Origin of the sequence: Pseudoalteromonas sp. Z9A5, from assembly GCF_011378875.1 — a bacterium.
Taxonomy (GTDB): Bacteria; Pseudomonadota; Gammaproteobacteria; order Enterobacterales; family Alteromonadaceae; genus Pseudoalteromonas.
Window position 1 is genome coordinate 57,672 of record NZ_WTLC01000006.1, and the last position, 57,671, is coordinate 115,342.

At 39.5% G+C, this 57,671-nt stretch carries 57 protein-coding genes and 1 riboswitch (2 of these 58 cut by a window edge); of the genes, 25 read left to right on the forward strand and 32 right to left on the reverse strand.

Annotation, left to right across the window (positions count from 1 at the left end):
• Positions 1–647, reverse strand: the 5' portion of a protein-coding gene (locus GQR56_RS05050; protein WP_166109364.1) for an aldose epimerase family protein. The gene continues 325 nt to the left of window position 1, outside the view; 647 of the gene's 972 nt are visible here — the first part of the coding sequence; its start codon is at positions 645–647; the stop codon falls past the left edge of the window.
• Positions 648–1,079: 432 nt separating this feature from the next.
• On the opposite strand from GQR56_RS05050, the gene GQR56_RS05055 reads away from it, so the two are divergent.
• Both GQR56_RS05055 and GQR56_RS05060 read left to right on the forward strand, forming a co-directional pair.
• A complete protein-coding gene (locus tag GQR56_RS05055) occupies positions 1,080–3,776 on the forward strand; it encodes a TonB-dependent receptor (RefSeq protein ID WP_166109365.1) in 2,697 nt (898 codons plus the stop codon).
• 54 nt (positions 3,777–3,830) lie between these two features.
• Positions 3,831–4,715 (forward strand): metallophosphoesterase, encoded by an 885-nt coding sequence (locus tag GQR56_RS05060; RefSeq protein WP_166109366.1) that lies wholly within the window; start codon positions 3,831–3,833, stop codon positions 4,713–4,715.
• A 78-nt stretch (positions 4,716–4,793) separates the two neighbouring features.
• On the opposite strand, the gene GQR56_RS05065 is transcribed toward GQR56_RS05060, so the two are convergent.
• Both GQR56_RS05065 and GQR56_RS05070 read right to left on the reverse strand, forming a co-directional pair.
• Positions 4,794–5,309 (reverse strand): sigma-70 family RNA polymerase sigma factor, encoded by a 516-nt coding sequence (locus GQR56_RS05065; protein ID WP_166109367.1) that lies wholly within the window; start codon positions 5,307–5,309, stop codon positions 4,794–4,796.
• Positions 5,310–5,453: 144 nt separating this feature from the next.
• Positions 5,454–5,852 (reverse strand): acyl-CoA thioesterase, encoded by a 399-nt coding sequence (locus GQR56_RS05070; RefSeq protein ID WP_166109368.1) that lies wholly within the window; start codon positions 5,850–5,852, stop codon positions 5,454–5,456.
• Positions 5,853–5,876: 24 nt separating this feature from the next.
• Here GQR56_RS05070 and GQR56_RS05075 point away from each other — a divergent pair, with 24 nt between their 5' ends.
• A complete protein-coding gene (locus GQR56_RS05075; RefSeq protein ID WP_024610403.1) occupies positions 5,877–6,581 on the forward strand; it encodes a 2OG-Fe(II) oxygenase in 705 nt (234 codons plus the stop codon).
• Positions 6,582–6,599: 18 nt separating this feature from the next.
• On the opposite strand, the gene GQR56_RS05080 is transcribed toward GQR56_RS05075, so the two are convergent.
• The 6 genes from GQR56_RS05080 to GQR56_RS05105 all read right to left on the reverse strand — a co-directional run bounded on the left by GQR56_RS05080 (position 6,600) and on the right by GQR56_RS05105 (position 15,144).
• Complete coding sequence (locus GQR56_RS05080; RefSeq protein WP_166109369.1) at positions 6,600–7,835, reverse strand: cysteine desulfurase-like protein; 1,236 nt, start codon at positions 7,833–7,835, stop codon at positions 6,600–6,602.
• A gap of 9 nt (positions 7,836–7,844) precedes the next feature.
• Positions 7,845–8,477, reverse strand: a complete 633-nt coding sequence (locus GQR56_RS05085) for a 2OG-Fe dioxygenase family protein (protein ID WP_166109370.1) — start codon at positions 8,475–8,477, stop codon at positions 7,845–7,847.
• Positions 8,478–8,677: 200 nt separating this feature from the next.
• A complete protein-coding gene (acnB, locus tag GQR56_RS05090) occupies positions 8,678–11,275 on the reverse strand; it encodes a bifunctional aconitate hydratase 2/2-methylisocitrate dehydratase (protein WP_166109371.1) in 2,598 nt (865 codons plus the stop codon).
• Between the two features lie 290 nt (positions 11,276–11,565).
• Positions 11,566–12,636, reverse strand: coding sequence for an OmpA family protein (locus tag GQR56_RS05095; RefSeq protein WP_024610401.1), 1,071 nt, complete (start codon positions 12,634–12,636; stop codon positions 11,566–11,568).
• A gap of 391 nt (positions 12,637–13,027) precedes the next feature.
• Positions 13,028–14,437, reverse strand: a complete 1,410-nt coding sequence (locus tag GQR56_RS05100) for a protein adenylyltransferase SelO family protein (RefSeq protein WP_166109372.1) — start codon at positions 14,435–14,437, stop codon at positions 13,028–13,030.
• Between the two features lie 11 nt (positions 14,438–14,448).
• Complete coding sequence (locus GQR56_RS05105; RefSeq protein ID WP_024600032.1) at positions 14,449–15,144, reverse strand: DNA-3-methyladenine glycosylase I; 696 nt, start codon at positions 15,142–15,144, stop codon at positions 14,449–14,451.
• Positions 15,145–15,336: 192 nt separating this feature from the next.
• Positions 15,337–15,537, forward strand: a riboswitch (Lysine riboswitch).
• Positions 15,538–15,728: 191 nt separating this feature from the next.
• Here GQR56_RS05105 and dapA point away from each other — a divergent pair.
• From dapA to GQR56_RS05130, 5 genes are all read left to right on the forward strand, one after another.
• Complete coding sequence (gene dapA / locus GQR56_RS05110; protein WP_166109373.1) at positions 15,729–16,613, forward strand: 4-hydroxy-tetrahydrodipicolinate synthase; 885 nt, start codon at positions 15,729–15,731, stop codon at positions 16,611–16,613.
• Between the two features lie 15 nt (positions 16,614–16,628).
• A complete protein-coding gene (locus tag GQR56_RS05115; protein WP_024610397.1) occupies positions 16,629–17,369 on the forward strand; it encodes a 2,3,4,5-tetrahydropyridine-2,6-dicarboxylate N-succinyltransferase in 741 nt (246 codons plus the stop codon).
• Positions 17,369–18,574: a PLP-dependent decarboxylase gene (locus GQR56_RS05120; RefSeq protein WP_166109374.1), complete on the forward strand. Its 1,206-nt coding sequence runs from the start codon at positions 17,369–17,371 to the stop codon at positions 18,572–18,574. The genes GQR56_RS05115 and GQR56_RS05120 overlap by 1 nt, the downstream gene beginning before the upstream one ends.
• A gap of 5 nt (positions 18,575–18,579) precedes the next feature.
• Positions 18,580–19,701, forward strand: coding sequence for a succinylglutamate desuccinylase/aspartoacylase family protein (locus GQR56_RS05125; protein ID WP_166109375.1), 1,122 nt, complete (start codon positions 18,580–18,582; stop codon positions 19,699–19,701).
• A gap of 214 nt (positions 19,702–19,915) precedes the next feature.
• Positions 19,916–20,953: a phospholipase A gene (locus GQR56_RS05130; protein WP_024610394.1), complete on the forward strand. Its 1,038-nt coding sequence runs from the start codon at positions 19,916–19,918 to the stop codon at positions 20,951–20,953.
• Between the two features lie 70 nt (positions 20,954–21,023).
• Here GQR56_RS05130 and GQR56_RS05135 read toward each other — a convergent pair whose 3' ends face one another.
• A complete protein-coding gene (locus tag GQR56_RS05135; RefSeq protein WP_024612578.1) occupies positions 21,024–21,917 on the reverse strand; it encodes a bifunctional GNAT family N-acetyltransferase/hotdog fold thioesterase in 894 nt (297 codons plus the stop codon).
• A 235-nt stretch (positions 21,918–22,152) separates the two neighbouring features.
• Between GQR56_RS05135 and GQR56_RS05140 the strand changes: the two genes are divergently transcribed.
• Complete coding sequence (locus GQR56_RS05140) at positions 22,153–22,866, forward strand: methyltransferase (protein WP_024612579.1); 714 nt, start codon at positions 22,153–22,155, stop codon at positions 22,864–22,866.
• Here GQR56_RS05140 and dtd read toward each other — a convergent pair.
• Both dtd and GQR56_RS05150 read right to left on the reverse strand, forming a co-directional pair.
• Complete coding sequence (gene dtd / locus GQR56_RS05145; RefSeq protein WP_024612580.1) at positions 22,863–23,300, reverse strand: D-aminoacyl-tRNA deacylase; 438 nt, start codon at positions 23,298–23,300, stop codon at positions 22,863–22,865. The two genes, GQR56_RS05140 and dtd, sit on opposite strands and share 4 nt — an antisense overlap.
• Entirely contained in the window at positions 23,301–24,206 is a 906-nt protein-coding gene (locus GQR56_RS05150) for a virulence factor BrkB family protein (protein ID WP_024612581.1), read from the reverse strand. It lies immediately after the preceding gene.
• A gap of 87 nt (positions 24,207–24,293) precedes the next feature.
• Between GQR56_RS05150 and GQR56_RS05155 the strand changes: the two genes are divergently transcribed.
• The 3 genes from GQR56_RS05155 (at position 24,294) to GQR56_RS05165 (ending at position 26,899) form a co-directional block, all read left to right on the forward strand.
• On the forward strand, positions 24,294–24,950 hold the full coding sequence (locus GQR56_RS05155; RefSeq protein ID WP_024612582.1) for a DUF2959 domain-containing protein: 657 nt from the start codon (positions 24,294–24,296) through the stop codon (positions 24,948–24,950).
• Between the two features lie 73 nt (positions 24,951–25,023).
• Positions 25,024–26,103: an MBL fold metallo-hydrolase gene (locus GQR56_RS05160; RefSeq protein WP_166109376.1), complete on the forward strand. Its 1,080-nt coding sequence runs from the start codon at positions 25,024–25,026 to the stop codon at positions 26,101–26,103.
• 67 nt (positions 26,104–26,170) lie between these two features.
• On the forward strand, positions 26,171–26,899 hold the full coding sequence (locus tag GQR56_RS05165) for a CBM9 family sugar-binding protein (protein ID WP_024613033.1): 729 nt from the start codon (positions 26,171–26,173) through the stop codon (positions 26,897–26,899).
• 366 nt (positions 26,900–27,265) lie between these two features.
• Here GQR56_RS05165 and typA read toward each other — a convergent pair whose 3' ends face one another.
• On the reverse strand, positions 27,266–29,089 hold the full coding sequence (typA, locus tag GQR56_RS05170; RefSeq protein WP_024613031.1) for a translational GTPase TypA: 1,824 nt from the start codon (positions 29,087–29,089) through the stop codon (positions 27,266–27,268).
• A 507-nt stretch (positions 29,090–29,596) separates the two neighbouring features.
• Between typA and glnA the strand changes: the two genes are divergently transcribed.
• The 5 genes from glnA (at position 29,597) to GQR56_RS05195 (ending at position 34,683) form a co-directional block, all read left to right on the forward strand.
• The gene (gene glnA, locus GQR56_RS05175) at positions 29,597–31,003 is read left to right on the forward strand and encodes a glutamate--ammonia ligase (RefSeq protein WP_024613030.1); all 1,407 of its coding nucleotides are present in this window, start codon (positions 29,597–29,599) and stop codon (positions 31,001–31,003) included.
• A gap of 115 nt (positions 31,004–31,118) precedes the next feature.
• The gene (locus GQR56_RS05180) at positions 31,119–31,640 is read left to right on the forward strand and encodes a DUF4124 domain-containing protein (RefSeq protein ID WP_166109377.1); all 522 of its coding nucleotides are present in this window, start codon (positions 31,119–31,121) and stop codon (positions 31,638–31,640) included.
• 84 nt (positions 31,641–31,724) lie between these two features.
• The gene (gene glnL / locus GQR56_RS05185) at positions 31,725–32,795 is read left to right on the forward strand and encodes a nitrogen regulation protein NR(II) (protein WP_166109378.1); all 1,071 of its coding nucleotides are present in this window, start codon (positions 31,725–31,727) and stop codon (positions 32,793–32,795) included.
• Between the two features lie 14 nt (positions 32,796–32,809).
• Positions 32,810–34,195 (forward strand): nitrogen regulation protein NR(I), encoded by a 1,386-nt coding sequence (gene ntrC, locus GQR56_RS05190; RefSeq protein ID WP_166109379.1) that lies wholly within the window; start codon positions 32,810–32,812, stop codon positions 34,193–34,195.
• A gap of 29 nt (positions 34,196–34,224) precedes the next feature.
• Positions 34,225–34,683, forward strand: coding sequence for a cyclic nucleotide-binding domain-containing protein (locus GQR56_RS05195; RefSeq protein ID WP_166109380.1), 459 nt, complete (start codon positions 34,225–34,227; stop codon positions 34,681–34,683).
• A gap of 9 nt (positions 34,684–34,692) precedes the next feature.
• On the opposite strand, the gene GQR56_RS05200 is transcribed toward GQR56_RS05195, so the two are convergent.
• Together GQR56_RS05200 and GQR56_RS05205 are read right to left on the reverse strand one after the other, a co-directional pair.
• Positions 34,693–35,355 (reverse strand): hypothetical protein, encoded by a 663-nt coding sequence (locus GQR56_RS05200; protein ID WP_166109381.1) that lies wholly within the window; start codon positions 35,353–35,355, stop codon positions 34,693–34,695.
• A gap of 56 nt (positions 35,356–35,411) precedes the next feature.
• Positions 35,412–35,699 carry a hypothetical protein gene (locus GQR56_RS05205; RefSeq protein WP_024613024.1) on the reverse strand — a complete coding sequence of 96 codons (288 nt, stop codon included), beginning with the start codon at positions 35,697–35,699 and terminating at the stop codon, positions 35,412–35,414.
• A 245-nt stretch (positions 35,700–35,944) separates the two neighbouring features.
• Between GQR56_RS05205 and GQR56_RS05210 the strand changes: the two genes are divergently transcribed.
• The 4 genes from GQR56_RS05210 to GQR56_RS05225 all read left to right on the forward strand — a co-directional run bounded on the left by GQR56_RS05210 (position 35,945) and on the right by GQR56_RS05225 (position 40,199).
• Positions 35,945–36,328, forward strand: a complete 384-nt coding sequence (locus GQR56_RS05210; RefSeq protein ID WP_166109382.1) for an RNA-binding S4 domain-containing protein — start codon at positions 35,945–35,947, stop codon at positions 36,326–36,328.
• A 102-nt stretch (positions 36,329–36,430) separates the two neighbouring features.
• On the forward strand, positions 36,431–36,859 hold the full coding sequence (locus GQR56_RS05215) for a hypothetical protein (RefSeq protein WP_166109383.1): 429 nt from the start codon (positions 36,431–36,433) through the stop codon (positions 36,857–36,859).
• A 207-nt stretch (positions 36,860–37,066) separates the two neighbouring features.
• On the forward strand, positions 37,067–39,811 hold the full coding sequence (gene acnA, locus GQR56_RS05220) for an aconitate hydratase AcnA (RefSeq protein ID WP_024613021.1): 2,745 nt from the start codon (positions 37,067–37,069) through the stop codon (positions 39,809–39,811).
• Between the two features lie 133 nt (positions 39,812–39,944).
• Positions 39,945–40,199 (forward strand): hypothetical protein, encoded by a 255-nt coding sequence (locus tag GQR56_RS05225; RefSeq protein ID WP_166109384.1) that lies wholly within the window; start codon positions 39,945–39,947, stop codon positions 40,197–40,199.
• Here the strand turns inward: GQR56_RS05225 and GQR56_RS05230 are convergent, their stop codons facing one another.
• The 4 genes from GQR56_RS05230 to GQR56_RS05245 all read right to left on the reverse strand — a co-directional run bounded on the left by GQR56_RS05230 (position 40,200) and on the right by GQR56_RS05245 (position 45,231).
• Positions 40,200–40,745 (reverse strand): DUF4124 domain-containing protein, encoded by a 546-nt coding sequence (locus tag GQR56_RS05230; RefSeq protein ID WP_166109385.1) that lies wholly within the window; start codon positions 40,743–40,745, stop codon positions 40,200–40,202. It abuts the gene before it with no gap.
• Between the two features lie 129 nt (positions 40,746–40,874).
• Complete coding sequence (locus GQR56_RS05235) at positions 40,875–41,615, reverse strand: phosphoadenylyl-sulfate reductase (protein ID WP_024613018.1); 741 nt, start codon at positions 41,613–41,615, stop codon at positions 40,875–40,877.
• Between the two features lie 42 nt (positions 41,616–41,657).
• A complete protein-coding gene (gene cysI / locus GQR56_RS05240) occupies positions 41,658–43,355 on the reverse strand; it encodes an assimilatory sulfite reductase (NADPH) hemoprotein subunit (RefSeq protein WP_024613017.1) in 1,698 nt (565 codons plus the stop codon).
• Positions 43,356–43,416: 61 nt separating this feature from the next.
• Positions 43,417–45,231: an assimilatory sulfite reductase (NADPH) flavoprotein subunit gene (locus GQR56_RS05245; RefSeq protein ID WP_166109386.1), complete on the reverse strand. Its 1,815-nt coding sequence runs from the start codon at positions 45,229–45,231 to the stop codon at positions 43,417–43,419.
• Between the two features lie 304 nt (positions 45,232–45,535).
• Between GQR56_RS05245 and GQR56_RS05250 the strand changes: the two genes are divergently transcribed.
• Positions 45,536–47,191 carry an endonuclease gene (locus GQR56_RS05250; RefSeq protein ID WP_166109387.1) on the forward strand — a complete coding sequence of 552 codons (1,656 nt, stop codon included), beginning with the start codon at positions 45,536–45,538 and terminating at the stop codon, positions 47,189–47,191.
• Positions 47,192–47,228: 37 nt separating this feature from the next.
• On the opposite strand, the gene GQR56_RS05255 is transcribed toward GQR56_RS05250, so the two are convergent.
• Positions 47,229–47,693, reverse strand: coding sequence for a hypothetical protein (locus GQR56_RS05255; protein ID WP_166109388.1), 465 nt, complete (start codon positions 47,691–47,693; stop codon positions 47,229–47,231).
• A gap of 182 nt (positions 47,694–47,875) precedes the next feature.
• Here GQR56_RS05255 and GQR56_RS05260 point away from each other — a divergent pair, with 182 nt between their 5' ends.
• Positions 47,876–48,412, forward strand: coding sequence for a helix-turn-helix transcriptional regulator (locus GQR56_RS05260; protein WP_024613013.1), 537 nt, complete (start codon positions 47,876–47,878; stop codon positions 48,410–48,412).
• 320 nt (positions 48,413–48,732) lie between these two features.
• On the opposite strand, the gene rpsQ is transcribed toward GQR56_RS05260, so the two are convergent.
• Genes rpsQ through rpsJ form a run of 11 tightly spaced genes read right to left on the reverse strand, consistent with a single transcriptional unit; the run spans position 48,733 to position 53,696 of the window.
• The gene (gene rpsQ / locus GQR56_RS05265) at positions 48,733–48,990 is read right to left on the reverse strand and encodes a 30S ribosomal protein S17 (protein WP_024613012.1); all 258 of its coding nucleotides are present in this window, start codon (positions 48,988–48,990) and stop codon (positions 48,733–48,735) included.
• Positions 48,990–49,181 (reverse strand): 50S ribosomal protein L29, encoded by a 192-nt coding sequence (gene rpmC, locus GQR56_RS05270; protein ID WP_002957889.1) that lies wholly within the window; start codon positions 49,179–49,181, stop codon positions 48,990–48,992. The genes rpsQ and rpmC overlap by 1 nt, the downstream gene beginning before the upstream one ends.
• Positions 49,181–49,594, reverse strand: a complete 414-nt coding sequence (gene rplP, locus GQR56_RS05275; protein WP_002957890.1) for a 50S ribosomal protein L16 — start codon at positions 49,592–49,594, stop codon at positions 49,181–49,183. The genes rpmC and rplP overlap by 1 nt, the downstream gene beginning before the upstream one ends.
• Before the next feature lie 12 nt (positions 49,595–49,606).
• Positions 49,607–50,308 (reverse strand): 30S ribosomal protein S3, encoded by a 702-nt coding sequence (gene rpsC / locus GQR56_RS05280; protein ID WP_002957891.1) that lies wholly within the window; start codon positions 50,306–50,308, stop codon positions 49,607–49,609.
• 11 nt (positions 50,309–50,319) lie between these two features.
• A complete protein-coding gene (gene rplV, locus GQR56_RS05285; RefSeq protein WP_002957892.1) occupies positions 50,320–50,652 on the reverse strand; it encodes a 50S ribosomal protein L22 in 333 nt (110 codons plus the stop codon).
• A gap of 13 nt (positions 50,653–50,665) precedes the next feature.
• Positions 50,666–50,944, reverse strand: a complete 279-nt coding sequence (rpsS, locus tag GQR56_RS05290) for a 30S ribosomal protein S19 (RefSeq protein ID WP_004588689.1) — start codon at positions 50,942–50,944, stop codon at positions 50,666–50,668.
• Positions 50,945–50,959: 15 nt separating this feature from the next.
• Positions 50,960–51,784 carry a 50S ribosomal protein L2 gene (gene rplB, locus GQR56_RS05295; RefSeq protein WP_002957895.1) on the reverse strand — a complete coding sequence of 275 codons (825 nt, stop codon included), beginning with the start codon at positions 51,782–51,784 and terminating at the stop codon, positions 50,960–50,962.
• Positions 51,785–51,799: 15 nt separating this feature from the next.
• Positions 51,800–52,102, reverse strand: coding sequence for a 50S ribosomal protein L23 (rplW, locus tag GQR56_RS05300; RefSeq protein ID WP_024613011.1), 303 nt, complete (start codon positions 52,100–52,102; stop codon positions 51,800–51,802).
• Complete coding sequence (rplD, locus tag GQR56_RS05305) at positions 52,099–52,704, reverse strand: 50S ribosomal protein L4 (protein ID WP_002957897.1); 606 nt, start codon at positions 52,702–52,704, stop codon at positions 52,099–52,101. The genes rplW and rplD overlap by 4 nt, the downstream gene beginning before the upstream one ends.
• Before the next feature lie 17 nt (positions 52,705–52,721).
• On the reverse strand, positions 52,722–53,357 hold the full coding sequence (gene rplC, locus GQR56_RS05310) for a 50S ribosomal protein L3 (protein WP_024613010.1): 636 nt from the start codon (positions 53,355–53,357) through the stop codon (positions 52,722–52,724).
• Between the two features lie 27 nt (positions 53,358–53,384).
• A complete protein-coding gene (rpsJ, locus tag GQR56_RS05315; RefSeq protein WP_002957900.1) occupies positions 53,385–53,696 on the reverse strand; it encodes a 30S ribosomal protein S10 in 312 nt (103 codons plus the stop codon).
• Between the two features lie 545 nt (positions 53,697–54,241).
• Between rpsJ and plsB the strand changes: the two genes are divergently transcribed.
• Positions 54,242–56,680: a glycerol-3-phosphate 1-O-acyltransferase PlsB gene (plsB, locus tag GQR56_RS05320; protein WP_166109389.1), complete on the forward strand. Its 2,439-nt coding sequence runs from the start codon at positions 54,242–54,244 to the stop codon at positions 56,678–56,680.
• 21 nt (positions 56,681–56,701) lie between these two features.
• Here plsB and tesB read toward each other — a convergent pair whose 3' ends face one another.
• Entirely contained in the window at positions 56,702–57,559 is an 858-nt protein-coding gene (tesB, locus tag GQR56_RS05325; protein ID WP_002957902.1) for an acyl-CoA thioesterase II, read from the reverse strand.
• 77 nt (positions 57,560–57,636) lie between these two features.
• Here tesB and GQR56_RS05330 point away from each other — a divergent pair, with 77 nt between their 5' ends.
• Positions 57,637–57,671: the start of an EVE domain-containing protein gene (locus GQR56_RS05330; protein ID WP_166109390.1), read on the forward strand. The gene runs 424 nt beyond the window's last position; 35 of the gene's 459 nt are visible here — the first part of the coding sequence; the start codon lies at positions 57,637–57,639; its stop codon lies beyond the right edge, outside the window.

A 57,671-nucleotide genomic window follows, 5' to 3' on the forward strand; every position in this document is an offset into this window, starting at 1 on the left:
ACTGGTTTAGCCTGTGTAAAGTCAAAGCAACTATTTTTAACAGCAGCTGCCTCTTCAAATGGAATACTGTTGTCATCAATAGGTAAGTAATGCGTAGCGTTAACTTGCAATAAATGATTAGTGATAGTATCGCTGCCTTCAAGATTGAAATAGCAATGATTGGTAAGGTTTACGAGGGTTTCTTTATCGCACGTAGCTTTAAAGCATAATGCTAATTGACCGTTAGTTGCAGTAATCGTTTGCCACACTTCTAATTGACCAGGAAAACCCTCCTCGCCATCTTCGGCGCAATAGTAAAGCTCAACCTCATTCTCGCTTTGCTGAATAACTTGCCAAAGTGCCTTATTAAAGCCCTTTACGCCGCCATGCAAACTATTAGAACCGTTGTTTTTTTCTAACTGATACGGCGTACCTGATAAGCTAAAATGCCCCTCGGCAATACGATTAGCATATCGACCAACGGTAGCGCCTAAATAAAATGGGTTTTCAAGATAGTAATGCGGATCGCCTACGCTAAGTGTCATTTCTTGATTTTTAAATTTAATACTTTTTATTATTGCGCCAAATGGCAAAATCTCAGCTGTTAAATTTTCACCATCACTAAGTTGAATAACCTGTAAAGGTTCATTATTGGCAACAGATATCACGCACATTCTCCAATCAAATACCGAACTAACATTACCTGCTATAACGGTGCAACAATATATATTATAAATAGTATATAACTAGCACTTGTAACTCAATCTAAATGCGTTAAAAAAATCACGACAAAAATTTACAGCTGCCATTATTTATTTACACAAGGCGAGTAAATTAAATACTTATTGTTTTTAACCCCCTAAAAATCACACCTAATTAACTAACACGTCAAAATAAATAAAAAGATAAATATAATTATATACTTAAAAAAATCCAACCAATCGACATATGTTAAAGTTTTATTAAACCACTCTTTTATTTGGAAAATTACCACTCTTACTTTGTTTAGTTGATGTCTGCACCATTTAATCCAGCTTAATCGCTGCGTGTGCACTTTGTTTTTAGTATTTATAAACATTAACTGAGAGAAGAAAGGAATTATGATCCCATTTAAACTTAATAAACTGAGCATATTAGTTGGCGCTGTATCTGGCACATTCATATTAGCAAGTAGCCCTATACATGCTGCTCAAAGTGATAAAGTTCAGCAAGAAATGGAAGCGATCACGGTAACAGGCTACCGTTCTAACCTAGCCCGTAGTAAAGAACTCAAAAAAAATGCCATTGGCTCGCAAGACAGCATACTCGCTGAAGATATTGGCGAATTCCCTGATGCTAACTTAGCAGAGTCACTACAGCGTGTACCAGGCGTATCTATTTCGCGTGACTCAGGTGAAGGTCGTCAAATATCGCTACGTGGATTGGGTCCTAATTTTACACGCACACGCTTAAATGGCATGGAAGCACTTTTTACAAGCGATTCAGGTATTGACCAACGTGGTGGTGCATCTCGCTCTCGAGATTTTGATTTCAGTATTTTTGCCTCAGAACTATTTAATCGCGTAGATGTTTATAAGTCGTATGATGCGTCATTAGATGAAGGGGGTATTGCCGGTACTGTTGATTTACATACTGCAAAACCTTTTGATAATTCTGAAGAAGGGCTACAAGGTGCTGTAAGTGTAAAAGGTATTTATAATGATAGAACAGAGCATTCAGACCCTCGCTTTGCTGGTTTGTTATCAAATACTTGGGGGAATTTTGGTGCGCTCGTATCGGTTGCTTATTCTGAAGTAGATACAATTGAAGAAGGCTATCATGTGTGGTCTTGGAAACAAGCGAGCTTTGGTGATGATAATGTTGCAGATTCAGTTGATAGCGATATCAAAAACCGTTTAGTCAATGCCACGGGCAATGACCGTGTGTTTGTATCTCGCGCTAATAACATTGCATCTTGGGCTAATACACGAAAACGTACCGGTATTACCGCTGCATTTCAGTGGCAACCTTCTGATGCAATGTCTTTTGATTTAGATATTTTATACGGAAAGCTATCTAACGATCGCATTGAAAATCAATTATCAACAGCGGGCACAAACGCATTTACTGGCGATGTGACGGCAAATCAGTTACTCGTTGATGCAGCCATTGAAGGTGACGATTTAGTATACGCCTCATTTGAAGGTATTGATTTACGTACCGAGTCAAAAGTAAGTTTTGGCGAAACTGATTTTCATCAAATATCACTCAGTGGCAATTTTGAATTAACCAATAAACTCTACATGACAACCATGTTTGGTTTATCAAAATCTACTTTTGAGCAACCTATAAACGATAAAGTTTTTAGTGAATCTGTCGATCATGCGTTTTCTGTTGATTGGCGCAATGCTAAATATGGTCAAAATACTTACGACTTCGATATTACCGACATCGACCAGTGGGCATTAATGCGAACTGATGTCCGCGAAGATGAAATAAGCAATGAATACAACACGTATCAAGTTGATTTTAATTACGAACTTAATGATGTGCATTCATTTAAGTTTGGTCTTCAGTCTAAAAACTATCAATCAGATGGTTTTGAACGCAGAGACCGTGTTGATTGGGAAAATGACCCAAATTCACCTGAAGCTGTTTTTCAACTAACTAATATTCCAATTTTACATGACTATGTTATTGCAAATAACCAAGCAACTTTTGAGCGTGTTGTTGCAACAGGTTTAATTTCTCGCGAGTTAGACGCCTCTCATAATCGCCCTGGTACTGTATATCAAATTGAAGAAGATACTATTGGGGTTTATGCACAGTATGTATGGAACACCGAAATAAGTAACTTCCCAATTAGAGGTAACTTAGGTTTACGTTGGTATGAAACTGAACAAACATCGAGCGGGGAAGTTAATACTGGAACAGGTTTTGAGAAAATTGAATTTAGTAAAACCTATTCCGATTTACTACCAAGCTTAAATGTTGTTGCTGATATTTCTGATAATTGGTTAGTACGCTTTGGTGCAAATCGCAATATTTCTCGACCAAATTTAGATCAACTAAAAGCCGCAGGACAAGTGGGTGTTGCAGATCAATTTATTAGTGCTGGTAACCCTAACTTAGAGCGCTTTGTTGCTGATTCATTCGAAACATCATTTGAGTTTTATGGTGATTCGTCAAGCTTAGCTATTGCAGTGTTCCATAAAGATATGGAGTCATTTATTGTCCAGCAATCAGTGACCCTACCTTATGAGCAAACGGGTTACCCTCTAGAGTTTTTAGATTTTGACCCGCGCGTAAATGCGCAATCTGAGTTTACCGTTTCACAACCTATTAATGGTGATTCTACAGATGTTACTGGTTTAGAAATTGCGTTTCAAATGGACTTTGATTTTTTACCAGAGCCATTTAATTACTTAGGAATGCTCGGTAATGTAACCATTGCAGATGGCGAAACTATTTTATTTAACGAAGGTGAACGCATCAGCGTTACCCCTCCTGGCTTATCTGAATTGTCTCACAATTTTACCCTTTATTATGAAACGCCGCGTTGGGGCATGCGTGTATCGAGCTCTTATCGTGATGAGTACATTACAGGGGAAGGCTCAGAGCAAAACATTGTTGCCGGATATGATGAAACAACGTTTGTTGATTTTAAATCGTTTATGAATATTACAGAGCAAGTAAAAATAACCTTTGAAGCGACGAACTTAACCGATGAAGCAATTCGACAATTCCTCGATCACAGAACTCAATCCTACTCACAAAGTGGCCGCAATTTTGCGTTAGGTATGTCGTATAAATTTTAGCTCTCACCTCTTAACTGGCTGCTTTTGCAGCCAGTAACTTTAAGGAAAAAAGTTATGCAAAAATACACTGTTTCATTACTCATTAATTTATTATTGCTTTTAATTTGCTGCCCATCAATTGCTGCAAATGACACATTTACTTTAGGTGTTATTGCCGATTGCCAATATGCAGAACAAGCCAATAAAGGTACTCGACACTACACATCTTGCCCTCAAAAGTTCAGCGCTGCGGTTGAGCAATTTAATCAACACCCTTTATCGGGTGTATTACATTTAGGCGACTTTATCGACCGTGAATTTAAAAGTTTTACCCCGTTAAATACAATATCATCGTCGCTTAATACTCCCCTTTATCATGTATTAGGAAACCATGAATTCTCGGTAGATGATAAGTTTAAAATGCGCATAACTAACACTTTAAATATGCCATCGCGCTACTACAGTTTTGAAATAAATAATTGGCTCTTTATTGCCTTAGATGGCAACGATGTGAGCACTTACGCATGGCCTAAAAATAGTAAAAAACATCAACAAAATATGACCTTGTTTAACTCTCAATATAAAGGGCACGAAGATTGGAATGGCGCAATTGGTTTAAAACAGCTTAAGTGGTTAGAAAAAAAGCTAAAATTAGCGCAACTAAAAGAACAACCTGTTGTACTACTGAGTCACTTCCCTATCTTTCCTGAAAACAACCATAACCTATGGAACGAGCAAGAAGTGCTAACCCTTATTAGCCAGTATTCAACCGTAAAAGCATGGTTTAATGGTCATAACCATGTAGGTAATTACGCAAAAAAAGACGGCATTCACTTTGTGACTTTTCATGCGATGCTTGATACCGATACAACTGCATTTAGCACTCTTGAATTTTCGCCAACCCAACTTAAAATTAATGGTCAAGGGAGGCAGCCTTCAATGGTTCTTCCCATTAAATAACCGCAATAAAATAAGATAACCTATGGCTCTATATGATAATGCGTACAAGAAGAGGATTAGCGTGGCTAGGGAACTTAGTCACGCATTCTTGGCACTTATGTAGCTATGCAATTGCTCAATAGCACTTTGCATTTGGCGGCTTATATCACCTAGGCTAAACCCTGTTGCCACTTTAATTTGTTGATATGTTTCACCATGAATACGGCTACGTACTATAAGGTCTCGCTGCTTATCTGTAAGCGTATTCATCGCATCTGAAATATATTCAATTCGTAAATTCATGCTACATAGATCCTCAGGGCTACCTTTTGTACATAGTGGTTCATCAATATTATCGAGGGTGTCGTCTAAAAAATGTTGGGTATTTTTAAAACGAGAACGATAATTTAAACCAATGTTAATAGCTGAACGAAGCAGATAAGCTTTCGGAAACTCTATTTTATCAATATGCTGGTGCGACAACATATTACTAAATGCCTCCTGCACTAAATCTTCATGGTCGCTAAGGCTTGCCCCAAAAAAATCACGGACTCTACGGTTTAGTTCACTATTGTGCTCGGTATATAACTTTTCAAAAAATGATTCGATAATCATAAAATAGCTTTAACAACCTCTTAGTTCAAAAAGTAAAAACAACTGTATTAGTCGTTATATTTAAGAGGATTAATCTAGCATTCAATTATGCTAAGAATATGACAAACCAAGCGTTTGTCACTAAAAGGTCATTTATTAGCTAAGTTATGACTCAGCAGTAATATGCTCATTAAGCGCTGCTTTTTCGTCAATGCTAAGCGCTTGCTTTGATTTAGCAATAAAATCGTACCTCACCATCACGGCTTTGCCTATCGCACAGCATTTATCGTGTTGCCATGCTTCTTGCCTAATCGTAAAAGAGCTAGTGCCTATATGCTCTACAGAGGTTTTAACTGTCACCTCGTGACCATAAAATAACTCACCTACAAACGACACCTCTATTTTAGCTATGATCAGTTTCCAGTCTTGTGGATTTAAGTCAGGTGTAAAAAATTTAAAAATAGGTCCACGCGCGACTTCAAACCATACGGGGAGTACGGTATTGTTAATATGTCCAAGCGCATCAGTTTCACTAAAGCGCGGCATCACTTTTTCAATAAACATAATAATCCTTATAAAAGGTTACTCATGACGGACTTTATTCGCGTATACGATAATGCGCTAAGCAATGATTTTTGCGATAACTTTATTTCCACATTCGCGCAAAGCCCACATGTAAAACAAGGGGTGACATCGGGCGGTGTCGATTTAAAGAAAAAAGACAGCCACGATTTACATTTAAATAATCATCCCGAATATGCCCAGCAATTAAAACATATACAACAAACAACTGCACAGCATGTTTTTAACTATATTGAAGAACATATTTTTATGATGATTGGGGCGTTTGGCTTAAAAGTTTATCACCCAAAAACAGGCGACGTTGTCGACTTAACTCAAGATAACTTTGATGAAGTAGGCAGACCACAACTACCTGTTTTAGTGCAGCAAATTTTTAGACTTGGCAATATTCAAGCGCAAAAATACGAAGTAAATAAAGGTGGTTACCCTTACTGGCACAGTGAGGTTTATCCGCAGCTACAACATAATGAAGCTTTGCATCGCGTGTTGTTATTTATGTTTTATTTAAACGATGTAGAAGAAGGTGGTGAAACTGAATTTTACTATCAAAATCGTAAAATCGCACCTAAAAAAGGCACTATGGTAATAGCCCCAGGCTACTTTACACATACTCATAGAGGTAATAAGCCAGTATCAAACGATAAGTATATTTTAACATCGTGGGTGTTGTTTAATCGTGCAGAACAAATATATGGTGCGCCAAAGAGTTAACGCACCAAAACGATATGATTAACCTAACAGCTCATCAAATAAATCAAATAACTGATCAAGCTCTTTAATGGTGTTGTAGTGCATACAACCAATGCGCACTACACCGCCTTTATCAAGCACATCTAATTGCTTGCACAAACCTTGGGCATAAAAATTACCATCCCACACACAAATATGCTGCTTACCTAAAAATTCTGAAACGGCGCGTGGCTCAAGCCCTTCAAAAATTAAAGCAAAAGTAGGTGTACGCTCATTTAAGCGATCAAAGTCATCAATACCAAACAGCTTAATGCGTGGGTAGTTTACCAAGCGCGTTAAAAAGTGCTCACTAAGCGCCATTTCGTGTTGTTTAGTTTTAGCAAAAGCAACACTTAGCTTTTCGCGGCGTGAATGGCTATCGTCAAGTTCGCTAATTGCTGCAATGTAATCAACAGCCGCGATAAAGCCCGCCATTGCCTCAAAGCTTTGTGTGCCGGTTTCCCAACGACCTGGTGCTACGTCTTTAGCTGGCTCAACTTTATAAGGTGTAAACCCGTCTAAATGTTCTTTTTTACCGTAAACCATACCTAAATGCGGGCCAAAAAACTTATATGCAGAGCAGGCTAAAAAGTCGCAATCAAGTGCTTGCACGTCTACAAGTTCGTGCGGTGCATAATGTACGGCATCAACATAAACAAGTGCGCCTACAGCGTGAGCAAGCTCTACAATACGTTTAATATTATTAATTGAACCTGTGGTATTTGAAGCGTAAGTTACCGCTACAAGCTTAGTGTTGCTGTTTAATAAGCTTTCAAACTGCGCCATATCTAAGCTGCAATCTGCTTCGTTAATAAGCGCTGTATTTACCTTTACGCCTTTATCTTCTGCGGCTTGTTGCCACGACGATACATTTGAGAAATGATCGGCATTGGTTACAATTATTTCATCGCCAGCCTGCCAGTCACGTGAAATTGCACGGCTAAAGCTAAATGTTAGGCTGGTCATGTTTGGACCAAACACAATTTGTTGTGAGCTAGGTGCATTAAGTAAATCAGCGGCAGCTTGACGCGCATTCGCCATCAACTCAACCGTTTTATCACTAGAAAAAAACGCGCCACCTAAGTTTGAATTATAATGACCTAAATAAGCTGTCATCGCATTAAGCACCGATATTGGCACTTGCGAGCCACCTGGTCCGTCTAAAAATACGGGCGATTTACCATCAACGTTTTGCATTAATGCAGGAAACTGCTCACGTAATTGCGTTATGTTCATGCTTATTCCTTAAGACGTTAATACAAAACAATCCAGGTAACCTGGTTTGCTAGCATCAATTTTGTTCATAGGTGTTGCGTTATGCCACACTTGACGGTCATTTATTAATGCAAACATGCCGTCTTTTATTTCCATTTTAAAACAAGGCTCAGCTTGCTTGTTTTCGTATACAAGTAGCTCGCCGCCTTCTAAGTTCTCGTGAGAAACACCACATATACATACATGATCAAAACCATCTTGATGCACGCCTTCTGGCGCTGCCGGCGTATCGCTGTTAATTGCAAGCATACGGAACTGATGAATTTCAATATCACGCTGCTCATCAATACTCGTAAGTTGGCGAAACTCATTTACAATGCTTTTCATGCCTTCTGACTCAAGTAAACTTTGCTCTAGGTTTTCGTAAGTACGCTCTACATTACCTTGAAAAGTATTAATTGAATCGTCTTGAACAAATGCTTTGGTTTGTTGTAACTTTATTTCACCATTTTGCATTTTAACTACTGAGTAACGACGTTTACGAAAGGCACCATCTGCATATGGATTTGCAGGCAGGTTATCAAAAGAAGGCTTAACCAAATCAATATTTGCTTGGTTAACAAAACGTAGTTGCAGTAAATTCTGGTTGTTTAATGCTGTCATAAAATCTCGCCTAAAATAATGAGAATATTGATGAGGATTTTAATGCATTTTGATAGGAATTTTTGCGCGATTAATTACTTTAAAAGCAACTTAAGATTAGATTTAATACAATAATATAAAAAAAGAAGCATGAACTATCTAATATTTATTTTAGCCAATAAAAAACCCGCCTAAGCGGGTTTTTAAACAAACTCTAAAAATTATACAGCTTGTTGAATAATCACGTTGTCTGCTTTTTTAGTGTAAGCAGGCATACGGTGGAAGTTCAAGTAACGGTATGTATCTGACGCCGTTGCATTGATCTTCGCAGCATATTCTTGGTACTCAGCAACTGTTGGTAATTTACCAATGATTGCAGCAATTGCAGCAAGCTCAGATGATGCTAAGAATACGTTTGCGCCATTACCTAAACGGTTAGGGAAGTTACGTGTAGAGGTAGACACAACCGTTGCTTTATCTGCAACACGTGCTTGGTTACCCATACATAGTGAACAACCTGGAGTTTCGATACGTGCGCCAACACGACCAAAAATACCATAGTAACCTTCTTCTGTAAGTTGGTCTTTGTCCATCTTAGTAGGTGGAGCAACCCAAAGCTGAGTCGGAAGTTGACCTTTAAAGCCATCAAGTAACTTACCAGCAGCACGGAAGTGACCAATGTTAGTCATACAAGAACCGATGAATACTTCATCAATTTTCTCGCCAGCAACATCAGAAAGAAGACGCGCATCATCTGGGTCATTTGGAGCACAAAGAACAGGTTCTTTAATCTCAGCTAAATCAATTTCAACGATATGCTTGTACTCTGCATCAGCGTCAGCTTCCATTAGTTCTGGGTTAGCTAACCAATCTTGCATTGCAGTAATACGACGTTCAATCGTACGTACATCGCCGTAACCTTCAGAAATCATCCACTTAAGCATAACAATATTTGATTCTAGGTATTCAGAGATAGACTCTTTAGATAACTTAACAGTACAACCTGCTGCCGAACGCTCTGCAGATGCATCTGATAATTCAAACGCTTGCTCAACAGTTAGGTGCTCAACGCCTTCAATTTCTAGTACGCGACCAGAGAATTCGTTAATTTTACCTTTTTTCTCAACTGTTAATAAACCTTGTTTGATACCGTAGTAAGGGATTGCATGAACAAGGTCACGTAGAGTGATACCTGGTTGCATTTCGCCTTTAAAACGAACCAAAATAGATTCAGGCATATCAAGTGGCATAACACCGGTTGCTGCTGCGAATGCTACTGCACCCGAACCTGCTGGGAATGAAATACCTAATGGGAAACGTGTATGTGAATCACCACCAGTACCTACGGTATCTGGTAATAACATACGGTTTAACCACGAGTGAATAATACCATCACCTGGACGAAGTGAAACACCGCCACGGTTCATGATGAAATCAGGAAGCGTATGGTGAGTGCTTACATCGATAGGCTTAGGATAAGCTGATGTATGACAGAAAGACTGCATTGTTAAATCTGCAGAGAAACCTAAACATGCTAGATCTTTAAGTTCATCACGTGTCATAGGACCTGTTGTATCTTGCGAACCAACAGTTGTCATTTTAGGCTCACAGTACTGACCTGGGCGAATACCTGCAACGTTACAAGCTTTACCAACCATTTTTTGCGCTAGTGTGAAGCCTTTATCAGAAACTTCTGTTGCTGTTGGTACTTTAAATGTATCAGTTGCGCCTAAGCCAAGAGATGTACGGGCTTTATCAGTCAAACCACGACCAATGATTAGTGGAATACGACCACCAGCACGAACTTCATCTAAAATCACATCAGATTTAAGCTCAAAAGTAGAAATCACTTTATCAGTACCATGTTGCTTAACAACACCTTCGTACGGATAAATGTCGATTTGCTCGCCCATGTTGAGTTCATCAACATTTAATTCGATTGGTAATGCGCCTGAATCTTCCATTGTGTTGAAGAAGATTGGAGCAATTTTATTACCTAAACATACACCGCCAACACGCTTGTTTGGTACGAATGGGATATCATCGCCCATAAACCAAAGTACAGAGTTAGTTGCAGACTTACGAGAAGAACCCGTACCAACAACATCACCTACGTAAGCAAGTGGTAAACCTTTAGTTTTTAATTCTTCAATCTGAGTAATTGGACCTACTTCGCCCGCTTTATCAGGTGTAATACCATCGCGTTCAATTTTTAGCATTGCTAAAGCATGAAGTGGGATATCTGGACGAGACCATGCATCTGGTGCAGGAGACAAGTCATCAGTATTTGTTTCGCCAGTTACTTTAAATACAGTAACTGAGATCTTTTCAGCAACAGCTGGCTTATTAGTAAACCATTCTGCATTTGCCCAAGACTCAATAATTTGCTTAGCAAATGTATTACCGGCTTTTGCTTTTTCTTCTACATCGTAGAACGCATCAAACATAAGTAATGTATTTGAAAGGCCTTTAACTACGATTGGTGCAAGTGTTTCGTCATCAAGCAGGTCAATCATTGGTGCGATATTGTAGCCACCAAGCATTGTGCCTAACAATTCTGCCGCTTTTTCTTTAGAAACAAGTGGAGAATTAGCTTCACCTTTAGATACAGCGGCTAAGAAGCCCGCTTTAATATAAGCAGCATCATCAACACCTGCTGGTATACGTTGAATGAACAAATCTAAAATGAATTCTTCTTCACCTGCAGGTGGAGTTTTTATTAATTCAATAAGATCAGCAGTTTGCTGAGCATCTAATGGCGCTGGTACGATACCTAACGCGGCACGTTCTTCTACGTGTTTACGATATTCTTGTAGCACAATATTGCCCTCTTGGTGACGTGAAAGTATCCGGTAGCGCTTCAAGCGCAACATATTACCCAATACTTATAGTATTCTAACGCGTAATTATAAAGCTTTTATGGATAGATGAAAATCCATCCAGTTACGCAACTGATTATACCGATTATAAATACTATGAATAGTGGTTGTAGTAAAAACTATTTTCATGAATACTTATTAAGTAAGAATCATTACCATTAACCAATGTTAATTTATTACAAGCATAAAAAACCCAGCACTTGGCTGGGTTTTTATTACAAACTATTTAATTAACGTAAAACTTTAACGTTTTTGATAGATTTGATATGCGCTTCTACACGACGGTTTTCTGCGTTTGCAGCTTTAGTGTTTGCATCATTTTTAAGACGCTCTTCACCTAAACCAGCTGTAGTAATGCGGTTTTTAGCAACACCAGTTTCAACTAATTGTTGAGCAACTGCGTCAGCACGTTTTTTAGATAACCATTTGTTGTAAGATGCTTTACCTACTGAAGAAGTGTGACCTTCTAAAAGTACTGTTGTATCTGGGTACTCTTTTAAGAAAGCAGATACTTTTTCAATATCATCTAAATACTGAGTAGATACAGCTGAAGCATTGTTAGGGAAAGTCACTAATAAGCTTACAGTTACTTCTTTATCTTCATATAAAGTACAACCATTACCATCAACAGCATCTGTCATTGGTGTGTTAGGACAGTTATCGTCTACATCAGCAATGTTATCGTTGTCGCTATCTGCTGGAGTTACTGGCACTTCAACAACAGTAGGTTGTGGAGCTGGTTCAACAGGCTTTTCTGGCATAGAATTTTGACCAAATAAGTAGTTGATACCTAATTTAGCGCCTACGTCAGTGTAACCACGGTCAAGACCTTGGTATACAGATGTTTCAGCGTTAACAAATAAACCGTCTGTAATGAAATGTTGGTAACCAACACCTGCATTTAGGAAAGTATTATCTGTAGCTACTTGCATTTCCTTAACACCGAATAAACCGTAGAAAGGACCGCCACCAAAGTGGTAAAGTGCATCAACACCAAAACGCTCGCCTTCTTCATCATCGCGGTTACCATTTGGAAATGGTGCTGCTAAAAATGCGTTGAAATCCATATCTGCATACTCAAGACGACCACTCCAGTAATCACTGAAACGGTAACCTACTTCAGCACCCCAGCTTGCAGACTCATTAACTTCTAGGTCTTGGTGCAAGTTTAAGTTTTTCCAAGATGCGTCGTAGTAGTCACCAAACACACCAATGTAATAACCTGGTTCTTTATCTGCAGCGAATGTAGATGCACTAGTTGCAGCTAGCGCGATTGCAATTGTAAGTGATTTTAATTTCATTGTTTTCTTCCCATTTTTAACAACTAATAAATTGTAGCTAATGAACTCTAGCTCAACCAGTTTTGTACAGACTACCTGAGCTTTTGTTAATCAATACTTAACGAAAAATAAAGTTTATAACTTTCTTCAATGCTTAATAACAACACACAACTACTTACTATAGGCGAAGTTAAAGCCTTAATGTAAAAATAAATAAAGTGGTTTTGTAAATTGATACTCAGCAGGGAATGTAAGAGCAATTAAATTAAATGCACTTAGTAATGCACAGAAAAATTGCTTGGCTTTAAGTCGGCGCATAATACCACCAGATTTTACATTACCCTACATATTATGTGTATTTATGATTAAAAATGACTCTTTTTAATCATGGAGTTACATTTAAAGTTAATGATTAAGTACCACAAAAAGTGCGGTAATCATTATCACTCAATGGTGCTGTCTGAAATTCAGGTAAATTTTCACTCTCTGAATACGGACTATTTGCTACTTGTATAAAGTTTTGTAGCAACTTACTTGCACCAGTATCATTATACTCCGCTATTATTTTTTCGATCACATGGTTACGAGGAATAACACGTGGATTAGCTGCTCGCATTATTTTATAACTATTATCATTAGTTCTACTTTGCCACTTATTTACCCACAGTGTTAGTGCTTTAGGTATAAGCACCTCACCATTTAACGACTCAGTTAATGCATCGAAAGTATTGGTATAATCGAGCTGATTGTCTTTTAATAGTGTCAATAACTCAGCAATTAACTCGCTATCACTAGCGGTAGTTTCACTTAAACCCAACTTTTGCGCCCACATAGCCGTAAACTCAGTATTAAATTGCTCAGCAAAACTATTAATAAATGGCGTCATTAGCGAAACAGCTTGCTCGTCATCATCACTAATAAGAGGTATTAAACTTTCAGCTAAGCGAGCACAGTTCCAATTTGCCATATTAGGCTGATTACCAAATGCATAACGCCCTTGTTTATCAATAGAGCTAAATACAGTATCAAAGTCAAAGCTGTTCATCATCGCACACGGACCGTAATCAATGGTTTCCCCGCTCACTAGCGTATTATCGGTATTCATTACTCCATGAATAAAACCAACACGCATCCAACTGATAACTAATTTAACTTGGTTTTTAATGACAGCCCCTAAAAATGCTAAATAACGCTGCGATCCTGTATCGGTTATTTCTGGGTAGTGTCGCTCTATAGCTAAATCGGCTAAATTTTTAAGCCCTTCAACATCGCCTTGCGTCGCTAAATATTGAAACGAGCCAACACGAATATGACTGGTTGCTAAACGAGTAACTATTGCGCCTGCTTGTGGTGGATTACGATAAACCGTTTCACCACTACCAACGACCGCTAAGCAACGTGTGGTTTTAATGCCTAGTGCATGCATTGCCTCGCTCATTACGTATTCACGAATAGCAGGACCAAGTGCGCAACGTCCATCTCCCCCTCTTGAGTAAGGAGTAGCACCAGAGCCTTTTAATTGAATATCCCACAACTGGTTTTTATCATCATTAATAGCGCCCAGTAAATGCGCTCGTCCATCACCTAAACGTGGTGAAAAATGCCCAAATTGGTGCCCAGAGTAACCAAGTGCTACTGCAGGAATAGCCTGTTTTTCGTTACCACTAAAAATATTGGCACGTAAGTCGTCAGCAACATTAATATTAAATTGTTTTGCTAAACCATCGTTCCACAGCAATAACTGAGGAGAGGCAACACTTGCAGGAAAATCTTCAATGGCAAAGTTTTCCGTAATGTCTGTGTATCTTGGCACTAATTTCATGATAGTTCCTATTATTGCTGGCTTATACCAACACGGTTATCGCCTACACCATAGGCCACAATTAAGCTTAGTTCTTGCATGCTTAAACCACTTTGCTTTTGCATTTCATTAAAAAAAGCTTGGGCTGCACTCAGTGACTTTTTAGTTTGTAAGCCACCGTCTATAATTTTATGAGCACGTAAGTAATTCTCTACATCGCGTGATAATAAAAAGGTATCTTTACCAAGTGCTCGCAGCGCATAAGGTCCTGTATTTCCGCCTAAACGCGAACCATGCTTTTTTAAATACGCCCATAAACCAATAATATCGTCTGTTGGCCAATTAGCGACAAACTGGCTAAAACTGCCATGCTCTTGTGCTATTTCGTGGATCATGTAAGCATTTTCGGTAATTGTTTTTACTTTTTTGTAGTTACGAACAATACGCTCATCCGTTGCTTTTTGTTCTAGCATATCGGGTGGCATCATTAATAATTTATCAACGCTAAAATCCCAAAAAACCTCTCTAAAGCCCGGCCACTTATTATTAATTACTGACCAATAAAAGCCGCTTTGAAATACTTTTCGAGTAAATTCTTCAAGCCAATCGTCGTCACTTAACGTGCTTAGTTGTTTTTTAGATAGCGGTTTTGCAAGTAATAACTTAAGCATTTTTTCAGAGCCTTTTCGCTCTACCGCTCGCTTATAAATATCGCTAAATTTTTCCATCTGATTAATGCCTTACTTCTACTATGGGGCTAGTGTACGAGAAAAGCACCCAATACGTAACCACCCCTCTTTTCGATGAATTAATCTGTATTTAGTAGCTTGACACCCAGATGGCTAAAATGCTTTAATCGCTGCAATTACCCTATTTAAATTGCACAGGCTTGTAAGTTTTTACTCTACAAACAGGTGCAAAGGGCTAGAAGAGGTGCGTTATTCAGGTAGCGTATGTTAGGAGCGCAAACTCCAGTGAACATACGTGAGGGGAATTAACGCCGAGAAGTAATCACTTTTGCGAGGTGTTTATTTCGGGCGACTAGGTTGAACCCTAGCGACTGTCACCAATAGCTGCTTATAAAAAGCAGCTTATTAGTTTGGTGGAGAGCTTCTGGTCTTAAATATTAAGGCCGTGCGCCCTATTATTTTAAGCCCATTCGCTCTTCGAATTATTAGTTCGAACGACGTTAATGCGGCTCCTTCCATAAAGCTTTTTTAACTCTTCGAATAATACCAATTGCATTAAATTAGTTATCGCTAAAATGATCACGTTTTTAATAAAATTGGTACAAATTATAAGTTCGTGAGAGATGATCAACAACTTCAATTTAAACGACTACTCATTGTGGACCGCGCTCGTTACGCCATTTGATCAACACGGCGATGTTGACTACAACACGTTAACCAAGCTGGTTAGCGATCAAGAAGCGGCACATAACGGTATTTTACTACTTGGCAGTACAGGCGAAGGTTTAGCACTAACGCTAAAAGAGCAACAAGCCATTGTTGAACACGTGTGCCAACTAAAACCAGCGGTACCATTAATGGTTGCTGTTGGCGGTAGTAATCTAAAGCAACAAATTGAGTGGGTTAACTACTGTAATAAACTACCTATTCATAGCTTTTTACTTGGCTCGCCGCTTTATGCAAAACCCGGTGCTATAGGTCAAACCCATTGGTTTGAAAGCCTACTTAATGCAAGCGCTCACCCGTGTATGCTTTATAACGTACCGGGTCGAAGTGCTATTAGCATTCCAACGGCAACAATTCAAAACCTACAAAACAATAAAAATTTATGGGCGTTAAAAGAAGCGAGCGGCAGCATTGCTCAGTTTGAGGCTTATCGACAAGCAGCGCCTAATTTAGCTATTTTTAGTGGCGACGATGCGCTAATGCCATATTTTGCACAAGCAGGTGCAAAAGGTTTAGTGTCAGTAGCTGCAAACGCATGGCCGGTGCAAACGCATGAATTTGTAAAGCGTAGTTTAAGCGGTCAATACCCTAATTTATTTGCTCAGTGGTCAAGCGCTATTAATAGCCTATTTGCTGTCGCAAACCCTATTCCCGTAAAGGTATTAATGCATTTGCAAGGGCGATTAACAAGCCCGCAATTGCGTCCACCTTTAACACACCTTGAGTTAACTCAAACCGATTGCATCACAACTGCAAACAACACCATTTTATCTTGGCATTAAACACAGGTTTTTATAATGAGCTGGTTAGAACTATTAAATAATTTAGAATCGGGCGCAGTACGCGCAGCATCACAAAACGAAAGCGGCCAATGGCAAGCTAACGTAGAAGTAAAACAAGGCATTTTAGAAGCCTTTAAAAATGGCACTAATACTGAGTTTGCAGGTGGCTTTGTTGATAAGCATAACCTAGCTCCGCAAGAATTTAGTACTGAAGATGGCGTACGTATGGTGCCAGGTGGCTCTAGTGTTCGCCGTGGTGCTTATGTTGCTAAAGGCACCATTATTATGCCACCAGCGTATGTAAACATTGGTGCATACATCGACGAAGGCACAATGGTTGATAGCCATGCATTAGTTGGTTCGTGTGCGCAAGTAGGTAAAAACGTACATTTAAGTGCTGCAGTGCAGCTTGGTGGTGTACTTGAGCCAATTGGTGCAAGCCCAGTCGTTGTAGAAGACGATGCTTTTATTGGTGCAGGCTGTATTATTGTTGAAGGCGTAGTCATTAAAAAAGGCGCAGTACTTGCCCCTGGCGTGCGTTTATCAGCGACTATTCCGGTATACGACTGCGTAAACGAGCGCCAACTTGATAAAGGCGAGCCAATCCCTGAGTACGCTATTGTAATACCAGGCTCTCGCCCTGCTTCAAACGAATGGGCGCGCGAGCAAGGCTTAAGTATGTCGTGTGCGTTAATTGTTAAATACCGCGACGAGAAAAGCGATGCATCGTTATTGCTTGAAGAGGTTTTACGATAATGAGTTTTTTGAGCACGCCTATCAAAGCCGCTGTAAATACAATTACACAACAACTTGATACACCTTTTTTTGTTTACGACTTAGATAAACTAAACACGCATCTTGCGCGTTTAGTTGCGCAAACCGACGTAAAACTATGGTACGCCGTTAAAGCAAATCCATTGTCTAAAATTATTCAAAGCTTAGACAACGCTGGTTTTAATTTTGACGTAGCAAGTAAAGGTGAGCTTGAGCAAGTACTAGCACAAGGTATTAGCTCACAGCGCGTGCTCAACACAGGGCCTGCAAAAAGCCCTAAACAAATTAAACACTTTATTGAGCGCGGCGTGCGTATATTCGTAGCCGAAAGCCTCAATCAAGTACATTGGTTAAACCAACAAGCACAATTACAAAATACGCAGTTACAAGTATTACTGCGAGTGCAATTACGCTGGCCTGAAGGTGAAAAAAACCCACTGGGCGGCGACAGCCTCACACCATTTGGTTTGGGTTGTGATGAGTGGCAAGCGCTCAATGTAACCGACTACCCTGCACTTAAGTTTGACGGCTTACATATTTTTCAGTGGGGCAACATGCTTAGCACGCAAAAGCTAAGCGAATTGTGGTCACAAATGATTGCACCACTTAGCCAACTTGCCGGCGATTTAAATATCAGCCTTAAAATTCTCGATTTAGGTGGTGGTTTAGGTATTCCCTACACACAAAGCGAAACAACACTTGATTGGGATGACTTAATAGCTGCGCTCGCTAAAATTAAAAATGATGCGGGTGTAGATGAGTTATGGATGGAACTTGGTCGTTATGCCGTGGGCGAATGTGGTCATTACGCAAACCCAGTAATAGAGCGCAAACAAAACTATAATCAACAGCAAGTAATTTTAAGCGGCGGTATAAATCACTTATTACGCCCTGCTGTTACCAGCCAAGACTTTCCAGCTGCGTTACTGCGTGAATCCAGTGCAAAAACTCAAGCGGTCACTTTATACGGCCCGCTTTGTACAGCGCTTGATTGCTTAGGTGAACATAACCTACCAAGCGATTTAAATGAGCACGACTGGCTAGTGTTTAGCCAATGCGGTGCTTACGGCTTTACCGAAAGTATGCCGTATTTTTTATGCCATGAGCTAGCCGCCGAGTACACATTACAAAACGGTAAACTTACCTGCGTTCGCCAAGCCGAAAATGCCAGCCACTACTTAAGGTAATAAGCATGAGTAATACAACACACATCAGCCAAGAGAACATTGTAGTAGGGGAAGTTGCAAACGGCTTACCGCTTACAATTCCGGTCTATCGTTTAAAAGGTGATGGCACAGGACCTAGTGTTTATGTTCAGGCCAATATGCATGGCGCTGAAGTGCAAGGTAACGCGGTTATTTTTCAGCTACTTGAGCAGCTAAAAAACTTAAACCTTAATGGCGATATTACATTAGTACCTTATGCTAACCCAATTGGTTGTAATCAAAAATCTGGCGAGTTTACCCTTGGCAGGTTCGATCCGATTACGGGTACTAATTGGAATCGCATGTATCACTACAATAAAAATTTAGTGACACAGTTTGCACAAAATCATACTCAGTATGACGACGCTACATTAAAAAGTAACTTCAAACAGGCGCTTATTGACGAAGTAGACAGCAAGCTCAACGGTCCTGCTTATTTACTTAATACGGGTAAACGCATTGCGCTTAACTTACAAAAGCTCGCTCATCAGGCTGATATAGTACTCGATTTACACACAGGTCCTATTTCAAGCAAGCATTTGTACTGCCCAACCTATGCAACCGACAGCGCGCGTTATTTTAATATTGAACATGTATTGCTTATCCCTAGTGATTTTGACGGCGCTATGGACGAAGCTAACTTTTGCCCATGGTGGTATTTAAGTGATGCACTTAGCGAGCAAGGCCGTGAATTATCAATACCTGTAGAAGCATTTACGGTAGAGCTCGGCAGCCAAGAAAAAATAGATTTAAAAGAAGCACTAAACGATGCTAACAGCATTTTAAGTTACTTAAATCACAAAGGTGTTTTACAAAATGCAACGCACACTCCAGCTGATATAACCCGCTATGCGTGTAATTTAGATGACTGCTTTGCTTATTACGCCCCCATTGGCGGTATGGTTGAATACATAGCACCACTTGGCGGACACATTAAAGCCGGTGAGCCTATTGCTAATATTTTGCGAATGGAACGCTACTTAAGCGAGCAACCACTGCAAACGCTCACCCTAGATTGTGATGCAATAGCTATTCTGCACTTTGCATCTGCAAGTGTTAACCAAGGCACTGAACTTTATAAATTTTTTACTAACGTATTTGAGCTTTAGCTCACCCTTCTCATTGCGTGAGAGTAAATTAACTATGTTGTTAATTTGCATTAGAAAAGCGGCTTAGGCCGCTTTTTTTTTGATCTGTATTTATCTCTAATACGTATAAAATAAAATCTGAGAGCAAATTCAGTAAAAGTTCACCGTTACATATGTAAAAAGGCGTTATAATCAAATTAACGTACTAACCCACCGAACTCACAAAGGAATTACAATGAGCTGGCGCCACTGGATCACTCTTTCTGCTTTAATAAGTACAGCTGCCTTCGCACAAGAAGATGAAGCTCCTACAAATGAGCAAAATAACGATATTGAGCTTGTAAAGCAGTGTATTTTAAATGAAGTAATCGGCGGAGATGGCAAACAAACTCTCGACGATTTACGTGAAAAATGTTCAGCTCTTGAAGAAGACAAACAACTTACCGCGCTTGATAAACGCCAAGCACGTGAGCAAGTGGGTAAAAAAAATAGAAATGTAATTACACCACACAAACGTAACTATATTTTACCTCTTTCGTATGTATCACATCCAAACGATCGTCCTTTCGATGGTTTTGACGAATTAACAGATGATAACGATGGCGAGCCACTCGATAACCTAGAAGCAAAATATCAGCTTTCAATCAAAGTGCCTCTTTATGATAATTTTTCTGATGAAGACCAAGCCATATTTTTTGGTTTTACACTTCAGTCATATTGGCAGCTTTATAACTCAGAAATTTCTTCACCATTTCGTGAAACTAACTATGAGCCAGAAATATTTTGGATAAATTATCTCGACCCAGAAAACGTATTATGGGGCGACGAAATGGCAATTTCATTAGGTATTTCACATCAATCAAATGGTCGCAGCCAGCCAAACTCTCGCTCGTGGAACCGTATTTATGCTGACTTTATTTGGGAAAATGAAGGCTTTGTTTTTAGCTTCAAACCTTGGTATCGCATAGCTGAGGACGAAAAAGAAGATATTTTAGATGCTAAAGGCGACGATAACCCTGATATATATAAATATATGGGTTACTTTGAATTTAGTGGAGCGTATCGCTTTCATGAGCATGAATTTAGCTTTATGACTCGTAATAATTTAAATTCAGATAATCGCGGTGCTATTCAGCTAGATTGGTCATTTCCTTTATGGGGTCGTATGCGCGGTTACGCACAATACTTTAACGGCTATGGCGAAAGCTTAATTGATTACAATGCCGATATACAGCGTATTGGTGTAGGTATATTATTAACCGATCTGCTGTAATACTTCCCTAAGTTTTACGCACAAAAAAGCCAAGCATTGCTTGGCTTTTTTGTTTAGAACAATTAAATAGTTATTTTTTTACTACAAACTGCCCTTCAAATTCAGCAACAATATCATCGCCATCAAAAATAGTGACTGGGACAAGGTAACTAGCCTTTCCGTCTGTTTCTAAATCGCTCAGCTTACCTTTACATGTTTGAATATCAACACACCCTCGTGGGTCTGTAGTAAGGGGTTTTAAATACTTAATGTTAGCGTCGGCTAATACAATATTACCTTCAAGCCCAGCTTCTTTAAGTGCTAAGTACGTAGCGCCCCATCCGGTAAGTGTTGCTAAGCTATAAATAGAACCTGCAAACATCGTGTTATGTAAGTTTAAGTTAGCGTCTAGGTCTGCACTGGTTGTAAATTGCCAATCGGTATAGCTTTCTACCTTAATACCCATTGCGTCACTAATTGGAATAGACTCACGCCACGTATTTTGTAGAACTTGCGTCCAATTGGGGTGACGGAACCAACCTGGCTCACATGGCTTTTGCTTTACCATTTTAAAATGCTGTACATCGCCATACGCTAAATGCGCTTTTTCTTTTAATTCGTAACCGTGGCGTTTATAAAACTCAAGGGCACGTTCGCGAGCAAACAAAACCAGTTCATCAGCACTTTGTGTCCATGCTATTTTTTCAAGCTCATGTAGCAAACGACTACCAATATGCTGATTACGATTACCCTCTGCAACCGCCATGTAACGCACTTGTGCTTGCTCATGATTATTAAAGTGCAAACGTGCTACACCTAGCACTTCGCCTTCTTTATTTTTTATAAAGCGGTGCTCAGAGTCTTGTTCCATATCGTCTTGTTCAGAGCCACGAGGCTCGCCCCAAGGCGCGCGTAAAACTTGCCAGCGCAACTGGTAATAGGCTTGCCAATCTTCGCTACTTTGTGGGGTGCTTACCTGAAACATACATACTCCTGTTGTTATATAAGCCGTAAATAAAAGTCAAAAAAGGCTACGGCTCTATACTAATTTCATTGGTTACTTAGCGCGCTAAAAAATCAATAAAATTAAGTCGGTTGGTATTATTTATAGCAAATACAATACTCCATCTTAAAAAAACTGCAAATACGACTTTGGTGATGGCTATGCAATACGTAAAAAATTAATGACACTGACCATTGCGCTTTAATAAAGCTCGTTTATGCTAAAGAGCATGAACGACTATATCAATTTATCTACAGGTCTAATTAACAGCCACTTTATTGAAAACAGCCACAGCGAAGGGCTGCTACTTTATTGGCATAAATATAATGGCGACTACATTCAAGTGCGCGGGCATGGTAATTTACGATGGCTGTTAATTAACAACACGCTACAATCAGTTATTGATACCACAAACCCGCGCAGTTTACTTTTACCCCATTTACAACACTTAGCTTTGCAGTGGCAAACCTTAACTGCACCAAATAAAGTGCTTGAACTAGGTTTAGGCGGTGGTGCTATTCGTAATTACTTATCTCATAAATACCCGCAAGCAAACATTACATCCGTTGAAAAAAACGCTGATATTATTGATTGCTATACCCAGTTTTTTTCGTCAAATAAAAATGAGCAATTACTTTGCGCCGATGCACAGCAAATTTTAAAAAGTGCGAAAAATATTGATTGGATTATTTTAGATTTGTTTAGCCAAATAGACGCGCCTCGATTTTTATTTGAAGAGGCATTTTATAAAAAAATCTACTCAGCGTTAAATAACAACGGCGTGCTATTTATTAACTTTTTATCGCAGCATGAGTCGCAATTAAAGCAACTTCAGCTGCTATTACTCGATGTATTTGGTTGTAACGTCAGCCCGCAAAAAATTACGGGCTATGTAAATCATATTGTTGTGGTTACTAAAAAAGAGGCTTAAACAGATAAGTTAAACGTAACGGGTCCATCATTACACAAGCTTACTTGCATATCGGCACCAAACTCACCTGTGGCTATTGTAATCCCCAACTCTTTAGCTTGAGCAACAAAGTACTCGTAAAGCTCGTTAGCTTGGCTTGGCGTAGCTGCAGATGAAAAACTAGGGCGCATTCCTTTTTTAGTATCAGCCGCTAAAGTAAATTGCGAAACTACTAACAACTCACCTTTAATATCTTTAAGGCTTAGGTTCATTTTGTCGTTTTCGTCAGTAAAAATACGATAATTACTCACCTTATGTAAAAGCTTATCTGCAGTTTGCTTATCGTCGTGTTTTTCAACGCCTAGCAACAACAATATACCATTGCCAATTTCGCCTACTACTTGGTTATTAATTTCTACTTTGGCATGTTTTACGCGTTGTATTAAACCTTGCATTTAAACTTTGTCCTTTGCTGTTGGCTCATCATCTTCAAGTTCAAGCTCTGGTGTTTCGGGAATATCATTTGGGCTAATGCATGCTGTAAACTCAGCACCAAGCAAAACAACAATCCACGACAAATACACCCACACAAACAAAATAGGAATAGTTGCTACTGCGCCATAAATAACTTCGTACGAAGGAAAGTGGCTAATATAAAGTGCAAACCCTTTTTTAGTTAACTCAAACAAAAGTGCCGCAAATAATGCCCCCGGTACGGCAGCTTTAAACGACACCCTTGTATTAGGCACTAAGGTGTAGAGCATAATAAAACCAATCATTGAAATACCATAAGGTAATAGCTTTAACAAAAACCCACTAAACCCAGGAATGCCCTGATCAGCAAACGATACCAAAGACACAATATAAGAAGTAACACCAATACTAGCACCGAGCAACATAGGTCCTAAGCTCAAAACCATCCAGTAAACAGCAAATGAGATCATCATTGGGCGCTTTTTCTTTATGCGCCAAATTCGATTTAGTGTGGCATCTACATTGCGTATTAACAGCAATGCAATTGCAGCTAAAAAGCCAATACCTACCGCCGTCATTTGGTTAGCGTTACCGGCAAATGAGCTAATGTGCTCTCTAATAACATCGGTAGAGGTGGGCACAAAATTAGTAAACAAAAAGCTCTCAATTTCCATGCGCGTAGATTCAAAGCCCGGAAAAGCCGAAAATATAGCAACACCCACTGCAATAAGCGGCACTAAAGAAAGTAAAGTAACGTAGGCTAAGTAGCCAGCGTTAACCGTTATTTGATCATCTATACAACGGTTAAAGTACTGCATCCACCAGCCAGGCTGTTGACGCATAAAGGACTTAACTTGCTGTTTGTAATGTGAGAGCTTATCATTCATACAATTGACTTGTGCTTATATAGTTTTGATTATAATAACAATCAGCGCCATAATTTACAGCACTAACGCTCGTAAACAGGAATTCAAATGAAAAAACAAACATTACTTAGTGTTTCAATGCTTGTACTAACACTTACTTTATCAGGTTGCCAATCGGCTTATTATTCTGCGATGGAAAAAGTAGGTGTACACAAACGCGATATTCTTATCGACCGCGTAGAAGAAACCAAAGACTCACAACAAGAATCTCAAGAAGAGTTTCAATCAGCGCTTGAGCGTCTAACCACCCTTATCGATTTTAAAGGCGGTGAATTACAAGACGCGTACAACGCATTAAATGACGATTACGAGTCGAGCTTAAAAGCAGCAAACGAAGTGTCGACTAACATCGATAAAGTAGAAGACGTAGCTGAAGCGCTATTTGATGAGTGGAGCGACGAGCTTGAACAATACAAAAGCGCATCGCTTAAACGCGAAAGCAGTAAAAAGCTAGCTAACACACAGCGTCAATTTAGCACTTTATTACGCTCTATGCGCAGCGCAGAAAGCAAAATGGAACCAGTATTAACATCGCTTCATGATAATGTTTTATATTTAAAACATAACTTAAATGCGCAAGCGGTATCAGCTATTAAAGGTGAATTCACTAACCTTAAGCGTGATATTCAAGTATTAATGAACGACATGAATAAATCAATTGCCGATTCAAATAAATTTATTGAGCAAATGAATAGCGCTGGCTAATCATTTTTTACTTTAAAAAGCCTGCTTAGCTGCAGGCTTTTTTATGTTAAAGGCATGCTAAAAGGAATTAACAATGAAAAGCTTTTTAATCGTAACAACGCTTTTATGCTTACTAACTGCCTGCGCCGCACCTAATAATATTAACCGTATTACCAGCCCCGACTCAGTTATAATTATTAACGATAAAAACGGTCGTTATAAAAATTTATACACAGGTGAAAAAACATATCCCACTACCTGTACTGAAAACTGCTACCCAGCCCATCCTGATCTATTATGTAAAACAGGCAGTGAAAACTGCCAGTATCAGGGTAAACAAACTAAGCCCCAGCTTAATACTGGCTATACTGTTCGCTGGCTTGGCCACGCTAGTTTTATAATTAATGCCCCAAATGCTCAAAGTGTGCTGTTTGATCCGGTAAAAAATCAATTTGATTCTCCAGTTGCGCTTGGCTTTAAACTTGGTGGTGGTATTTATCGTAAAGCAGGCGTTTGGCCTAGTGATCAAGAACTCAAAAATATTGATGCGGTAATGTATTCGCATATTCATTACGATCATTTTAATAAAGCCGACATACAAAGTATTGGCAATAAACCTCGCTATTTAACACCACTCGGTATGGCCGACAACTTCCCCACCGGCGGTTTTAATATTACCGAAATGCCATGGTACTCAACAACCAGCATTGACGACTTAGTTATTAATGCCGTGCCAGCTCATCATTTTAGCGCTCGCGTATTAGTGCCCTTTATTTACGAAGATAATAATAAAGACGCATGGAATGGCTGGCTGCTCGAACAAAACGGTAGCACCTTATTTTTTTCAGGCGATACAGGCTACTCAAAACACTTTAAAGATATACAGCAAAAATATGGCGATATTGATGTGTGCTTAATGCCTATTGCATCTTACTACAGTAAAGACAGTGGTAAATTTTATCGCTACGTTCACACCACACCAGAAGACGCGCTAAACGCAGCACAAGAGCTTAACTGCAAAGTAATGATACCGTGGGGGTATGGTAACTCAAGTTGGAAAATGGGCGACCATACTAGCCACTCTGCTTTGCTACGTTTATTACACATGGTTAAAAAAATGGATGCTAAAACACCGCTGTATATTTTAAACGAAGGCGAAAGTATTTCACTGTAACTAATTACTTAGCTGTTTTAGGATAGGTATTACGTCAACACAAGCACACAATAAAATTGAGAAATTAATGAAAAAATTAGCACTCGCCTTTAGCTTTTTATTAAGCGCCCCCGTAATGGCCATTGATGTTGAACACACTGCAACCCCTATTACTATTGATGGCGTATCAGAAAGCGCATGGGATAAAGCTGCTTGGCACAACATGCCTTATTTAATGGATGGCACACTGCCATCAAACGATGCTGACTTTAAAGGGCGTTACCGTTTACTGTGGGATCAAAACTACCTATACCTACAAGCCGATATTGTGGATGACGTTTTAATAGATACACACGCCGATCCAACGTATAAATATTGGGATGACGATGCGCTTGAAGTATTTATTGATAGCGATGCATCGGGCGGTAATCATCAATTTAATCACACCGCTTTGGCGTACCATATTGGCCTTGATAACCAAGCCGCCGATTACGGACCTGATAAAAAAGCCCATTTGTATACCGACCACCTAGTTAGTAACTGGAAGCGCAACACCACCGCGCCCTTTAACATCACCTGGGAAGTAGCGATAAAACTCTACCCTAATGATTATAAAGAAGGTGCTAAAAACACCCCAATTACACTTAGCGAAAAGCAAGTAATAGGTTTTATGCTAGCGTACTGTGATAACGATGGCAGCGACGTGCGCGAGCACTTTATGGGCTCACACGAAGTACAGCCAGTAAACGGCGACAGAAACCGTGGATTTATAGATGCAGATGTATTTGGCAAAATCACCCTACTTCCTAAAAAGTAAGTTACTACCTAACTACCACCAACAAAATAATTAAGTAGGTTGGGTTGAGCGCAGCGAAACCCAACGAAAAAATACCCTACCAACAAACACTGGGGCTTTGCATTATCGGCTGTTTAAGCTGCCCCTCTTTTATTGCTTATCCTTATGCAAAAGATCTTTAAGTAAATTATTCACGAAGAGGTTAAAAGGCACTGTGCTTTTAGAGGAAAATACATTATGGAAATTTCACCACAGAACAGTAGCCATATAATTTTTGGCTAAACCCTGACAGCTAACGACTTATCGTTTCTCATGTTTTTATCCACAAAAAAGCCGCTGTATTTTTCAATACAGCGGCTTTTAAAATCACAATTCTAAATTAATAGATTATGCTTTAGGTCCACGACCTGCACGTTTACGTTCGTTTTCTGTAAGGTAACGCTTACGGATACGAATGTTTAGTGGAGTTACTTCAACTAGCTCGTCATCATCGATGAACTCAAGCGCTTGCTCAAGTGAGTAGTTAAGGTGTGGAGAAAGCGTTTGCGCTTCATCAGTACCAGATGCACGTACGTTAGTTAACTGCTTGCCTTTAAGGGCGTTAACTGTAAGGTCGTTATCACGGTTATGAATACCGATAACCATACCTTCGTATACTTCAACACCGTGACCGATGAATAAACGGCCGCGTTCTTGTAAGTTGAATAATGCGTTAGTAAGTGCTTTACCAGTTGCGTTTGCAATCATTACGCCGTTCTTACGAACACCGATGTCGCCACCTTTGTGAGGACCGTAATGATCGAACGTATGGTACATAAGACCAGAACCCGAAGTAAGCGTCATGAAATCAGTTTGGAAACCAATTAAACCACGGCTAGGGATCATGAAGTCTAAACGCATACGGCCTTTGCCATCTGGAGTCATGTTAGTAAGTTCACCTTTACGTAGACCAACTTGCTCCATAACAGAACCTTGGTGCTCGTCTTGACAGTCAATAGTAACTGTTTCAAACGGTTCTTCTAGAACGCCATCTACAGTACGTAAGATAACTTCTGGACGAGAAACTGAAAGCTCGTAACCTTCACGACGCATGTTCTCGATTAAGATACCTAGGTGTAATTCACCACGACCAGAAACACGGAAGCTATCTGGGCTACCAGTATCTTCAACGCGAAGTGCTACGTTGTGTACTAATTCTTTGTCTAAACGTTCACGGATATTACGTGACGTTACAAACTTACCTTCTTTACCACAGAAAGGTGAGTTATTTACAGAGAATGTCATTGTTACAGTTGGCTCATCAACACTTAGTGGTGGTAATGCTTCAACGTTTCCTGGGAAACAAACTGTATCAGAAATCTTAAGCTCACCAATACCTGTTACAGTTACGATGTTACCAGCGTAAGCTCTTTCAGTTTCGATACGTTCAAGACCTAGGTAGCTTTGTACTGCGCCAATTTTACCATTACGTGTAGTGCCATCAGCACTGATAATAGTAACTTGTTGGTTAGGAGCAACAGAACCACGTTTAATACGACCAATACCAACTACACCAACATAAGAGTTGTAATCTAGTTGAGAAATTTGCATTTGGAAGTCACCTTCAGGATCTGCATCCGGTGGTGATACTTCGTCAACGATCATCTTGAACATAGGTTCCATGTTGTCTGATGGCTCGTCTAAATCTAGTGTTGCCCAGCCGTTGATTGCTGAAGCGTAGATTACTTTAAAATCTAACTGTTCGTCAGTTGCGCCAAGGTTGTCGAATAAATCAAAGATTTGATCCATAACCCAATCAGGACGTGAACCAGGCTTATCAATTTTATTGATAACTACGATTGGCTTTAAGCCTTGCGCGAATGCCTTTTGCGTAACGAAACGCGTTTGTGGCATTGGACCTTCTTGAGCATCAACAAGTAATAATACTGAGTCAGCCATCGAAAGTACGCGTTCAACTTCACCACCGAAATCGGCGTGTCCCGGAGTATCTACGATATTGATATGGTAGTCGTTCCAAGAAATGGCTGTGTTTTTAGCCAAAATGGTAATACCACGTTCTTTCTCAATGTCGTTTGAGTCCATCACGCGCTCTTCGTTACCGCCGCGTGTTTCTAATGTACCTGATTGCTCAAGTAGTTTGTCAACCAGTGTTGTTTTACCGTGGTCAACGTGCGCGATAATCGCTATATTTCTTAACTTTTCGATGCTCATATATTTACTCAGAGAAATTAAATTCTCATTGATCCTGCAAGATCTACGCACTCATCTGCGTTTTCACGAGATGTCCAAGCATAGGATTTAAAAGGGCGCATATTATCCCTCATTAATGACATGGATGAAAGTTTATCCAATACATATTTTAAAACTTTCTCAATACTTTCACTAAGTATCTGTTTTATATATGACATTTAGATGAATTAAATTTTGATTAATTTCAGAAAAACAGCCATTTTTGCCATTTTACAGATATTTTTGGTACTCTTTTACATTTAAGTTATGCTAATTTAGTGTGATTAAATTAGCAACAAATTACACCGTGTAAAACTTGCACCAAAAGGGACTTTTTACGCACCAATAAAGTGCACCAATTTGATCCATTTTGTAGCATCTTAATTTTTTTAATTTATAAACATATAGTTATAAAAATGGCACAAAATCAGCTTGGTAAATGCCAAAGCAATTACGCAGCAATAACAAAACCCAATAGTTGGAGGACACATGTCGCAATCGGTTTTAGATTTTATTAAAGAAAATGACGTTAAGTTCATTGATTTACGCTTTACTGACACTAAGGGTAAAGAACAACATGTATCTATTCCTCATCACCAAGTTGATGAAGACTTTTTCGAAGACGGTAAAATGTTCGATGGCTCTTCAATCGCTGGTTGGAAAGGCATAAACGAATCAGACATGGTATTAATGCCAGTTCCTGAATCAATCAAACTAGACCCTTTCACAGAAGAAACAACTTTAATCGTTCGTTGTGATGTAGTTGAGCCTTCAACTCTTCAAGGTTATGAGCGCGACCCTCGTTCAGTTGCTAAGCGCGCTGAAGAGTACATGAAGTCTACTGGTATTGCAGATACCGTTTTATTTGGTCCTGAGCCAGAGTTTTTTGTATTTGACGATGTTAAATATAAATCAGATATGTCTGGTTCAATGTACAAAATTGATTCTAAGCAAGCAGCTTGGAACTCAGATAAAGAATATGCAGATGGCAATACAGGTCATCGTCCTGGTGTTAAAGGCGGTTACTTCCCAGTTGCTCCTGTTGATGATTTCCAAGATTGGCGTTCAGCTACGTGTCTAGTTCTAGAAGAAATGGGCCAAGTAGTAGAAGCACATCACCACGAAGTAGCTACAGCGGGTCAAAACGAAATCGCTACTCGCTTTAATACAATGGTATTAAAAGCGGATGAAATTCAAGAAATGAAATATGTTATCCACAACATGGCTCACTTATACGGTAAAACAGCAACGTTTATGCCTAAGCCAGTTGTTGGTGATAACGGTTCTGGTATGCATTGTCACCAGTCACTTGCTAAAGACGGTGTAAACCTTTTTGCAGGCGACAAGTACGGCGGTCTTTCTGAAGATGCTCTTTACTACATTGGCGGCATCATCAAGCATGCTAAAGCAATTAACGCTTTTGCAAATGCATCTACTAACTCGTACAAACGTTTAGTACCAGGTTTTGAAGCACCAGTTATGCTTGCATACTCTGCACGTAACCGTTCTGCATCAATCCGTATCCCAGTGGTTCCATCTGAAAAAGGTCGTCGTATTGAAGTACGCTTCCCGGATCCAACTGCTAACCCATACCTTGCTTTCTCAGCAATGCTTATGGCTGGCCTTGATGGTATTAAAAATAAGATCCACCCTGGCGATGCAATGGATAAAGATTTATACGACTTACCAGCTGAAGAAGCAGCAGAAATTCCAACTGTTGCAGCATCACTTGACGAAGCACTATCTGCACTTAGCGCAGACCGTGAATTCTTAACTCAAGGTGGTGTATTCACTGATGATTTAATTGATGCTTACATTGGTCTTAAATCTAAAGAAGTAGAAAAGCTTAACATGACAACTCACCCAGTTGAGTTTGAAATGTACTACAGCTGTTAATTTATTAGCTGTTAAATAATGTGTGTTCTCAAGCCCGCTTTGCGGGCTTTTTTAATGGTAAATTTAATCAATCTCCACTAAAGTTAAGTTATCGTAAAAAATGCAAGGTTGCAGGGTGAATAACAAGATTTTATTACTAATAATTGCTTTAGGATTAAGTAATTATGGTTATGCTGGTGAAACAAAGATTTACGCTTGGAAAGATAAAAATGGCGTACTTGTGTTTTCAGACACACCACATAAAGGCGCGACGGAGGTAAAGCTCACGAGCCAAAATCTTACTATGCCTGCTACTAATACCGATATTTTAAACACAGAAGACCAACCTAAAAATACAGCATTTAATATTACGATTTCGTCACCAGAGCATAATCAAACTATTCGTGAAAATACGGGAACTGTTTATGTTACCAGCCGCATAACACCACGGTACGAAAGTGGATTTACAATACAGCTTTTTATTGATGGTAAAGCAAATGGTCCAGCCGGCGTTGATTCAACATTTGCAATAAGAGATGTAAAGCGCGGTGAACATACGTTACAAGTAAAACTTTTTAATAAAAACAATCAAATTATTGCCGTAAGCCAACCTTGTGTGTTTTTTATGCACAGAAAAGGCTTAACTCTAGGCAGATAAATTACAGCTTGATATTTAGGCGCCGCAGTCCATTTTACTAAAATAACTTGCCTGCAAACATTAGCGCACTAAAATGGTGCAACTATGATTAACAATGAAAATTTTAGCCCTGAGCTACTTGATGCCATTTGGCAAAATCAAACAACAGCAGTCATGCTACTTGATAAAAACTTCACCGTTGTTTATGCCAACACCAGCACTAGTGAGTTACTAGGCCTTGGTACTAAACGCTTGTTAGAGCAACCTTTCGATAGCCTTTTTAACTACCATTCAATTGATTTAAAACGCATTGAGCAGTATTCATTGATAGATGGCGTAGATTGCCAGCAACACAGAGCTGACGTGGTGTTTAGCGACTCTCGCCACGCCAAAGTTGCAGTAAGTTCAAGACGAATAAAGTTTAAAGATACGTTGTATATTTTATTGGAGTGGCGCCAAACCGATGATGAAATAAAGCACGATCAAGCATCAAATCAAATGCACCAATACCAAGCTGCACGCAACTTAATTCGTGGTCTTGCCCATGAAATAAAAAATCCTTTAGGTGGAATTCGCGGAGCGGCGCAGTTATTGCAGTATGAAGTTGATCAACAAGAAAGAGATCAATGTGCCGAGCTCATAATTGAGCAAGCAGACAGATTATGTGAATTAGTTGATAGGCTCCTAGGACCAAACCAACTTCCGCAAAAATCTTATGGCAACATACATCAGACTCTGGAATCAGTTATTAGGTTAAGCACATTAGATAATTGTTCTAATATTTGCTTAGCAAAAGATTACGACCCAAGCATTCCTGATGTGTACATTGACCAAGGTAAAATACAGCAAGTAGTACTAAATATTGTGCGCAATGCTCAGCAGGCGCTTGTAGATGGCGGTGAAATAAAAATAAAAACCCGTATAAACCATCAACATCGTCGCCCAGGAAAAGCGCCTAAAAAAGCCTTGTTGATCCAAATATCTGATAACGGACCAGGCATAGATCATAGCGTACGCGAAACATTGTTTTACCCGATGACCACTAACAAAGAAGGTGGTTCTGGGTTGGGGCTTTCTATAGCGCAAACACTCATTGATCAGCACGATGGCTACATTGAATGTGATAGCTGGCCTGGACATACTGAATTTAATATCTATCTGCCCTTTGCAGATTAATGTTTGGAGTTTGCATGAAAACAGTTTGGCTTGTAGATGATGATGCCTCAATTCGCTTTGTACTTGAAAAGGCACTAACCCGAGCAGGGTTTAACACGGAAAGCTTTGCTAATGCGCAAGATGTATTAAGTGCATTAAAATTTAGCCAACCAGCTGTTTTGGTGTCTGATGTAAAAATGCCAGGTATGGATGGCATGGCTTTACTTGAGCTTATAGCAGAGCAAAATCCTGGGTTACCGGTAATTATAATGACCGCACACTCAGATTTAGACTCAGCCGTTAATGCGTTTCAAAAAGGGGCTTTTGAGTACCTTGCTAAGCCGTTTGATTTAAACGAAGCGGTTGCTCTTGTTGAAAGTGCATTTAGAGCAAACTCCACTAAAAAAACTAAACGCAAACAAGCTCCTCCTAAAAGTGCGCACATAATTGGTGAAGCACCCGCAATGCAAGAAGTGTTCAGAGCGATAGGTAAACTATCGGCTTCTAGCATGAGCGTGCTTATTAATGGCGAATCGGGTACCGGTAAAGAGCTTGTTGCAAGTGCTCTGCATAACCATAGCCCACGTAAAGAAAATCAGTTTATTGCACTTAATATGGCAGCAATTCCTAAAGAACTTGTTGAGTCTGAGCTCTTTGGTCACGAAAAAGGCGCATTTACAGGCGCAGATAGTGTTCGTAAAGGTCGCTTTGAACAAGCCAATGGCGGAACATTATTTTTAGATGAAATTGGTGATATGCCACTCGATGTACAAACTCGCTTACTACGCGTACTTGCCGATGGTGAGTTTTATCGCGTTGGTGGACATCAAAGTATAAAAGTAGATGTCCGTATTATTGCAGCTACACACCAAAATCTTGAAGACTTAGTAAAACAAGGGAAGTTTAGGGATGATTTGTTTCATCGCCTTAACGTAGTGCGTCTTCGTTTGCCAGCTCTTCGTGAACGTACCGAAGATATTGAACGCTTATCACAGCACTTTTTACACAAAAGCGCCAAAGACCTACAAGTAGAAAGCAAAGTACTTAGCCCTAAAGCCACCGAACAATTACGTTTATTTAATTGGCCAGGTAATGTACGCCAGCTTGAAAACACCTGCCGCTGGCTTACTGTAATGGCTCCTGGGGAACTTGTTACCGAACAAGATTTACCGCCAGAGATTCTTGATGCGTCACCAACGCAAGAAGAAGGTGATTGGTTAGATGCATTTCAGCAATGGCTTAATCAGGAACTAAAACAGGGTAAAGAAAATATCTGGCCTGATATTCAAGCACAATTAGAAACACGCTTAATTAAAACAGCATTAGCTAATTGCTCTGGTCACAAACAAGATGCTGCAATAAAAATTGGTTGGGGACGCAACACGTTGACCCGAAAATTAAAAGAGCGCAATATTAGCTGATTAAACGCTTTTAACACATTTGGTTATTGATGAAGCTAATCGAGCATATTCCATTATTTAAACAGATGGAAATTATAAACAGGCTGCACTTTTTTAAAGAATTTACGCTTAACGAGCGCCAAGTATTATTAGAATCGTTCGGTCTGTTGTATTTAGTAAGCCAGCACCAGTTTTTATTTAAGCAATACGATAACGACAAGCGCTTGTACATTGTACTTAGCGGTGCGTTATTAGTATTTAAGCATAACCATTTACTGGAGCTTGGTACTATAGAGCCTGGTGAATTTATAGGTGAAGGCGCCTTTATAAATAATCGAGAGCGCAGTACTAGCGCACGCGCCAAGACCGACACAATAGTACTCGCTATTACCCCTGAAGCCCTCACTCGTTTACCTAATGTGATCCGCGAAAAAATTAAAGACCGAATTATAGAGGGAATGAGTCTGCGTATTGCAAAACTTAGTGAACATATAGAAACTCACGGTTAACTCTATCACTCAGTCCATATAAACAATTTGTAGTGAGCAATTAAGCCAATCTGGTTTGTCTACATGCGCATTATAGGTAAAAGTATCTGACGGTTTTTGACCAAAGGGTGTGCTTATATTAGGTGTGATATGCGTATACGATTGCGACGTATTTTGATAATAAATAACTAAATACTGTTTAAAAAGCTCCCAATTCAAAAACGTTTTTACACCACTTGGTAATGTAAATTGAGCCTTTTTTTCGTTAAATGAAACACGCATATTATTATATTTATCGTTTGAGCAGCCCGTTGTAAGCATAATATTTGGCATGCTCAGAAGAGTGCTTTTAGAAGTCGACCGTAAATAAAAACCTATATTCCCATTAGTGTAATGATGATTATCTGCCGAGCTGTAAACAATGTCAGGTTTAAACCCCATACTCTGCATTATTAGCGTTAACTGTTCTAACTGTCCGTTATCAACGTTTTTATAAGACACAATTAACGTCGCATCTTGGTACGCTTTTGGTATTGCAATGCTTTGGTATTGATAAGGTAAGGTTTGAGCAGCCAGTCTAGTTTCTAGCTGCTGCTTTTGATTTGCACTCAATGCTTGCGTATAAACATACACAGTGGGCTGCTGACACGCACTTAATAAAATGACTAAGCACGCTAAAAGTATATTTTTCATCATCAACCTCGAATAGATTACACTTGTAGTCTATTCGGTTTTCGATAAATAGCAAATCAGTTAATTTGGTTATCTAACCAAGCATCAACACTTTTACGAGTATATAAAACTTCTTTAAATAAACGATGGCGCTCGAATTCAAGTATCGATTTTCTATTGGTAACACCGCTTATTAACCGGCTATGATAATCATTAAATTTTGAAATCACTGAAAAACCACGTTCAGCATCTTCTTTTTGCTCTTTTACCTGAGTACTAAGGTGCGACCTTACATCATCTGCAGTTAACATATCTGAATTATCTAAGCCCATTAGCTCTTTTTTCATTGCTAATCTTACGCCCATTTCCTACTCCACTTAATGAAAACTATTTAATCCGCCAGAGCTTTAGCAATTAGCGAGCCATACGTAAAATTGATTGCAATAAAGCTTAACCTTCAATTGCTTCAGTTTTTTTAAAGACAGATAAAATACATAAAAACTTTCATAACTATTTACGTATTACGTTTAGTTAAAGTTACTTGCTTTGGTGCAAAAGTAGCTGCAAGCCTTTATACTACAGCTTGTGCGTTACCCCACCGAGAGCAAATATGAACGAAGAATATATAGAAATAGAATTAGAAGAAGAGCCAATTGAACTCTGCAAATTACTAAAAGTACTAAACTTAGTTGAAGGTGGCGGCCAAGCTAAAAACCTAATTACTGAAGGCTATGTGGGTGTTAACCATGAAATTTGTACAATAAAGCGGAAAAAATTATACAGTGGCGATGTATTAGAATTTGATGGTGAGTTTTTTCAACTTGCGTTAAATGAAGATGCAGTGCCTGCAGAAAAACCTGCTGTGCAGACTCAAACTGAGGCAAAGCAAGCTGCATCACAACCCGCAAGTCAACCTGCTAAAGCTAAGCGTAAGCGAACTAAAAAACCAAAAGTTGATGATAAAACAGGTCGTCGTCCTATTTCGTTTGGTTAAGTATTTAAAAGTCCTCTTTTTTATATAAAAAGGTCAACTTGTTAAGTTGGCCTTTTTACTCTTTAATAACCCAGTTAATAACAATAAAAACAAGGTTATAAAATGTCTGCCACACCACCTAAAAATTGGTTTAAACCTGCGGTATGGGCTGCGCTAGTATGGAATTTACTTGGCGTTATTGCATTTGCGATACAAATGATGATGACACCAGAATTGATAAGTAAACTACTGCTAGATCAACAAGCTGCATACTCTAACATTCCTATTTTATCTACCATTGCATTTTCTACAGCCGTATTTGGAGGCACTTTAGGTTGTCTTTTGTTACTTGCTAAAAAGTCGTTAGCAATTCCAATTTTTACGTTATCGCTCATCGCTATTTTAATTCAGCAATATTATAATTTTATTGTAATCAATAGTATTGAACTGCTAGGACTGAGCGCTGTATTTATGCCTGTTTTTGTAATTATAATTGCTGTCGCCCTACTCTATTTAAGCATTAAAGCTAAGCAGCAAGGTTGGCTGCTGTAATTTGTGAGGGTCTAAATAACTTTTGCTCCTTTATCCCTCTTTTAAATCCTCTCTTGAAATTAAGTTTTTCGGCATCATCTCTACTATAGTTACTGTATAAAATTCGTTCTATAAACACGGTTTTTTTACACTGGTATGTACTTTGCTACACGAACACTACAGAGGTCACTCTTCAAAATATTTTTATAATTCATAAAGGGGCAAATAATGAATAATAGTTTCGATACCCAGCATCAGCTCACAATTAATGGTGAGCAATATCACATTCATTCTCTAAAAGGACTTGGCGACAAAGCGAAACGATTGCCCTTTTCTTTAAAAGTATTACTTGAAAACCTTCTCCGTAACGAAGATGGCGCAAATATTAAAGAACAAGACATTCAAGCGCTCCTTGACTGGGATTCTCAAGCAAAACCTGCATCTGAAGTAGCCTTTACCCCTGCCCGCGTTGTTATGCAAGATTTTACTGGCGTACCTGCTATTGTTGATTTAGCCGCAATGCGTGACGCAATGGAAAAACTAGGGGGAGATCCTGCAAAAATAAATCCGTTATCTCCTGCTGAGCTTGTTATTGATCACTCGGTACAAGTAGATGGTTATGGTAACGATGGTGCTTTTGATTTAAATGCAAAACTAGAATACGACCGAAATAAAGAACGTTACGAATTTTTACGCTGGGGACAAACCGCTTTTGATAATTTAAAAGTAGTGCCACCAGCAACCGGTATTGTTCACCAAGTGAATTTAGAATACTTAGCACGCGTTGTTTTTAATGAAGACCGCGATGGCAAAAAGTTCGCTTACCCAGATACACTCGTAGGTACCGACTCTCACACAACCATGATAAATGGCTTAGGTGTACTTGGTTGGGGTGTAGGCGGCATTGAAGCCGAAGCAGCTATGCTGGGTCAACCAATTAGCTTACTCATCCCACAAGTAGTAGGTATGAAGCTAAGCGGCCGCTTACCTGAAGGCACGACTGCAACCGATTTAGTATTAACAGTAACCGAGATACTACGTAACCATGGCGTAGTGGGTAAATTTGTAGAGTTTTATGGTGACGGCCTTGCCGATCTACCACTTGCAGACAGAGCAACCATAGCGAATATGGCACCAGAATACGGCGCTACGTGTGGTATTTTCCCGATTGATGATGAAACAATCAGCTATTTACGTTTAACAAATCGCGATGAAAGTCACCTTAAGTTAATTGAAGATTACGCCAAACATCAAGGTTTATGGCGTAACGATGGTGACGAAGCCAACTATACCGATACACTCGAGCTTAAATTAGGTGATGTTGTACCAAGCCTTGCGGGTCCTAAGCGACCACAAGATAGAATCTCCCTAAATAAGGCTGGTGAAGTGATTAGCCAGCATTTAAAAAACTTTCAAGATGAACGTATGGCTCGTCGTGATAATAGCGATGAAGAACAAGCTCGTATCGAAGGCGAAGGCCCAACAACAAACCCAGATGAACCTGTAAATGAAGCACAATTTATGGGCGCCGCTAAAGTTAAATTTAAAGGACAAGAGTTTGAGCTAAACGATGGTGCTTGCGTTATTGCCGCGATTACCAGCTGTACTAACACCTCTAATCCGAGTGTAATTTTAGCCGCAGGCTTGGTTGCTAAAAAAGCGAAGCAGTTAGGTATTAATGTAAAACCTTGGGTTAAAACATCACTTGCTCCAGGTTCTAAAGTTGTTACCGACTACCTAGAAAAAGCCGGCTTAATGGACGACTTAGAAAGCTTAGGCTTTAACTTAGTTGGCTATGGTTGTACTACCTGTATTGGTAACTCAGGCCCACTAGCGACTGAAATATCAGATGCGATTCAAAAGCATAAATTAGTGGTTAGCTCTATTTTATCGGGTAACCGTAACTTTGAAGGTCGTATTCACCAAGATGTTAAAATGAACTTTTTAGCCTCACCTCCACTTGTTGTAGCTTATGCCATTGCCGGTAGAACCGACATTGACGTATACAACGAACCACTTGCGCAAGATGCTAACGGTAACGATATTTACCTTAAAAACATTTGGCCAAGCGTTAAAGAAGTGAGCGACCTAGTTAAAGAAACAGTTACTAAAGAGATGTTTGAAAAAAGCTACGCTAACGTTTACGAAGGCGATAGCCGCTGGCAGCAAATTCAAATACCCGATGGTAAACTTTATGATTGGGATGACGCATCTACCTACATTAAAAAAGCACCATTTTTTGATGGTATGAAAGTTGAACCGCCGGGCATTCCAACTATTGAGGGTGCACGTTGTTTAGCTAAGCTTGGGGATTCAGTAACCACTGATCATATTTCTCCAGCGGGTGCTATTAAAGCGGATGCGCCAGCAGGTCTATACTTACAAGAAAACGGCGTAGATAAAGCGCAGTTTAACTCGTACGGTTCACGCCGTGGTAATCACGAAGTAATGATGCGCGGCACGTTTGCTAATGTGCGTCTTAAAAACTTACTAGCACCGGGAACTGAAGGCGGGGTAACACGTACTCAGCCTGGCGATACGCTAGAGAGTATTTATGATGCTGCAATGGAGTATCAAAAAAATAATACGCCTCTTATTATTTTAGCGGGCAAAGAATACGGCACGGGGTCGTCTCGTGACTGGGCTGCTAAAGGCTCACTTTTATTAGGTGTTAAAGCCGTTGTAGCACAAAGCTACGAACGTATTCATCGCTCTAATTTAATTGGTATGGGTGTACTACCTCTGCAATTTAAAGAAGGTGAAAGCTATGAGTCACATGGGTTAACCGGTCAAGAGCAATTTGATATTGATGGCTTGTATGATAAAACCGATGAAGTAACCGTTATTGCAACCAATGCAGAAGGTAAAAAAGTTAGCCTGAGTGCCGATGTACGTATTGATACCCCTAAAGAGTGGGATTACTACAAACATGGCGGTATTTTACAATATGTACTGCGTAATATGCTCGACTAACAAACGCTGTAGTTAATACATTTGAAAGCCCAGTTTAGTAATAAGCTGGGCTTTTTTGTACTGTTTGTTGTCTTAAATCAATGCCAAGTATTTAAAGCCTGTCTACAATAAGCTTACTCTTAGCGAGGTGACTATGTCGCAAATAATGATAATTAGGCTGCTTAAAACATCAATAGTGCTTGGGTTGTGCCTTATTGTGACTGGCCACACTTTAATTGTGTCGAGTTACTTCACTGTAGATCATGGTATTAAAGGAATAATTATAGCGGCAGCATGTATTGCTATAGGTGTGTTGTTGTCACTTCCCACTAAAATATATTTAACAGTCTTATTAATGGAAGCCGAAAAGCGTTATTTAAAAAACCATAAAAGCGCTCACTCTAAATAGTTAAAGCGCACTTAAATTGTTTATTTCTTTATTACGCTTCTCTAGTTTTTCTTTTACGTTTTCGGCGTCTTTAAATAACTTTTTAACCGAGTCTGGATTAAAAATACTTACTGTTTCTGATACGTCTTCATCGTTTGATGCTTTTGATTTGCTGTTTAAAATTGAGGTGTCTTCTGCGGCAATAACGGTAATATCTTTAGGATCTAGTTTTAATTCAATACTATTCCCGTTCGGGTTTGGCGTATCGGAATAATTCCACTCACCGTTTTTACCCTGCCACTTATAAATTTTACCACTAGGTACCATTGATGGAATGGGTTCGTCTGAAATACTGCTCGCTATTTTATCACCTGCCTGCTTTACACCTTGCATTGCTTGTTCAAATGTACTGCTGGATAGTGCGGTTATTTTTTCTTTAATTTGGTGTGAGTCATTACTAATTGATGCAGTGGAAAGCCATGTTTGACCGTCTGGTTTTTTTAGATAAAACAAAGAAATGACAGCAATAACCATGACTGATATTGCTAAATAGGTAAAGTATTTCATAGCGTTCCTGCTTTAGTTAATCCTTTATTCTATTGAGTCTAATAAAAAACCTGTGATCTGGCAATTTTTTTGTAATAAAAACGCAGCCTTAGCTGCGTTTTTGTTTATTTTTTACTGACAAAAATATTATTAAATACCATCGCCATCAATGTGTAATCCACATTCTCGATTTAAACCAAAAAAGCGGGTTTCTTCTTCGCTCATTCCTGGCTCTAATTTACGCGTTGTATGTACATCACCCATCGACACATAACCTTGCTCCCATAATGGGTGATAAGGTAAGTCGTGCTTTGTAAGGTACTGATATACATCACGGTTAGACCATTCAATAATCGGATACACTTTAACGGTGCCACGGCTAATCTCTACAAATTGCTTATCGGCACGAGTAGATGATTGGTCACGGCGTAAACCGCTAAACCAAGTACCCGCATCAATGTCTTTTAACGCGCGAGTCATTGGCTCTACTTTATTAAGCTGATTATATTGCTTAATACCGCCTTCGCCTTGCTCCCATAATTTACCAAATTTAGCTTCTTGCCATGCTGGGCTAAGCTGCGCTTTATACACTTTTAAATTTAGTGATAAACGTTCGCTCATTTGCTCAATAAAATGATAAGTTTCTGGAAATAAATAACCTGTATCAGTTAATACTACTGGGATATCTGGACGCTGCGATGTCATTAAATGCAGCATTACAGCTGCTTGAATACCAAAGCTAGATGATAAAAAAGCCGTATTTGGCAAATTATCAAGCGCCCAAGTTACACGCTGCTCGGCGCTCATGTTAGCTAGTAAACCATTAGCATCAGCTAACATAGCCGTTTGGCTTTGCTTATCTAGCTGTAAAATGTTTTTAAATTCACTCATGGTAAATTTCAAGCCTCACCAACGCTTCGCGCTGGTATTAAATTATGCGTGAAAATCGGTTACTGATACTTTTACTTCAGCAACAATGCCTTTGCGGATAACAAAGTCACCAAAACATTCACCCTCGTTACGCTCTTTAGCCCATTGACCAATTAGCTTATCGAATGCCTCTAAGTAAACATCTTCGCCTACGTTCTCAAGGTACAATTTAGGAATACGTGTACCTTCTAAATTGCCACCTAAATACACGTTATACTTACCAGGTCCTTTACCTACTAAACCCGCTTCTGCAAGAAGTGCACGACCACAACCATTAGGGCACCCTACAACGCGCATTATAATGCTGTCATTTGGTATTCCGTGCTTAGCAAGTAGTGCTTCGGTTTTTTCAATTAAACTTGGTAGGTAACGTTCTGCTTCTGCCATTGCAAGCGGACACGTTGGCAGTGAAACACAAGCCATAGAGTTTTTACGCTGCTGCGAATCTGTATCGTCAATTAAGCCATGGCTACGTGCAATCTCTTCAATCACGGCTTTTTGATCTGCAGGTACGCCAGCAATAATTAAGTTTTGGTTTGCCGTCATACGCATATCACCTTGGTGAACCTCTGCAATTTTACGACAACCTGTTTTAAGTGGTTTACCTGGGTAGTCTAAAATACGACCACTTTGAATGAACAACGTTAAATGGTGCTTACCATCAATGCCTTCAACCCAACCAATACGATCACCTCGGTGAGTAAACTCAAACGGGCGACTTGGTGCAAACGTAACACCTGAGCGCGCTTCTACTTCGGCTTTAAATACATCAACACCTACACGGTCTAATGTATATTTAGTTTTTGCATTTTTACGATTTGAACGATTACCCCAATCACGCTGTACAGATACAACATGCTCTGCAATTTTTAAGGTATCGTCTAATGTGATAAAGCCAAAGTCATCTGCTTTACGCGGATACGTTGCAGTATCGCCATGCGTCATAGCTAAGCCACCACCCACTAACACGTTAAAACCAACTAGCTTGCCGTTTTCAGCAATAGCTACAAAGTTTAAATCGTTAGCGTGTATATCAACTTCGTTATTCGGCGGAATTGTTACCGTTGTTTTAAACTTACGCGGTAAATAGTTAGAACCTAAAATTGGCTCTTCTGTGGTTTCTGCTTTTTCGCCATTTAACCAAATTTCAGCATACGCTTTAGTTTTTGGTAATAAGTGTTCAGAAATTTTTGCAGCCCAATCGTAAGCTTCTTGATGTAACTCAGACTCAACAGGGTTCGTTGTACAAAGTACATTACGGTTAACGTCACCTGCTGTAGCAATAGAGTCTATGCCTACGCTATCAAGCATTTGGTGCATGCCTTTAATATTTGGCTTTAACACTCCATGAAACTGAAATGTTTGACGCGTAGTTAAACGAATACTGCCATAGCTTGTTTTGTCATCTGCAAACTTGTCGATTGCTAACCACTGCTCTGGCTTAATAATACCGCCAGGCATACGTGCGCGTAACATTACATTATGTAGCGGCTCTAGTTTTTGCTTAGCGCGTTCACCGCGTATATCGCGGTCATCTTGTTGATACATCCCATGGAAACGAATTAGCTGAAAGTTATCGGCAGTGAAACCACCGGTAATTTCGTCTTTTAAATCTTTTTCTATGGTGCCACGTAAAAAGTTACTTTCTCTTTTCAAACGTTCGTTATCAGAAAGTTTTACGTTTTTATCTTGTTCGCTCATTTTAAATCCTAAATTTGTTACAGTGACGGCTGTTAGCTGTTAAATAAAATAAGAAACGTGATTAATACACGTCTTTCTGATAGCGATTTGCGCTACGTAAATCTTTTAAATATTGCTCTGCGTCTTCATTGCTCTTGCCTGTGTTTTCTTTGATGATATCAACCAAGGCATTGTGTACATCTTTCGCCATACGATTTGCATCACCACAAATATAAAGGTGAGCGCCAGCTTCTAGCCACTCAAACACATCTTTACTGTTACTGCGTAACTTGTCTTGTACATATACTTTTTCGGCTTGATCGCGGCTAAATGCAACATCTACTTTATTGAGCAAACCTGACTTTAAATAACCCTGTATTTCTACTTGGTATAAAAAGTCTTGGGTGAAATGTGGGTTACCAAAAAACAACCAGTTTTTGCCTTGTGCTTCACGCGAGTCACGCTCTTGTAAAAATGCACGGAACGGCGCAATCCCCGTACCAGGACCAACCATAATAACTGGTGTGTCATCATTAGTTGGCAGGCGGAAGTTGTCATTGTGTTCGCTAAATACTTTAACTTTACAACCCTCTTCTGCACGGCGAGTTAAGTAACCAGTACAGCCACCTAAATGCTCACTATCAAATGCATCAAATTCAACTAAGCCTAGAGTTAAATGTACTTCGTCTTCAACCTCGCTTTGGCTAGATGCAATAGAGTACAAACGAGCTTGTAGTTTACGTAAGCAATCTACTAATGTTTGCGCATCAATTTTTGCTGGGTTTTGGCGAATGACATCAAATATTTGACGAGGTTCGATATACGCACGCATTGCGGTTTTATCTTCCACAAGCTTCAATAATTCAGGCGTGCCCGTTGCTACTGCATATTTGTCTACAAAGCCTGGGTATGATTGAGTAAGCTCTAGTTTTTCAATTAATGCATCACGCACGTTTAGCTCGTCATTTCCTACTTTTACAACGCTAGCCGCATCAATTTGAGTGAGTGTAAGTACTTCATCAACTAATACATCATCATTTAAAAAGTACACACCTAACGAGTCGCCAGGGGTATAAGTAATATCTGAACCTTCGAGTGAAATTTCAACATGGCGTACATCTTTAGTAGAGTCGCGACCCGTGATTTTTTGTACTGTTAATAACTCAGCTTCAAATGGGTTTTGTTTTGTATATTGGCTTGAAGCGGTAGTTGGTGTACCAAAAGGCATAGCTAAAGTTTGACCGCCAGCTGCATCTTGTTGCGCTTTTAAATCAGGTTCAAATGCATCAAGTGCACCTGCTATCCACGTTGCCGCTTCATCTTCGTAATCTACATCTAAATCGGCACGTTGATATATAGACTCTGCGCCTAACTTATTTAAGCGCTCTTCAAAGTCTTTTGCCGTTTGACAGAAGAACTCATAGCTCGAATCACCCAAACCGATAACAGCTATTTTTACGCCATCTAATTTAGGTGCTTTTTTAGTCGCTAAAAATTCGTGCAGTGTTTCACCGTCTTCAGGTGGCTCGCCTTCACCGTATGTAGATACAACAATAGTTAAAAACTTTTCTTTTTTCAGGGCTGTTGGTTTGTAATCAGACATGCTAACTAATTTTACAGCTAAGCCACGCGACTCAGCTTGCTCTTTCATCTTAGCTGCTACACCTTTTGCATTACCTGTTTGCGAACCATATAAAATGGTTAGCGGTGCGGCATCGCTTGCTGCTGGTGCACCTGTTGTAACGCCACCTAATGCAGCTGAATTAGCATTTGCAGCTAAGTAACCACTTACCCACGCTTGCTGAATTGGATTTAGTTCAGCCACTAAGCCTTGCAGCTTTTGTACTTGATCTTGCGATAGCGGGCTTGCCGCAGCATTTAGTTGACCTAACAACATGAATCGATTCCCCATAACCCTGAAAATTAGACACAATGCATTTTTAGCATTGTTAAAAATGAGCTTTACCCCTTCCAGAGATTCTCTGTTGAGGTTTTCTAAGTATGCAGGATAACGGGCTAAGCCAGTATAAAAAAAGAATAGAATCTGCTTTGTTATTCCATTTAGTTATTAATTTATAAAAATACCTTCAAAAACAGTTTAAAGATGAGTCTCTGTTTTTTCATTAAATTTGAAGTTAACAATTTTGTAACCTGAGCAATGTAATGTATATTATTTATTCAATACAAAAATAGGAACAAACATGTCACACAGGACGTATAAAACTACAATACTCAGCACTGCGTTATTACTCGGCTCGCTCCCTGTAATGGCTAATGTTGCTAATGGCGATTTTGAACAATGGTCAGGCAATACTCCTGACTCATGGAGTACGATTGATAGCGGCATTGCATTATCGCCCTCTACTAGCGTAGTTAATAGCGGCAGTCGATCTGCGGCTATTAATGTGAACACCGGCTCGCAAAGTAATACCGATTTATTACAACAAGTAAATGTTGAAGCAGGTCAAACTTATAACTTTTCGGCTGATGTGTACCATACCGAAGGAAAAATTAAGGCGCGTTTATATGTAGATGGTTATCAAGGTTACTCTAACGAAGCGCAAACTAATCAATGGCAAACAATTAGTCATAGTTATACTGCAAGCAGTAGCAAAACAATTAATGTAGGTTTACGTTTTTACGATGTAAGTGGATTTGATGGTAGCGAGATTGTTTATGTAGATAATTTTTTACCCAATACAAGTATTATATCTCCACCTCCAACTAGCAGCTGTTCAACTAACACCTTAACGCTAACACTCAAAACCGATAACTATGGTAGCGAAACGAGTTGGGTCATTAATAATAGCCAAGGTAGCGCTATAGCTAATGGCAACGGTTATTCGTCAAACACTCAATATAATGAGCAAGTATGTTTAACCGATGGTGCCTATACGCTTATTGTTAGTGATAGCTATGGCGATGGCATGTGTTGTTCAGCAGGTGATGGAAGCTATACTCTTATCCAAGAACAAGTGACTTTAGCAAGCGGTGCCAGTTTTAATAATACCGAGAGTACAGCATTTGAATTAGGTGACTCTACTGGTGATCCCGGTGATGGCTCTGGCGGCGGAACAACTCCCAACCCAACACCGACTGGTTACTATGTTACAACTCAAGGTTTAACTGGATACACCTTAAAGACTGAACTGTACAATATAATTAAAGATCATAATGCGCAGGGGTATTCGGCTATTTGGAATTTTTACGACTCATCAGCACGTGATAAATACTTTGAAAACGATAATAGTATTTTAGATATGTATAGCGAAAAACCAAACGGTACCGATAGCTATAATTATACTGCAGTGAGCGACCAGTGTGGTACTTATAACAGCGAAGCCGATTGCTATAACCGTGAACATTCATTCCCTAAAAGCTGGTTTGGTGGCACAGTAGAGCCTATGAACTCTGATGTTCATCACATTTATGCAACTGATGGCTATGTAAATTCAAAGCGTAGTAACTACCCTTTTGGTGAAGTTGCAAGTGCATCGTTTACATCAACCAACGGTAGTAAAGTTGGTTCAGCAGCCAGTTCGCTAAATTATTCTGGTACCGTATTTGAACCAATTGATGAATTTAAAGGTGACTTTGCTCGCGCTTATTTTTATATGGCAACACGCTACGAAAATGTAATTGGTAATTGGCAAAATATAACAACCTCAAGCAACGCAGTACTTAACGGTTCAAGTAACCAAGTATTTGAAAGTTGGGTTGTAGCTATGCTACTTAACTGGCACAACAGTGATCCAGTTAGCCAAATGGAATTAGACCGAAACCAAGCAGCATTTGAATTTCAAGGTAATCGTAATCCGTATATCGACCACCCTGAATTTGTAGAGATGATTTGGTAATAACAAGTATCAAAAAAAGCCTCAGCCTATGCTGGGGCTACTTGAAGCTCGCTTGACCAAGCGCAATAGACTCATAACGCTTCCCTGTTAATTTAATCACCCACACACTATCTGTAAATGTACGACTAAAATACACCGTTTGACCATCTGGAATATGAGGCATAAACGATGAAATTGATTCCCATTGTCCATCTACTTTTTCTTTTAATTTCATACTGGCATTAAAGTAACTCCCATCCTCATTTGATTTAACTTCAAGCGCAGTTAGCTGTGCCTCATCACCTATTTCTATTAATGCACTTTTATTTAAACTGGCTAGCAACTGTGGCTGATGAGTGGGTTGTAGCTTTTTTAACGTTTCATCTATTTGACTATCAATGGTGATCTTATTTTGTAATTTATAAATAGTCGCTTTAATTGCCAGTACAGGCTCTGCAAAGCTCGTGTGAGGTAAAAGCACCAGGCTAATAAACACGACAGTGTGATAAAAATACGTTTTCATTGAAATACTCCTTTATTAATTAGTATGCCTAGCATAACTAAAAAACACCTAATTAATATATAACTCATTAATATTCATGATATTCTTTAGATTCATAGTCATGAATATAACGTTATAGACTATTTAAAAACGTTATTTTTAGCGATAATAAAGCGGTGAGTAAATAATTAGAGTATGGAAACATGTTGTCTTTAGGAATGGAATTAAAGCGCCTCAGAGCAAACAAAAAATGGACTCAAGCGTTTGCAGCTCGTGAGATAGGTATTCAGCAATCATACCTGTCAAAACTCGAAAATGGGCAGTTCATTCCCTCCCTCGGTGTACTTGAAAAATTAAGCATATGTTATGAAGTTTCTTTTGAGCAATTTATCCCAATTAAAACAGAGCAAAATACGCCTAATAATAAGCTTAAGTGGTTGATTGCTTTTCTTCTTACTCTAGGTATTTTCATGTGGTTATGCGCTAGTTTTAATATTTTTTACTCTGAAACATATTTTACTTATCAAGCAAAACATGGAGAGTTTTGGGCTATAAATGTTATAGAAACCTATAAAGGCGAAAAATATATAGAGGGCGATGTGGTATACGAAATCATTGGTCAACGTGATATTAGCCGATTAGAAAACCGTATTTTACTGGTATTCTCTGCTGTATTTATTTTTGGCGCGCTATTAATAAGTATGCTCATAAATAAACCTTGGCTAAATAAAGAAAAATAAGCATAAGTATATACTCTAAACCTACAGAGCTATTTAGCAACAATAAAACTGCGCTCTGACTAAGCAAATTTTGTATTTAGTTTTTTCAATGAATATTAAAAACGATATTGAAGAATAATTTGATACGTTAACTTGTAAAAATATTTTAGCGTGTTGGTATTAGTAATATCCAATCTAAACCGCAGTACTAAATCTTAGTGCTTAACGTTAACTCAAATGCTTTAGCTCAAATAAACTTTTCTATCAAACTATCATTCTAGAAAAACAAAAAGCCCCAGCTAATGCCGGGGCTTTTTTACAAAACTAACTTAATTAAAAAATTAAGCTTGTTTTGGACTAGAAATAACGTCTACTAATGTCCAAGATTTATTCTTAGAAATTGGTGCGCATTCACGGATAGTAACAACGTCACCCGCTTTTGCTGTGTTATTTTCGTCATGTACGTGTAACTTAGTAGTACGTCGGATGAATTTCCCATAAATTGGGTGCTTCACATAACGTTCGATACCAATAGTGAAAGACTTTTGCATCTTGTCGCTAATTACACGGCCTTGAAGAGTACGAATTTTATCGCTCATTATTGACCTGCCTTCTGGTTAATAACTGTTTTTACACGCGCGATATCGCGGCGTACTGTTCTTAGCGTGTGTGTCTGAGCTAACTGACCAGTACTAGCTTGCATGCGCATATTAAATTGCTCACGAAGTAGTCCTAGAAGTTCAGCATTAAGCTCTTCTACGCTTTTATCTTTTAGTTCGCTTGCTTTCATCACATTACCGTCCGAGTTACGAAAGTTGTTTTGAATGGCAGTTTACGAGCTGCAAGGTCAAACGCTTCACGAGCAAGCTCTTCTGAAACACCTTCCATTTCGTAAAGTACTTTACCAGGCTGAATTTCAGCAACCCAATATTCAACAGAACCTTTACCTTTACCCATACGAACTTCAAGAGGTTTTTCTGTAATCGGTTTGTCAGGGAAGACACGAATCCAGATTTTACCTTGACGTTTCACGTGACGCGTCATAGCACGACGAGCTGCTTCGATTTGACGAGCAGTCATGCGGCCACGGCCAGTAGCTTTCAATCCGAAAGTACCGAAGCTTACTTTGTTACCGTTTTGCGCTAAACCGCGGTTGCGGCCTTTGTGCATTTTACGGAATTTTGTACGTTTTGGCTGTAACATTACTCGCTACCTCTACTTAGCACTTTTCTTGGCTTTCTTTGGTGCGCGTTTAGCTGGCTTCTCTTGCTCTTGTACTAGTGGTAAACCACCAATAACTTCGCCTTTGAAGATCCAAACTTTAACACCAATGATACCATAAGTGGTTAAGGCTTCAGAAGTTGCGTAATCGATATCAGCACGAAGAGTATGTAGAGGTACACGACCTTCACGATACCATTCTGAACGTGCGATTTCTGCGCCGCCAAGACGACCGCTAACTTCAACTTTAATCCCTTTAGAACCGATGCGCATTGCATTTTGTACCGAACGCTTCATAGCGCGACGGAACATAACACGACGTTCTAGTTGAGAGGCGATGCCGTCTGCTACTAGTTGTGCATCTAGTTCTGGTTTACGTACTTCAGAGATATTAATCTGAGCAGGTACACCAGCGATTTTAGTTACCGCTTGACGTAATTTTTCTACGTCTTCGCCTTTTTTACCGATAACAACACCCGGACGAGCCGTATGAATTGTTACACGGATTGATTTTGCTGGACGCTCAATAACGATTTTAGACACAGAAGCCGTTTTCAATTCCTTTGTAAGGAATGTACGTACTTTGTGATCGCCAAAAAGCTGTGCAGAGAAATCTTTTGAACTCGCGTACCAGGTAGAAACCCAAGGTTTAGATATACCTAGGCGAATACCAGTAGGATGAACTTTTTGTCCCATTACTTATACTCCTAGCTATCTGAAACCATAACAGTGATATGGCTTGTACGCTTAAGGATGCGGTCTGCGCGTCCTTTAGCACGAGGCATAATACGTTTCATTGTTGGACCATCGTCCACAAAAATCGTTGTTATGCGTAGCTCATCAATGTCAGCACCTTCGTTATGCTCTGCGTTAGCAATAGCAGACTCAAGTACTTTCTTAACTAATACAGCCGCTTTTTTCGGGCTGTACGCCAGGATTTCTAGTGCGCGATCTACAGGTAACCCGCGGATCTGATCTGCAACTAGACGTGCTTTTTGCGCCGAACCAGAGGCGAATTTATGTTTAGCTAATGCTTGCATTTATCTTCCCCTCTTATCGTTTCTTCGCTTTCTTATCCGCAGCATGGCCACGGTAAGTGCGAGTTGGTGCAAATTCACCTAGTTTGTGACCGATCATTTCGTCAGAAACGAAAACTGGTACGTGCTGGCGACCATTATGGACAGCAATGGTCAATCCGATCATGTTAGGTATGATCATTGAACGACGGCTCCAAGTTTTAATTGGCTTTTTCTCACCGCTTTCCAAAGCTTTCTCTACCTTCTTCAGCAAGTGTAGGTCTATAAAAGGACCCTTCTTGAGAGAGCGTGGCATGGCTATTCCTCAATATTACTTAGTACGACGACGTACTATAAATTTATCCGTACGCTTGTTCTTACGCGTCTTCGCACCTTTAGTCGGTTTACCCCATGGAGACACAGGATGACGACCACCAGATGTACGACCTTCACCACCACCGTGTGGGTGATCTACCGGGTTCATGGCAACACCACGAACTGTCGGACGAATACCACGCCAGCGATTTGCACCTGCTTTACCAAGTGAACGAAGCATATGCTCAGCATTGCCTACTTCACCTAGAGTCGCACGACAATCAGATTCAACTTTACGAACTTCGCCTGAACGAAGACGTAATGTTACATATTGACCATCACGAGCAAGGATTTGAACGTATGCACCAGCAGAACGTGCGATTTGAGCACCTTTACCTGGTTTTAATTCTACGTTGTGAACAGTCGAACCTACAGGCATATTACGCATTGGTAATGCATTACCAGGTTTGATTGGTGCATCAACACCAGACTGGATTGCATCGCCAGCTTTTAAGCCTTTAGGTGCGATAATGTAACGACGCTCACCGTCTGCATATAATACAAGAGCGATGTTTGCGCTACGATTTGGATCGTATTCTAAACGTTCAACAGTGGCTGGAATGCCATCTTTAGTACGTTTAAAATCGATTAAACGGTAATGTTGCTTATGACCACCACCGATATGACGAACCGTAATACGACCATTGTTATTACGACCACCTGATTTAGAGTTTTTCTCTAAAAGTGGTGCGTATGGCTTACCCTTATGTAGATCAGAGTTAACCACTTTAACTAGGTGACGACGGCCCGCAGAAGTAGGCTTACACTTTTGAAGTGCCATAATTCTATCCCCTTATTACTCGGCGCCGCCGACAAAGTCTAGTTCACTACCTTCTTTAAGAGTAACGTAAGCTTTTTTCCAGTCGTTACGACGACCGAAACGTGCGCCAGTACGTTTTGTTTTACCCTTAACATTAAGTGTGCGAACACCCGTTACTTCTACTTCAAAAAGCTTCTCAACTGCTACTTTAACTTCAGCTTTAGTTGCGTCATTTGCTACTTTAAAAACAATAGTATTGTTTTCTTCAGCTGCAATTGTGCTTTTTTCAGAGATATGTGGAGCAACGATCACTTTTAAAAGACGTTCTTCGCGGATCATGCTAGCGCCTCCTCAAGTTGCTTAACAGCAGCGGCTGTAATAAGTACCTTGTCGAAAGCAATTAAGCTTACAGGATCGATACCAGCTACATCACGCGTGTCAACCTTATAAAGGTTACGTGCCGATAAGAAAAGATTTTCATCTACTTCTTCAGTCACGATAAGAACATCTTTAAGCTCAAGTTCTTTAAGCTTAGCAACTAGTTCTTTAGTTTTTGGTGCTGCTAGAGCAAAACTTTCAACAACGATTAAACGCTCTTGACGAACTAATTCAGATAAGATGCTTTTAATCGCACCACGGTACATTTTACGGTTTACTTTTTGGCTGTGGTCTTGTGGTTTAGCTGCAAAGCTAACGCCACCTGAACGCCAAATTGGGCTACGGATTGTACCGGCACGTGCACGGCCAGTACCTTTTTGAGCCCATGGTTTTTTACCACCACCGCTTACTTCAGAACGTGTCTTCTGAGCACGAGTACCTTGACGAGCACCTGCTGCGTATGCAACAACTACTTGGTGTACTAATGCTTCGTTAAACTCACGTCCAAAAGTAGCTTCAGAAACTTCAAGACCGCCAGAAGCGTCTTTAATTGCTAATTCCATCACTAAATCTCCAGGACTTATGCTTTAACAGCTGGTTTAACGATAACGTCACCGCCAATAGCTCCAGGTACTGCACCCTTAACTAAAAGCAAATTACGCTCAGCGTCAACGCGAACTAGTTCTAAGTTTTGAGTCGTTACACGCTCAGCACCCATATGACCGGCCATTTTCTTACCTTTAAACACCTTACCAGGTGATTGGTTTTGACCGATTGAACCAGGAGCACGGTGAGATAGAGAGTTACCATGTGTAGCGTCTTGCATGCTGAAATTCCAGCGCTTAACACCACCTTGGAAACCTTTACCTTTAGAAGTACCGGTTACGTCAACCTTGTTGATTTCGTTGAATAATTCAACAGTAAGCTCAGAGCCTACTTCAAAATCGCCTTCACCACCGTTAAGGCGGAATTCCCACAGACCGCGACCCGCTTCAACACCAGCTTTAGCGAAATGACCCGCTTTAGCTTTGTTTACACGACTTGCTTTTTTAGTGCCTGCGGTTACTTGAAGCGCGTTATAACCGTCTGTTGCGTCAGATTTGATCTGAGCAATGCGGTTAGGTGTCGCTTCAATAACTGTCACAGGGATAGATACACCATCTTCAGTGAAGATTCGTGTCATACCCACTTTACGACCGACTAGACCTAATGCCATTTTCCTAAAACCTCTCTAATCTTTCGATTAACCCAGGCTGATTTGAACATCAACACCAGCAGCAAGATCTAAACGCATAAGAGCGTCAACAGTCTTGTCAGTTGGTTCTACGATGTCAATCAGACGTTTATGGGTGCGGATCTCGTACTGATCACGCGCATCTTTATTAACGTGCGGTGAAGTTAGTACAGTAAAACGTTCAAAGCGTGTAGGTAGTGGAATTGGTCCACGTACTTGTGCGCCAGTGCGTTTCGCAGTTTCCACGATTTCTGCCGTTGATTGGTCAATCAAACGGTGGTCAAAAGCTTTTAGGCGAATACGAATGCGTTGATTTGACATTCTTAACCTCAATATAAAGAGCATTTAAAAGAGCATAAAAAAACGTCCGGAACAATCTTAAAACTTAAGATGCCGGCTGCTTAATTATATCTACGTTGAGTTCCAAATCGGAACTCCTGTTTATTAGCTTGAAATCCAAGCTTAATTTATCCTCTCCAATCCCCTAGGGAATTTAGAAAGCCTGCGTATTATAGAGGTATTGGTGATAAATGCAACAGCTATTTGAGAATAATCTGATAAGGCACTGTTTGGTTAGTATTAGCCATCAACTAAAACTTAATAGCTAAGATGAAACCAATACCCTAATTAACTAATAATAAGTTCTTTATGGTGTAGCTAGCGCATGTTTGGTATTTGTAAGTCGTTATCACCTATTTATAGGGAAAACTACACTGTATAGGCCTAGTTCTAACTAAAAAATAAACATACTGCTGTAAATTCAACCTCAAAAGCTAAACACGTCCTAGGCAAACTAAAGGATTTTTTAGATATATGGTATCCTATTATGCTAATTTTGCTTTTAATACCCTCTATATGGTGAGTCGATGCGTATTTTTAATTATTGTTTAAATGTTATTTCTGCAGGAGTAAGTCGCTTACTAGTAAAAAGTAAGGTCCTTCCAGAAAACCCGATTGAACAGTATAAGCTAAATCCAGAATACCCTACTTTTTATATCGTACGCTTAAATTCTCGCTTTGATTTAGCCGCACTCAATAACGTGTGTAAAAAGCATGGATTACCAAGCCCAACCGATCAGCAAATTTTAGGTGATCAACAACTTGAGCGTTTTATTGGTATAAAAAACCCACCGCCACTATTTGGTGATGAAGCGAAACCAACTACGGCATTGGCTCAGGGTAAGCAAATTATTGAGTATTTAGTTAAAAGTGGTCAGCAAAACGTACAAGTAGTGCCAGTTACTATTTTGTGGGGTCGTAATCCAGGTAAAGAAAAGCCGGGTATACACACTTTAATTACACATTCACTAACACCAAGCTGGTTCAGAAAGATTTTCGTCGTCTTGTTTTCAGGTCGTGATAACTTTATTCGCTTTAGCCAACCACTCGACTTATCACTTTTGGTGAATGAAAAGGTAGATGTTAGCGAACTACCTCATAAGTTACTGCGTGTGGCATTAGTTCACTTTAAACGTCAAAAGCTTGCTGCGACTGGTCCTAAAATGCCATCACGCGAGCAATTATTTAACTCTTTATTGGCCTCACCTACAATAAAAAAAGCAATTCAAGATGAAGCCCAATCTAAAAATATTACTCAAGAACAAGCACGACAAAATGCGCTTAAACTACTTAACGAAATAGCTGCTAATTACTCTGAGGCAATGATACGAGTAGCCGAAAGATTTTTAACTTGGTTGTGGAATAAGCTCTATAACGGTATTGATATTAAGCACGCAGAACAAATTCATGAATTAACTGATAAAGGTCATGAAATTATTTATATGCCTTGTCATCGCAGCCATATGGATTACTTACTGCTTACCTACTCTATTTACCACTTAGGTTTAGTACCGCCACATATAGCTGCGGGTATAAATCTTAACTTTTTCCCTGCCGGCGGCATATTTAGACGCTCAGGTGCGTTTTTTATTCGTCGTTCGTTTGCTGGTAATAAACTTTACTCAGCCATATTCAAAGAGTACTTAAGCCAGTTATTTATTAAAGGTTATTCTGTTAAGTTTTATACAGAAGGTGGTCGAAGCCGAACTGGTCGTTTGCTTCCACCTAAAACGGGTATGCTATCAATGACCTTACAAGCAATGCTACGCGGAATAGACCGTCCAATATCGATTGTTCCTGTGTACATTGGCTACGAACACGTAATGGAAATTAACACCTATCTTAAAGAGCTGGATGGAAAAGATAAAAAAGGCGAATCTATATTTGGTATTTTTAAGGCAATTAAAAACCTTAAAAACTACGGTCGTGGTAACTTAAACTTTGGTGATCCAATCTCAATTAACCAATACCTAAACGATAACCAACCTGATTGGCGTGATTCAATACACCCTACCGATGTGCAAAAGCCACAATGGTTAGCCTCACAAGTAACTAAACTTGCCGACCAAGTAATGGTTAAAATTAATAATGCTGCGGCGCTTAATGCAGTAAATTTACTTGCGATGATATTGCTTGTTAACGATAAACAAGCATTGAGTAAACCAAAGCTATTAGCACAACTTGATTTTTATCTGCGCTTACAACGCGACGCAAGCTATAGCGATAAAGTAACCGCGCCAGACGAAACACCAGAGCAATTACTAACGCATGCATTAAAGCTGAATAAGTTTGAAGTTATAAGTGATGAATTTGGCGAAATTATTACTATTAGCGATAAAGAAAAAGTACTGTTTAATTACTACCGAAACAATATTTTGCACTTGTTTTCAGTACCAAGCTTAATTGCGCTGCACCTATTTAAACAACACAGCACAACTATTGAGCAATGCCAGCAACTTGTAAAAACGTTTTATCCGTTGTTTGCTAAAGAATGGTATTTACAGCCTCTTGATGAAAACTATATAACGCGTATTTTAGCTAACTTTGCTGATCAAAATTTAATTGAGTTTGATGGCGATAACATTCATATAACGAACAGTAATGACTGCTTAGCTAAGCTAGAAATGCTTGGGCGAGCACTTAGTTTTACTCTACAACGTTACGCTATTGTGATTGGTTTTATTCAAACAAGTGATGGTATTGAAAAAGCTGAGCTTGAAAGAGAAAGCCAAGTACTCGCTCAGCGTTTAGGTACACTGCATGGCATTAAAACACCTGAGTTTTTTGATAAAAAAGTACTTGTTAGTTTTATTGATAACTTACGTGGCGAGTCGTTAATAACCGAAGGTGATAAAGGCTTAGTAGGTAGTACACAACTTTGCGAAACCTACGCACACCTTAAAACATTACTGCCAGCACGCGTCTGGCAGTCAATCAGCGATATAGTACAAGATCAGTGTAACTAGTAATATATCTATAGAAGGGGGTTAGCGCTGACGCATAACCCCTTCTTGCATTGTTGAGGCAACCAAGTTGCCTTGGCGATCAAAAAACTGCCCGCGTACCAAACCACACCCATTACTCGCACTTGGACTATCAATTGAATACAAAATCCAATCATCCATTCTAAATGGGCGATGAAACCACATTGCATGATCAATAGTAGCTACTTGCATATTTGGCTGCATAAACGATACACCATGAGGCTGTAATGCTGTTGGTAAAAACTCAAAATCAGAGGCATACGCTAATAAGTAATTGTGGATGCGCTGATCGTCTGGCATTTCACCATTAGCTTTAAACCAAATATGCTTTACCGGCTCCATAACTTCTGGTTTAAACGGGTTATGAAAAGTAACTGGTCGCATTTCAATTGGCATTTCACGCGTAAACTTATTACGGATGACTTCAGGGATATGCGAAGCGTTATCTTGGTAAAACTCAAGTGATGAACGTAATTCTTCAGGTGCGGGTACATCAGGCATTGTAGCTTGATGCGACAAACCATTTTCTTCACCTTGGAATGACGCGGTCATATAAAAAATAGGCTTACCGTACTGAATCGCTTTTACACGACGAGTACTAAAGCTTTTACCATCTCGAATAGTTTCTACATCATAAACAATAGGTTTAGCCGGATCGCCTGGGCGTAAAAAATAAGAATGTAACGAATGGACTATACGCCCCTCAGGTAGAGTTTCTTTAGCGGCAGAAAGCGCCTGCCCCATAACTTGACCGCCAAACACAGCACCAAAGCCTAAATCTTGGCTTTGTCCTCGATATAAACCTTGCTCAATTTCTTCAAGTGTTAACAACGACAATAAATCATCTAATACTTGGCTCATTACTTCTTCCTCATTACCCTAGTATCCAAATGATACTATACAATAGTGGGAAGTAAATATTTGTTAGGAATACTGTTATGGCTTACTGGCTATTTAAAACTGAACCCGATGC

What these genes read in the sequence shown, in the direction of transcription:
- GQR56_RS05055 (WP_166109365.1), top strand. Translation starts at nt 1,080, where the DNA reads ATGATCCCATTTAAACTTAATAAACTGAGCATATTAGTTGGCGCTGTA.
- GQR56_RS05060 (WP_166109366.1), top strand. Translation starts at nt 3,831, where the DNA reads ATGCAAAAATACACTGTTTCATTACTCATTAATTTATTATTGCTTTTA.
- GQR56_RS05065 (WP_166109367.1), bottom strand. Translation starts at nt 5,309, where the DNA reads ATGATTATCGAATCATTTTTTGAAAAGTTATATACCGAGCACAATAGT.
- GQR56_RS05070 (WP_166109368.1), bottom strand. Translation starts at nt 5,852, where the DNA reads ATGTTTATTGAAAAAGTGATGCCGCGCTTTAGTGAAACTGATGCGCTT.
- GQR56_RS05075 (WP_024610403.1), top strand. Translation starts at nt 5,877, where the DNA reads ATGACGGACTTTATTCGCGTATACGATAATGCGCTAAGCAATGATTTT.
- GQR56_RS05080 (WP_166109369.1), bottom strand. Translation starts at nt 7,835, where the DNA reads ATGAACATAACGCAATTACGTGAGCAGTTTCCTGCATTAATGCAAAAC.
- GQR56_RS05085 (WP_166109370.1), bottom strand. Translation starts at nt 8,477, where the DNA reads ATGACAGCATTAAACAACCAGAATTTACTGCAACTACGTTTTGTTAAC.
- GQR56_RS05095 (WP_024610401.1), bottom strand. Translation starts at nt 12,636, where the DNA reads ATGAAATTAAAATCACTTACAATTGCAATCGCGCTAGCTGCAACTAGT.
- GQR56_RS05100 (WP_166109372.1), bottom strand. Translation starts at nt 14,437, where the DNA reads ATGAAATTAGTGCCAAGATACACAGACATTACGGAAAACTTTGCCATT.
- GQR56_RS05105 (WP_024600032.1), bottom strand. Translation starts at nt 15,144, where the DNA reads ATGGAAAAATTTAGCGATATTTATAAGCGAGCGGTAGAGCGAAAAGGC.
- dapA (WP_166109373.1), top strand. Translation starts at nt 15,729, where the DNA reads ATGATCAACAACTTCAATTTAAACGACTACTCATTGTGGACCGCGCTC.
- GQR56_RS05115 (WP_024610397.1), top strand. Translation starts at nt 16,629, where the DNA reads ATGAGCTGGTTAGAACTATTAAATAATTTAGAATCGGGCGCAGTACGC.
- GQR56_RS05120 (WP_166109374.1), top strand. Translation starts at nt 17,369, where the DNA reads ATGAGTTTTTTGAGCACGCCTATCAAAGCCGCTGTAAATACAATTACA.
- GQR56_RS05125 (WP_166109375.1), top strand. Translation starts at nt 18,580, where the DNA reads ATGAGTAATACAACACACATCAGCCAAGAGAACATTGTAGTAGGGGAA.
- GQR56_RS05130 (WP_024610394.1), top strand. Translation starts at nt 19,916, where the DNA reads ATGAGCTGGCGCCACTGGATCACTCTTTCTGCTTTAATAAGTACAGCT.
- GQR56_RS05135 (WP_024612578.1), bottom strand. Translation starts at nt 21,917, where the DNA reads ATGTTTCAGGTAAGCACCCCACAAAGTAGCGAAGATTGGCAAGCCTAT.
- GQR56_RS05140 (WP_024612579.1), top strand. Translation starts at nt 22,153, where the DNA reads ATGCTAAAGAGCATGAACGACTATATCAATTTATCTACAGGTCTAATT.
- dtd (WP_024612580.1), bottom strand. Translation starts at nt 23,300, where the DNA reads ATGCAAGGTTTAATACAACGCGTAAAACATGCCAAAGTAGAAATTAAT.
- GQR56_RS05150 (WP_024612581.1), bottom strand. Translation starts at nt 24,206, where the DNA reads ATGAATGATAAGCTCTCACATTACAAACAGCAAGTTAAGTCCTTTATG.
- GQR56_RS05155 (WP_024612582.1), top strand. Translation starts at nt 24,294, where the DNA reads ATGAAAAAACAAACATTACTTAGTGTTTCAATGCTTGTACTAACACTT.
- GQR56_RS05160 (WP_166109376.1), top strand. Translation starts at nt 25,024, where the DNA reads ATGAAAAGCTTTTTAATCGTAACAACGCTTTTATGCTTACTAACTGCC.
- GQR56_RS05165 (WP_024613033.1), top strand. Translation starts at nt 26,171, where the DNA reads ATGAAAAAATTAGCACTCGCCTTTAGCTTTTTATTAAGCGCCCCCGTA.
- typA (WP_024613031.1), bottom strand. Translation starts at nt 29,089, where the DNA reads ATGAGCATCGAAAAGTTAAGAAATATAGCGATTATCGCGCACGTTGAC.
- glnA (WP_024613030.1), top strand. Translation starts at nt 29,597, where the DNA reads ATGTCGCAATCGGTTTTAGATTTTATTAAAGAAAATGACGTTAAGTTC.
- glnL (WP_166109378.1), top strand. Translation starts at nt 31,725, where the DNA reads ATGATTAACAATGAAAATTTTAGCCCTGAGCTACTTGATGCCATTTGG.
- ntrC (WP_166109379.1), top strand. Translation starts at nt 32,810, where the DNA reads ATGAAAACAGTTTGGCTTGTAGATGATGATGCCTCAATTCGCTTTGTA.
- GQR56_RS05195 (WP_166109380.1), top strand. Translation starts at nt 34,225, where the DNA reads ATGAAGCTAATCGAGCATATTCCATTATTTAAACAGATGGAAATTATA.
- GQR56_RS05200 (WP_166109381.1), bottom strand. Translation starts at nt 35,355, where the DNA reads ATGAAAAATATACTTTTAGCGTGCTTAGTCATTTTATTAAGTGCGTGT.
- GQR56_RS05205 (WP_024613024.1), bottom strand. Translation starts at nt 35,699, where the DNA reads ATGGGCGTAAGATTAGCAATGAAAAAAGAGCTAATGGGCTTAGATAAT.
- GQR56_RS05210 (WP_166109382.1), top strand. Translation starts at nt 35,945, where the DNA reads ATGAACGAAGAATATATAGAAATAGAATTAGAAGAAGAGCCAATTGAA.
- GQR56_RS05215 (WP_166109383.1), top strand. Translation starts at nt 36,431, where the DNA reads ATGTCTGCCACACCACCTAAAAATTGGTTTAAACCTGCGGTATGGGCT.
- acnA (WP_024613021.1), top strand. Translation starts at nt 37,067, where the DNA reads ATGAATAATAGTTTCGATACCCAGCATCAGCTCACAATTAATGGTGAG.
- GQR56_RS05225 (WP_166109384.1), top strand. Translation starts at nt 39,945, where the DNA reads ATGTCGCAAATAATGATAATTAGGCTGCTTAAAACATCAATAGTGCTT.
- GQR56_RS05230 (WP_166109385.1), bottom strand. Translation starts at nt 40,745, where the DNA reads ATGAAATACTTTACCTATTTAGCAATATCAGTCATGGTTATTGCTGTC.
- GQR56_RS05235 (WP_024613018.1), bottom strand. Translation starts at nt 41,615, where the DNA reads ATGAGTGAATTTAAAAACATTTTACAGCTAGATAAGCAAAGCCAAACG.
- cysI (WP_024613017.1), bottom strand. Translation starts at nt 43,355, where the DNA reads ATGAGCGAACAAGATAAAAACGTAAAACTTTCTGATAACGAACGTTTG.
- GQR56_RS05245 (WP_166109386.1), bottom strand. Translation starts at nt 45,231, where the DNA reads ATGTTGTTAGGTCAACTAAATGCTGCGGCAAGCCCGCTATCGCAAGAT.
- GQR56_RS05250 (WP_166109387.1), top strand. Translation starts at nt 45,536, where the DNA reads ATGTCACACAGGACGTATAAAACTACAATACTCAGCACTGCGTTATTA.
- GQR56_RS05255 (WP_166109388.1), bottom strand. Translation starts at nt 47,693, where the DNA reads ATGAAAACGTATTTTTATCACACTGTCGTGTTTATTAGCCTGGTGCTT.
- GQR56_RS05260 (WP_024613013.1), top strand. Translation starts at nt 47,876, where the DNA reads ATGTTGTCTTTAGGAATGGAATTAAAGCGCCTCAGAGCAAACAAAAAA.
- rpsQ (WP_024613012.1), bottom strand. Translation starts at nt 48,990, where the DNA reads ATGAGCGATAAAATTCGTACTCTTCAAGGCCGTGTAATTAGCGACAAG.
- rpmC (WP_002957889.1), bottom strand. Translation starts at nt 49,181, where the DNA reads ATGAAAGCAAGCGAACTAAAAGATAAAAGCGTAGAAGAGCTTAATGCT.
- rplP (WP_002957890.1), bottom strand. Translation starts at nt 49,594, where the DNA reads ATGTTACAGCCAAAACGTACAAAATTCCGTAAAATGCACAAAGGCCGC.
- rpsC (WP_002957891.1), bottom strand. Translation starts at nt 50,308, where the DNA reads ATGGGACAAAAAGTTCATCCTACTGGTATTCGCCTAGGTATATCTAAA.
- rplV (WP_002957892.1), bottom strand. Translation starts at nt 50,652, where the DNA reads ATGCAAGCATTAGCTAAACATAAATTCGCCTCTGGTTCGGCGCAAAAA.
- rpsS (WP_004588689.1), bottom strand. Translation starts at nt 50,944, where the DNA reads ATGCCACGCTCTCTCAAGAAGGGTCCTTTTATAGACCTACACTTGCTG.
- rplB (WP_002957895.1), bottom strand. Translation starts at nt 51,784, where the DNA reads ATGGCACTTCAAAAGTGTAAGCCTACTTCTGCGGGCCGTCGTCACCTA.
- rplW (WP_024613011.1), bottom strand. Translation starts at nt 52,102, where the DNA reads ATGATCCGCGAAGAACGTCTTTTAAAAGTGATCGTTGCTCCACATATC.
- rplD (WP_002957897.1), bottom strand. Translation starts at nt 52,704, where the DNA reads ATGGAATTAGCAATTAAAGACGCTTCTGGCGGTCTTGAAGTTTCTGAA.
- rplC (WP_024613010.1), bottom strand. Translation starts at nt 53,357, where the DNA reads ATGGCATTAGGTCTAGTCGGTCGTAAAGTGGGTATGACACGAATCTTC.
- rpsJ (WP_002957900.1), bottom strand. Translation starts at nt 53,696, where the DNA reads ATGTCAAATCAACGCATTCGTATTCGCCTAAAAGCTTTTGACCACCGT.
- plsB (WP_166109389.1), top strand. Translation starts at nt 54,242, where the DNA reads ATGCGTATTTTTAATTATTGTTTAAATGTTATTTCTGCAGGAGTAAGT.
- tesB (WP_002957902.1), bottom strand. Translation starts at nt 57,559, where the DNA reads ATGAGCCAAGTATTAGATGATTTATTGTCGTTGTTAACACTTGAAGAA.